58 protein-coding genes, 3 pseudogenes and 1 riboswitch (1 of these 62 only partly in view) are annotated in these 53500 nt (G+C 71.0%); of the genes and pseudogenes, 24 read left to right on the forward strand and 37 right to left on the reverse strand.

Annotated elements, in window-relative coordinates; all coding sequences use genetic code 11:
• The 4 genes from ACIRJR_RS25025 to ACIRJR_RS25040 form a co-directional block, all read left to right on the forward strand.
• Positions 1 to 502, forward strand: the 3' portion of a protein-coding gene (locus tag ACIRJR_RS25025) for an ABC transporter permease (RefSeq protein WP_403784468.1). The gene continues 242 nt to the left of window position 1, outside the view; 502 of the gene's 744 nt are visible here — the last part of the coding sequence; its start codon lies off the left edge, out of view; the stop codon is at positions 500 to 502.
• A gap of 123 nt (positions 503 to 625) precedes the next feature.
• Positions 626 to 1063 (forward strand): hypothetical protein, encoded by a 438-nt coding sequence (locus ACIRJR_RS25030; protein WP_403784470.1) that lies wholly within the window; start codon positions 626 to 628, stop codon positions 1061 to 1063.
• A 626-nt stretch (positions 1064 to 1689) separates the two neighbouring features.
• Positions 1690 to 2136 (forward strand): universal stress protein, encoded by a 447-nt coding sequence (locus ACIRJR_RS25035; RefSeq protein ID WP_403784472.1) that lies wholly within the window; start codon positions 1690 to 1692, stop codon positions 2134 to 2136.
• Positions 2133 to 3236: an adenylate/guanylate cyclase domain-containing protein gene (locus ACIRJR_RS25040; protein ID WP_403784474.1), complete on the forward strand. Its 1104-nt coding sequence runs from the start codon at positions 2133 to 2135 to the stop codon at positions 3234 to 3236. The genes ACIRJR_RS25035 and ACIRJR_RS25040 overlap by 4 nt, the downstream gene beginning before the upstream one ends.
• A gap of 54 nt (positions 3237 to 3290) precedes the next feature.
• Here the strand turns inward: ACIRJR_RS25040 and mug are convergent, their stop codons facing one another.
• The 7 genes from mug to ACIRJR_RS25075 form a co-directional block, all read right to left on the reverse strand.
• Positions 3291 to 3863 (reverse strand): G/U mismatch-specific DNA glycosylase, encoded by a 573-nt coding sequence (mug, locus tag ACIRJR_RS25045; protein WP_403784476.1) that lies wholly within the window; start codon positions 3861 to 3863, stop codon positions 3291 to 3293.
• Between the two features lie 24 nt (positions 3864 to 3887).
• Positions 3888 to 5330: an adenylosuccinate lyase gene (gene purB / locus ACIRJR_RS25050; protein WP_403784478.1), complete on the reverse strand. Its 1443-nt coding sequence runs from the start codon at positions 5328 to 5330 to the stop codon at positions 3888 to 3890.
• 318 nt (positions 5331 to 5648) lie between these two features.
• Positions 5649 to 6443, reverse strand: coding sequence for an SAM-dependent methyltransferase (locus ACIRJR_RS25055; RefSeq protein ID WP_403784480.1), 795 nt, complete (start codon positions 6441 to 6443; stop codon positions 5649 to 5651).
• A 179-nt stretch (positions 6444 to 6622) separates the two neighbouring features.
• The gene (locus ACIRJR_RS25060) at positions 6623 to 7459 is read right to left on the reverse strand and encodes an SGNH/GDSL hydrolase family protein (RefSeq protein WP_403784482.1); all 837 of its coding nucleotides are present in this window, start codon (positions 7457 to 7459) and stop codon (positions 6623 to 6625) included.
• A 190-nt stretch (positions 7460 to 7649) separates the two neighbouring features.
• Positions 7650 to 8669: a hemolysin family protein gene (locus ACIRJR_RS25065; protein ID WP_403784484.1), complete on the reverse strand. Its 1020-nt coding sequence runs from the start codon at positions 8667 to 8669 to the stop codon at positions 7650 to 7652.
• A complete protein-coding gene (locus ACIRJR_RS25070; protein ID WP_403784486.1) occupies positions 8666 to 10003 on the reverse strand; it encodes a hemolysin family protein in 1338 nt (445 codons plus the stop codon). Before ACIRJR_RS25070 ends, ACIRJR_RS25065 begins: the two co-directional genes overlap by 4 nt.
• Positions 10004 to 10213: 210 nt before the next feature.
• The gene (locus ACIRJR_RS25075; protein ID WP_403784488.1) at positions 10214 to 10633 is read right to left on the reverse strand and encodes a GNAT family N-acetyltransferase; all 420 of its coding nucleotides are present in this window, start codon (positions 10631 to 10633) and stop codon (positions 10214 to 10216) included.
• A gap of 132 nt (positions 10634 to 10765) precedes the next feature.
• Between ACIRJR_RS25075 and ACIRJR_RS25080 the strand changes: the two genes are divergently transcribed.
• Complete coding sequence (locus tag ACIRJR_RS25080) at positions 10766 to 10993, forward strand: antitoxin (protein ID WP_073750044.1); 228 nt, start codon at positions 10766 to 10768, stop codon at positions 10991 to 10993.
• Positions 10990 to 11361, forward strand: a complete 372-nt coding sequence (locus ACIRJR_RS25085) for a fic family toxin-antitoxin system, toxin component (RefSeq protein ID WP_403784490.1) — start codon at positions 10990 to 10992, stop codon at positions 11359 to 11361. The genes ACIRJR_RS25080 and ACIRJR_RS25085 overlap by 4 nt, the downstream gene beginning before the upstream one ends.
• Before the next feature lie 10 nt (positions 11362 to 11371).
• Here ACIRJR_RS25085 and ACIRJR_RS25090 read toward each other — a convergent pair.
• The 4 genes and pseudogenes from ACIRJR_RS25090 to bioB all read right to left on the reverse strand — a co-directional run bounded on the left by ACIRJR_RS25090 (position 11372) and on the right by bioB (position 15297).
• A pseudogene (locus tag ACIRJR_RS25090) lies at positions 11372 to 12066 on the reverse strand (class I SAM-dependent methyltransferase).
• Positions 12067 to 12139: 73 nt separating this feature from the next.
• Positions 12140 to 12829, reverse strand: coding sequence for a dethiobiotin synthase (gene bioD / locus ACIRJR_RS25095; RefSeq protein WP_403784492.1), 690 nt, complete (start codon positions 12827 to 12829; stop codon positions 12140 to 12142).
• 1 nt (position 12830) lies between these two features.
• Positions 12831 to 14135 (reverse strand): adenosylmethionine--8-amino-7-oxononanoate transaminase, encoded by a 1305-nt coding sequence (locus ACIRJR_RS25100; protein WP_403784494.1) that lies wholly within the window; start codon positions 14133 to 14135, stop codon positions 12831 to 12833.
• Positions 14128 to 15297, reverse strand: coding sequence for a biotin synthase BioB (gene bioB / locus ACIRJR_RS25105; protein WP_403784743.1), 1170 nt, complete (start codon positions 15295 to 15297; stop codon positions 14128 to 14130). The genes ACIRJR_RS25100 and bioB overlap by 8 nt, the downstream gene beginning before the upstream one ends.
• Positions 15298 to 15441: 144 nt before the next feature.
• Here bioB and ACIRJR_RS25110 point away from each other — a divergent pair, with 144 nt between their 5' ends.
• Positions 15442 to 16590 (forward strand): 8-amino-7-oxononanoate synthase, encoded by a 1149-nt coding sequence (locus ACIRJR_RS25110; protein WP_403784496.1) that lies wholly within the window; start codon positions 15442 to 15444, stop codon positions 16588 to 16590.
• Here the strand turns inward: ACIRJR_RS25110 and ACIRJR_RS25115 are convergent.
• Both ACIRJR_RS25115 and ACIRJR_RS25120 read right to left on the reverse strand, forming a co-directional pair.
• On the reverse strand, positions 16583 to 16789 hold the full coding sequence (locus ACIRJR_RS25115) for a DUF397 domain-containing protein (protein WP_403784498.1): 207 nt from the start codon (positions 16787 to 16789) through the stop codon (positions 16583 to 16585). The two genes, ACIRJR_RS25110 and ACIRJR_RS25115, sit on opposite strands and share 8 nt — an antisense overlap.
• On the reverse strand, positions 16726 to 17679 hold the full coding sequence (locus tag ACIRJR_RS25120) for a helix-turn-helix domain-containing protein (protein ID WP_403784745.1): 954 nt from the start codon (positions 17677 to 17679) through the stop codon (positions 16726 to 16728). The genes ACIRJR_RS25115 and ACIRJR_RS25120 overlap by 64 nt, the downstream gene beginning before the upstream one ends.
• Before the next feature lie 229 nt (positions 17680 to 17908).
• On the opposite strand from ACIRJR_RS25120, the gene ACIRJR_RS25125 reads away from it, so the two are divergent.
• On the forward strand, positions 17909 to 18340 hold the full coding sequence (locus tag ACIRJR_RS25125; protein ID WP_403784500.1) for an ATP-binding protein: 432 nt from the start codon (positions 17909 to 17911) through the stop codon (positions 18338 to 18340).
• Between the two features lie 19 nt (positions 18341 to 18359).
• Here the strand turns inward: ACIRJR_RS25125 and ACIRJR_RS25130 are convergent, their stop codons facing one another.
• A complete protein-coding gene (locus ACIRJR_RS25130; protein WP_403784502.1) occupies positions 18360 to 19274 on the reverse strand; it encodes a LysR family transcriptional regulator in 915 nt (304 codons plus the stop codon).
• Positions 19275 to 19346: 72 nt separating this feature from the next.
• Here ACIRJR_RS25130 and ACIRJR_RS25135 point away from each other — a divergent pair, with 72 nt between their 5' ends.
• The gene (locus ACIRJR_RS25135; protein ID WP_403784504.1) at positions 19347 to 19976 is read left to right on the forward strand and encodes a LysE family translocator; all 630 of its coding nucleotides are present in this window, start codon (positions 19347 to 19349) and stop codon (positions 19974 to 19976) included.
• An 18-nt stretch (positions 19977 to 19994) separates the two neighbouring features.
• Here the strand turns inward: ACIRJR_RS25135 and ACIRJR_RS25140 are convergent, their stop codons facing one another.
• The 3 genes from ACIRJR_RS25140 to ACIRJR_RS25150 form a co-directional block, all read right to left on the reverse strand.
• The gene (locus ACIRJR_RS25140; RefSeq protein ID WP_403784506.1) at positions 19995 to 20465 is read right to left on the reverse strand and encodes a C40 family peptidase; all 471 of its coding nucleotides are present in this window, start codon (positions 20463 to 20465) and stop codon (positions 19995 to 19997) included.
• A gap of 3 nt (positions 20466 to 20468) precedes the next feature.
• Positions 20469 to 20641, reverse strand: a riboswitch (cyclic di-AMP (ydaO/yuaA leader).
• A gap of 366 nt (positions 20642 to 21007) precedes the next feature.
• The gene (locus ACIRJR_RS25145; protein ID WP_403784508.1) at positions 21008 to 21316 is read right to left on the reverse strand and encodes a hypothetical protein; all 309 of its coding nucleotides are present in this window, start codon (positions 21314 to 21316) and stop codon (positions 21008 to 21010) included.
• Between the two features lie 7 nt (positions 21317 to 21323).
• The gene (locus tag ACIRJR_RS25150) at positions 21324 to 21959 is read right to left on the reverse strand and encodes an ATP-dependent Clp protease proteolytic subunit (protein ID WP_403784510.1); all 636 of its coding nucleotides are present in this window, start codon (positions 21957 to 21959) and stop codon (positions 21324 to 21326) included.
• A gap of 98 nt (positions 21960 to 22057) precedes the next feature.
• Here ACIRJR_RS25150 and ACIRJR_RS25155 point away from each other — a divergent pair, with 98 nt between their 5' ends.
• Complete coding sequence (locus tag ACIRJR_RS25155; protein WP_403784512.1) at positions 22058 to 22339, forward strand: type II toxin-antitoxin system Phd/YefM family antitoxin; 282 nt, start codon at positions 22058 to 22060, stop codon at positions 22337 to 22339.
• A gap of 136 nt (positions 22340 to 22475) precedes the next feature.
• Here the strand turns inward: ACIRJR_RS25155 and ACIRJR_RS25160 are convergent, their stop codons facing one another.
• Positions 22476 to 23474, reverse strand: coding sequence for an ABC transporter permease (locus tag ACIRJR_RS25160; RefSeq protein WP_403784514.1), 999 nt, complete (start codon positions 23472 to 23474; stop codon positions 22476 to 22478).
• Positions 23475 to 23581: 107 nt separating this feature from the next.
• Between ACIRJR_RS25160 and ACIRJR_RS25165 the strand changes: the two genes are divergently transcribed.
• From ACIRJR_RS25165 to ACIRJR_RS25200, 8 genes are all read left to right on the forward strand, one after another.
• Positions 23582 to 24202: a TetR/AcrR family transcriptional regulator gene (locus ACIRJR_RS25165; RefSeq protein ID WP_403784516.1), complete on the forward strand. Its 621-nt coding sequence runs from the start codon at positions 23582 to 23584 to the stop codon at positions 24200 to 24202.
• Positions 24203 to 24341: 139 nt separating this feature from the next.
• On the forward strand, positions 24342 to 24644 hold the full coding sequence (locus ACIRJR_RS25170) for an urease subunit gamma (protein WP_403784518.1): 303 nt from the start codon (positions 24342 to 24344) through the stop codon (positions 24642 to 24644).
• Between the two features lie 14 nt (positions 24645 to 24658).
• Positions 24659 to 24970, forward strand: a complete 312-nt coding sequence (locus ACIRJR_RS25175; protein WP_329226270.1) for an urease subunit beta — start codon at positions 24659 to 24661, stop codon at positions 24968 to 24970.
• Positions 24963 to 26684: an urease subunit alpha gene (locus ACIRJR_RS25180; RefSeq protein WP_403784520.1), complete on the forward strand. Its 1722-nt coding sequence runs from the start codon at positions 24963 to 24965 to the stop codon at positions 26682 to 26684. The genes ACIRJR_RS25175 and ACIRJR_RS25180 overlap by 8 nt, the downstream gene beginning before the upstream one ends.
• A 17-nt stretch (positions 26685 to 26701) precedes the next feature.
• The gene (locus ACIRJR_RS25185) at positions 26702 to 27367 is read left to right on the forward strand and encodes an urease accessory protein UreF (RefSeq protein WP_403784522.1); all 666 of its coding nucleotides are present in this window, start codon (positions 26702 to 26704) and stop codon (positions 27365 to 27367) included.
• 44 nt (positions 27368 to 27411) lie between these two features.
• Positions 27412 to 28089, forward strand: coding sequence for an urease accessory protein UreG (gene ureG / locus ACIRJR_RS25190; protein ID WP_403784524.1), 678 nt, complete (start codon positions 27412 to 27414; stop codon positions 28087 to 28089).
• Positions 28086 to 28871, forward strand: a complete 786-nt coding sequence (locus ACIRJR_RS25195) for an urease accessory protein UreD (RefSeq protein WP_403784525.1) — start codon at positions 28086 to 28088, stop codon at positions 28869 to 28871. The genes ureG and ACIRJR_RS25195 overlap by 4 nt, the downstream gene beginning before the upstream one ends.
• A 153-nt stretch (positions 28872 to 29024) precedes the next feature.
• Positions 29025 to 30602, forward strand: a complete 1578-nt coding sequence (locus ACIRJR_RS25200; protein ID WP_403784527.1) for an alpha/beta hydrolase — start codon at positions 29025 to 29027, stop codon at positions 30600 to 30602.
• Between the two features lie 75 nt (positions 30603 to 30677).
• Here ACIRJR_RS25200 and ACIRJR_RS25205 read toward each other — a convergent pair whose 3' ends face one another.
• The 9 genes from ACIRJR_RS25205 to ACIRJR_RS25245 form a co-directional block, all read right to left on the reverse strand.
• Positions 30678 to 31706 carry an NAD-dependent epimerase/dehydratase family protein gene (locus tag ACIRJR_RS25205; RefSeq protein ID WP_403784747.1) on the reverse strand — a complete coding sequence of 343 codons (1029 nt, stop codon included), beginning with the start codon at positions 31704 to 31706 and terminating at the stop codon, positions 30678 to 30680.
• Positions 31707 to 31793: 87 nt separating this feature from the next.
• Positions 31794 to 32504: a lysophospholipid acyltransferase family protein gene (locus ACIRJR_RS25210; protein WP_403784529.1), complete on the reverse strand. Its 711-nt coding sequence runs from the start codon at positions 32502 to 32504 to the stop codon at positions 31794 to 31796.
• A gap of 298 nt (positions 32505 to 32802) precedes the next feature.
• Complete coding sequence (locus ACIRJR_RS25215) at positions 32803 to 33189, reverse strand: SRPBCC family protein (protein WP_403784531.1); 387 nt, start codon at positions 33187 to 33189, stop codon at positions 32803 to 32805.
• A gap of 16 nt (positions 33190 to 33205) precedes the next feature.
• Positions 33206 to 33460, reverse strand: coding sequence for an HU family DNA-binding protein (locus ACIRJR_RS25220; protein WP_403784533.1), 255 nt, complete (start codon positions 33458 to 33460; stop codon positions 33206 to 33208).
• Between the two features lie 196 nt (positions 33461 to 33656).
• On the reverse strand, positions 33657 to 33815 hold the full coding sequence (locus ACIRJR_RS25225; protein ID WP_164493765.1) for a hypothetical protein: 159 nt from the start codon (positions 33813 to 33815) through the stop codon (positions 33657 to 33659).
• Positions 33816 to 33881: 66 nt separating this feature from the next.
• Positions 33882 to 34832 (reverse strand): cytochrome c oxidase assembly protein, encoded by a 951-nt coding sequence (locus ACIRJR_RS25230; protein WP_403784535.1) that lies wholly within the window; start codon positions 34830 to 34832, stop codon positions 33882 to 33884.
• 111 nt (positions 34833 to 34943) lie between these two features.
• Positions 34944 to 35969 (reverse strand): 6-phosphofructokinase, encoded by a 1026-nt coding sequence (locus ACIRJR_RS25235; protein ID WP_403784537.1) that lies wholly within the window; start codon positions 35967 to 35969, stop codon positions 34944 to 34946.
• 188 nt (positions 35970 to 36157) lie between these two features.
• Complete coding sequence (locus tag ACIRJR_RS25240) at positions 36158 to 36886, reverse strand: type 1 glutamine amidotransferase (RefSeq protein WP_391775748.1); 729 nt, start codon at positions 36884 to 36886, stop codon at positions 36158 to 36160.
• Positions 36887 to 36920: 34 nt separating this feature from the next.
• A complete protein-coding gene (locus ACIRJR_RS25245) occupies positions 36921 to 38159 on the reverse strand; it encodes a MurT ligase domain-containing protein (RefSeq protein ID WP_403784539.1) in 1239 nt (412 codons plus the stop codon).
• 114 nt (positions 38160 to 38273) lie between these two features.
• On the opposite strand from ACIRJR_RS25245, the gene def reads away from it, so the two are divergent.
• On the forward strand, positions 38274 to 38825 hold the full coding sequence (def, locus tag ACIRJR_RS25250; RefSeq protein ID WP_403784541.1) for a peptide deformylase: 552 nt from the start codon (positions 38274 to 38276) through the stop codon (positions 38823 to 38825).
• Between the two features lie 17 nt (positions 38826 to 38842).
• Here the strand turns inward: def and ACIRJR_RS25255 are convergent, their stop codons facing one another.
• Positions 38843 to 39493, reverse strand: coding sequence for a TetR family transcriptional regulator (locus ACIRJR_RS25255; protein ID WP_403784543.1), 651 nt, complete (start codon positions 39491 to 39493; stop codon positions 38843 to 38845).
• A gap of 173 nt (positions 39494 to 39666) precedes the next feature.
• Between ACIRJR_RS25255 and ACIRJR_RS25260 the strand changes: the two genes are divergently transcribed.
• Positions 39667 to 40893: an acyl-CoA dehydrogenase family protein gene (locus ACIRJR_RS25260; RefSeq protein WP_403784545.1), complete on the forward strand. Its 1227-nt coding sequence runs from the start codon at positions 39667 to 39669 to the stop codon at positions 40891 to 40893.
• A 64-nt stretch (positions 40894 to 40957) separates the two neighbouring features.
• On the opposite strand, the gene ACIRJR_RS25265 is transcribed toward ACIRJR_RS25260, so the two are convergent.
• Genes ACIRJR_RS25265 through ACIRJR_RS25275 form a run of 3 tightly spaced genes read right to left on the reverse strand, consistent with a single transcriptional unit; the run spans position 40958 to position 42623 of the window.
• Positions 40958 to 41446: a glutathione peroxidase gene (locus ACIRJR_RS25265; RefSeq protein ID WP_403784547.1), complete on the reverse strand. Its 489-nt coding sequence runs from the start codon at positions 41444 to 41446 to the stop codon at positions 40958 to 40960.
• A gap of 31 nt (positions 41447 to 41477) precedes the next feature.
• Positions 41478 to 42029, reverse strand: coding sequence for a GNAT family N-acetyltransferase (locus tag ACIRJR_RS25270; protein WP_403784549.1), 552 nt, complete (start codon positions 42027 to 42029; stop codon positions 41478 to 41480).
• 18 nt (positions 42030 to 42047) lie between these two features.
• Entirely contained in the window at positions 42048 to 42623 is a 576-nt protein-coding gene (locus tag ACIRJR_RS25275) for a helix-turn-helix domain-containing protein (RefSeq protein WP_403784551.1), read from the reverse strand.
• A 135-nt stretch (positions 42624 to 42758) separates the two neighbouring features.
• On the opposite strand from ACIRJR_RS25275, the gene ACIRJR_RS25280 reads away from it, so the two are divergent.
• Positions 42759 to 43196 (forward strand): hypothetical protein, encoded by a 438-nt coding sequence (locus tag ACIRJR_RS25280; RefSeq protein WP_403784553.1) that lies wholly within the window; start codon positions 42759 to 42761, stop codon positions 43194 to 43196.
• Here the strand turns inward: ACIRJR_RS25280 and ACIRJR_RS25285 are convergent.
• From ACIRJR_RS25285 to ACIRJR_RS25295, 3 genes are all read right to left on the reverse strand, one after another.
• Entirely contained in the window at positions 43150 to 44484 is a 1335-nt protein-coding gene (locus ACIRJR_RS25285; protein ID WP_403784555.1) for a chloride channel protein, read from the reverse strand. The two genes, ACIRJR_RS25280 and ACIRJR_RS25285, sit on opposite strands and share 47 nt — an antisense overlap.
• A 131-nt stretch (positions 44485 to 44615) precedes the next feature.
• Positions 44616 to 46046: a DUF2252 domain-containing protein gene (locus tag ACIRJR_RS25290; protein WP_403784557.1), complete on the reverse strand. Its 1431-nt coding sequence runs from the start codon at positions 46044 to 46046 to the stop codon at positions 44616 to 44618.
• A gap of 115 nt (positions 46047 to 46161) precedes the next feature.
• Positions 46162 to 47115, reverse strand: a complete 954-nt coding sequence (locus tag ACIRJR_RS25295; protein WP_403784559.1) for a DUF389 domain-containing protein — start codon at positions 47113 to 47115, stop codon at positions 46162 to 46164.
• An 87-nt stretch (positions 47116 to 47202) separates the two neighbouring features.
• Here ACIRJR_RS25295 and ACIRJR_RS25300 point away from each other — a divergent pair.
• Positions 47203 to 47589 (forward strand): annotated as a pseudogene (locus ACIRJR_RS25300) (trehalase-like domain-containing protein); the annotation flags it as partial.
• A gap of 349 nt (positions 47590 to 47938) precedes the next feature.
• A complete protein-coding gene (locus ACIRJR_RS25305; RefSeq protein WP_403784561.1) occupies positions 47939 to 49018 on the forward strand; it encodes a glycoside hydrolase family 15 protein in 1080 nt (359 codons plus the stop codon).
• Between the two features lie 63 nt (positions 49019 to 49081).
• Here ACIRJR_RS25305 and ACIRJR_RS25310 read toward each other — a convergent pair whose 3' ends face one another.
• Positions 49082 to 49756, reverse strand: coding sequence for a hypothetical protein (locus ACIRJR_RS25310; RefSeq protein ID WP_403784749.1), 675 nt, complete (start codon positions 49754 to 49756; stop codon positions 49082 to 49084).
• Positions 49757 to 49814: 58 nt separating this feature from the next.
• Between ACIRJR_RS25310 and ACIRJR_RS25315 the strand changes: the two are divergent.
• Positions 49815 to 50036: pseudogene (locus tag ACIRJR_RS25315) on the forward strand (DUF6011 domain-containing protein); the annotation flags it as partial.
• Between the two features lie 24 nt (positions 50037 to 50060).
• Here the strand turns inward: ACIRJR_RS25315 and ACIRJR_RS25320 are convergent.
• Together ACIRJR_RS25320 and ACIRJR_RS25325 are read right to left on the reverse strand one after the other, a co-directional pair.
• Entirely contained in the window at positions 50061 to 50936 is an 876-nt protein-coding gene (locus tag ACIRJR_RS25320; protein ID WP_277335207.1) for an acyl-CoA thioesterase II, read from the reverse strand.
• A 34-nt stretch (positions 50937 to 50970) separates the two neighbouring features.
• Positions 50971 to 53484, reverse strand: a complete 2514-nt coding sequence (locus ACIRJR_RS25325; protein WP_403784563.1) for a DEAD/DEAH box helicase — start codon at positions 53482 to 53484, stop codon at positions 50971 to 50973.
• Positions 53485 to 53500 lie beyond the last annotated feature (16 nt).

Below are 53500 nucleotides of genomic sequence, written 5' to 3' on the forward strand. Positions count from 1 at the left end.
CGAGTTCCTGAACGGGGCCCTTCGGATATCGCTCACGGCCGTCCCCAGTCGCGGCCTCTTCTACGTCGCGAAGATGGCGATGGTCGGTGGGCCGGCCTTGGGTGTAGGACTCCTGACCAGCTTCACTGCGTTTCTGGTGGGGCAGCTGTTCATGGGCGAGTACGCGATCCGTCCAGGCGATCCAGGTGCGCTGCGAGCTGTCGTCGGTGGAGGCGTGTACCTCGCTCTGATGGCTCTGTTCGCAGCGGGGCTGACTGCGGTGCTGCGCAGTGCGGTTGCCGCACTCAGCCTGCTCATTCCCTTCATACTGATCGTTTCCCTCGTGGTCGGAGACATCGCGGGGAGCGCGGCTGAGTATCTCCCGGACCAGGCGGGGCAGTTGGTGCTCCGCAGTCATCATGAGGGAACCCTGGGGCCGTGGACGGGGCTGGCCGTCACGGCGGGGTGGGCGGTTGTCGCACTCGTGGCAGGCTGGTGGAGCCTGCGAAAGAGAGACGCCTGAATGGCGGCGGCGGGGCGGGTGCGACTCTGGAGCCCGCCGGCCGCGCGGCCGGCGTCCCTGCTGCAGCATGTGAGGAGCGGTTCTCCGGGGCCATGTGTCAGTGCCGACCGGTTTACTGATGGTATGACCACCGCACATCACCTTCGCCTCATCGACGGGTTGCGCACCAAAGACTTCCCCTTGCAGCGCGTTTCGTCCGGCTCGGAAGTCAGCGGACCCGGGTATCACGTGGCGCTCCTCGGCGGCGAGGACGGCAGCGAGGGGGACGACAGGGTGGACCGCCTGGAGCGCCGGGCGCGGTGCCTGGCGGAATACGACGCGCTGCTGACGCTGCTCACGCTCCGATGGGGTGAACCGCAGCTCGTCAGCCTGTGGAGCGCACAGGAGCGGATGATGGCGGGTGAGGTGGTGGCTGAGCCTTGGGCCGACCCTGTCGCGAGCTGCGAGTTTCTCCAGTTGTGGCACCAGGAGGACCGGTGGATCGCCGTTGTGCTCTACCAACAGGATGGCGGTCCAGGGTGTGAGTTGGCTGTGCTGGTCACCGTGGTCGACCCACCCTGACGGCGAGGGCGTCGGGCGTCGGTCTTCAGCGGGGGCGTCCCGAAAGGGAGGACAGCTGCTGAGCTCTGCGTGAAGCCTAAGCCCGTGCCGAGTTGGCGGTTCTGGCTCGCTCGCCATGACGCGCGAAGGGCGAATGTCGGCTGACGTCCGCAGCTGCACCGGTGCCCGGAAGCTTCCGGAGGAGACCGTCACCCTCACTTCCTGGGGCGGCTACAGGTCCCTGGAGAAAGCGAACGACAACTCTACCCGTGAAATTCACGCTCGCATGGTCGATCACGCCTCTGGTGGGCGATCAACGGGGCAGAAGACCGCGCGGAGGACCCGCCGTTCTGACACGAGTGCGCGCGCAGCTGCCTATTCAAAGGTCGTGCGCGACATCCGGACCGGGGGTGGGCAGGTCGGCGACGGACCGTACGGCAGTCACCGTGCGGGGCGGCGGGCGGGCGGCGGCGGTGCATGGTGGTCAGGGGCGCCCGGGCGGCGCCCGACGCAGGAGCTGCCCATGGGGCGTCCTTTGTGCCGGCGGTCTCGCCGTCTCGCGTGTCCGACAGCACCCTTGCCCGAAGGGCCGGCCGACTCTATCTTACTCCAGAGTAAGTTTACTGTCTGGTAAGGGGGTTGCTCTGATGGTCTACCGGATTGTCATGGTCGGCACCGACGGCTCGGAGTCGTCGTTCGCTGCCGTCGAGGGGGCGGCCCGCCTGGCCGCCGTATGCGGGGCCGAACTCGTGATCGCCTGTGCGTACCTGCCGATGCGCGGACCGGAACTCGCCCTGGCGCAGGACCAACTGGGCGCCGAGGCATATCAGGTGGTGGGCTCGGCACCCGCCGAGGAAACCCTGCGTACAGCCAGGGACCGCGCCCGCTCGCAGGGCGCGGTGAACGTGAGGTCGGTCGCGGTGCAGGACGAACCGGTGGCCGCACTCGTACGCGTCGCCCGCGAGTGCACGGCTGATCTCCTGGTCGTCGGAAACCGGGGACTGCGCTCGCTCACCGGGCGCATACTCGGCTCCGTTCCTGCGGACATCGCGAGAAAGGCAGGCCTCGATGTGCTGATCGTGCACACCACATGAGCGCCGCGGAGCCGGCGGAGGAGTCAACGGCCCCGTCCGGCAGCGATGAATCACGAGGGTCCATCGAGGAGGTACTGCTCGGCGGCGACAGGCTCTGGACGAGGCGGGACGTCGCCGAGCGGTCCGGGGTGAGGCCGGAGCGCACCGCCCAGATCTGGCGCGCGCTCGGGTTCCCGCTGGTCGACGAGGACGCGAGGGTGTTCACCGACGCCGATGTGGACGCTCTGCGCGCGGGGGAGCGGCTCATCGAGGCAGGGCTCATCACAGAGGCGAGCGAGACGATGATGGCCCGCGCCCTGGGACATCATCTGTCCCGGCTCGCCGAATGGCAGGTGTACACCCTCCGGGCCTGGATGACCCAGGACACGGGCGACCCGTCGCGTGGTGGGGGAGGGGAGCTGACCCGCCACGCCGCTGCGTTGCTGCCGGAGATTGAGCTGCTGCAGCGGCATGTCTGGCGTCGCCATCTTGCCGCGTACACCGGACGTCTGGTCGCCGAGGAGGAGGACGTACTCACCAGACCGCGTCGGGGGACCGGGCCGGTGGCGGAGGAGTTCCCGGACGGTGCGGTGGCGGTCAATCGGTTGCCACTGCGCGAAGGTGCTGACGTCCGCGACCGGGCGGTGGGCTTCACCGACATGGTCGGCTACACCCGGATGACCCGTGGACTGGACAGCACGGAACTGGTCCGGGTGCTCGACCGGTTCGAGAGCCTGACCGGCGATGTGGTTGCCGAAGGCCGCGGCCGGGTGGTGAAGACCATCGGCGACGAGGTCCTCTTCGTGTGCGAGTCGGCGTCCGCGGCCGCTGACATCGCCCTGGAACTCACTGCCCGCGCCGAGGCCGAACAGAAGTTGCCTCAGCTGCGGACAGGCCTGGCCCATGGAGCGGTCATCAGCCGCTTCGGCGACGTCTACGGGGCAGCGGTCAACGTCGCGGCCCGGCTGACCGCGGTGGCACGCCCGGACACCGTGCTGGTCAACACGGACCTCGCCGGTGAACTGGCGGGCATGGATGCCTACGAGCTCAGGGTGCTCCGCGCGGTGTCGGTGCGCGGGTACAGCCGGTTGCGTCCCGTGCTGCTGCGGTCCGCGCGGTGATGTCCGCAGTTCCTTCCGGGCCCCCTGGCGTGATTCGACGTACTGCAGCCAGCGTCATCGGCTCCGGTCCACCGCAGTCGCAGCCGCAGCCGCAGCCGCAGCAGCAGCCGACAGGCGGGCGTACTCGTCCGCCATGGTGCTCACCGTCCAGTGCGCGTTGAGTCCGCTGGGGTTGGGCAGCGCCCAGACGCGTGCCCCGCCGACGGTCCGCTCCTGAGGTCCGATCTGTGCACGGCGATCGCCGAAGGCCGTGCGATAGGCGGTGACGCCGACGACGGCCAGCCACTGTGGACCAAGAGCCTCCACCTTCGCCGACAGTATTCTTCCGCCTTCACGGAATTCCTCCGTGCTCAGCTCGTCAGCCCTGGCGGTGGCCCTGGCCACCACATTGGTGATGCCCAGGCCGAATCCCAGGAGCTGGCCCTGCTCCGACGGCTTCAGCTGCCGGGGCGTGAAGCCCGACCGGTGCAGCACCGGCCAGAACCGGTTCCCCGGATGGGCGAAGTGATGTCCCGTGGCAGCAGTCATGAGGCTGGGGTTGATGCCGCAGAACAGCACACGCAGGCCGCCCGCGACCACGTCGGGTACGACGCGGTCGCGGGCGGCGAGCAGCTCTTCGGGTGTCATACGTCCGAGCGTACGCAGCCGGTGTCAGAGAATGGAGCCAGGAGTGTACGCGGCAGCCTCGGGGTGCTGCTTGGCGATCTCCTCGATCCGGGCCACCAGAGCGGCGACCTGGTCACCGGCGGCACCCGTGAACGAGAGCTTGTCCGCCATCAGGGCATCGAGCTGGCCGAGGTCCAGCGGGATCCGCTCGTCGGCGGCCAGTTTGTCCAGCAGCTCGTTGCGCTCCGCGCCCTGTTCCCGCATGGCGAGAGCCGAGGCGACCGCGTTCTCCTTGATGGCCTCGTGGGCGACCTCGCGGCCGACGCCGGCACGCACGGCGCCCATCAGCACCTTGGTCGTGGCGAGGAAGGGAAGGTAGCGGTCCAGCTCACGCGCGACGACCGCGGGGAAGGCACCGAACTCGTCGAGCACCGTGAGGAAGGTCTCCAGCAGACCGTCGAACGCGAAGAAGGCGTCCGGCAGTGCGACGCGGCGGACCACGGAGCAGGACACATCGCCCTCGTTCCACTGGTCGCCCGACAGCTCACCCGTCATCGACGCGTAACCGCGCAGGATGACCATGAGGCCGTTGACGCGCTCGCACGAACGGGTGTTCATCTTGTGCGGCATCGCCGAGGAACCGACCTGGCCAGGCTTGAACCCCTCGGTCACCAGTTCGTGGCCCGCCATCAGCCGGACGGTCTTGGCGACCGACGAAGGGGCGGCCGCCAGCTGCACCAGCGCGGTCACCACGTCGTAGTCGAGGGACCGGGGGTACACCTGGCCGACGGAGGTGAATGCGTGTGCGAAGCCGAGGTGCCCGGCGATGCGCTGCTCCAGGTCGGCGAGCTTGCCCGCGTCGCCGCCGAGCAGGTCCAGCATGTCCTGCGCCGTGCCGACAGGCCCCTTGATGCCACGCAGCGGGTAGCGGCCCAGCAGGTCCTCCAGCCGTCCGTAGGCCACCAGCATTTCGTCGGCGGCGGTGGCGAAGCGCTTGCCCAGCGTCGTCGCCTGTGCGGCGACGTTGTGCGAACGGCCTGCGATGACCAGCTCGGCGTACTCCGCGGCGAGCTTGCCCAGGCGCGCCAGGACGGACACCGTGCGGTCGCGCATCAGTTCCAGCGAGAGCCGGATCTGCAGCTGCTCGACGTTCTCGGTGAGGTCCCGGGACGTCATGCCCTTGTGGATCTGCTCATGGCCCGCGAGAGCGTTGAACTCCTCGATCCGGGCCTTCACGTCGTGACGGGTGACCTTCTCGCGCTCGGCGATCGCGGCGAGGTCGACCTGGTCGATCACGCGCTCGTAGTCGGCCAGCGCCGCGTCCGGCACCTCGATGCCGAGGTCCTTCTGAGCGCGCAGCACCGCCAGCCACAGCTGACGTTCCAGCTTCACCTTCTGCTCGGGGGACCAGAGGACGGCCAGCTCCGTAGAGGCATAGCGGCCGGCCAGGACATTGGGGATGCGAGGCTTCGCAGACACAGCAGTCACGTGTCCGGATTCTACTGGCGGTTTCTGCAGGTCCGCGCCGCGGGCCGGTATGTGGAATCGTACGAAGCCTCGTCGCCTGTGCCCCTGCCGCTCCACGGCCCGTGGCCGGCCCCGCTCCGTTCTTTCTCCGGCCGTGGGTCCGACGTGGCCCGACGTGGGCCCGACCTCACCGGTTGGGCCCGATCTCACCGGTTGGGCCCGATCTCACCGGTTGGGCCCGATCTCACCGGTTGGGCCCGATCTCACCGGTTGGGCCCGATCTCACCGGTTGGTCCCGGACGCTCGCCCTCACCGGTGCGTGCCCCGCGGTCCGTTCCGCTACCGCTTCGCGCCCACGAAGCCCCACTGGTCGACCGGCTCACCGGCCACCGGCTCCTCCGGGCGCCACAGGCTGATCGACCCGAATCCGGGCTCCACGAGGTCGAGACCGTCCGCGAAGGAACGCAGGGTCTCCCGGGGCCGCGATGTGTACGGCAAGGCGCCGCCGTCCGCGTACTCGTCGGACGCCTCCCGTGTCTCGTCGGTCTCGACGGTGTCGCACAGCATCAGGAAGCTTCCGGCGGGGACGGCGTCGAGATAGGCGCGCAGCAGCTCGGCGGCCTCGGCGGAATCCGCGACATGCCCGAGGGTGGAGAGCAGCATCAGCGCGACCGGCTGCTGAAGGTCCAGCGTCCTGGCGGCTTCGCGAAGCACTGTCCCGGCGTTCCGGAGGTCCGCGTGGACGTAGTCCGTGGCCCCCTCGGAAGTGCTGGCGAGCAGGGCCCGGGCATGGGCCAGCACGATCGGGTCGTGATCCACGTACACGACACGCGCGCTGGGGGCGACCGCCTGAGCGACCTCGTGCGTGGCGTCCGCGGCCGGGAGGCCGGTCCCGAGGTCGAGGAACTGCCGGACCCCGGCTTCTCCGGCCAGGTAGCGCACGGCTCTGGCCTGGAAGCGGCGGGAGGCGCGGGCGATGTCGATGATCTGCGGGTAGAGGTCAGCCATCGCCGAGCCCAGTCGCCGGTCCGCCTCGTAGTTCTCCTCGCCGCCCAGCCAGTAGTTCCAGACACGCGCCGAGTGGGGTGTGGCCGTGTCGATCAGGTCCGTCCGGATCTTCTGCTCTTCGTTCATGGGCCGTCCTCGTCCGGCGCCCAGGACGCCCCTGCGCGATGAGGGCCCATGCTTGCCCACGAGGCGCACGCGTGACAGCGAGATGTGCGCCAACCTGGGCGGACGTCCTCGGAGCCCGGGGCAGGGGGCGTAGGGGGCACAGGGGCCCGAACGGCATCGGGCCCCGAGGGGTGGGAAGGTCAGCCGTCCAGCCGACGCCAGCCCGTCACCGGCCCGGGTGTCGTCACGTCCTCGGGAGTGACCCAGAACGCCTGTCCCAGCGCCGTGTCGAACTGCGCGCCGGCCCTGCCGTCACCGGACGAGCGCCCGGTCAGACGCCGGCCGATCCAGGGGAACAGGTGCTGGCGGGCGAAGCGGACGTCGTCGATCCGCCGCTGGGCCCACCGTGCGGGCGCGGACTCGGCCATGGGGGTTTGCCAGTCGCTCTCCGCCGGGAGTCCCAGCGTCTGCCAGACCGCCTCCGCGACCCTGCGGTGTCCCTCGGCCGTCAGATGCAGCCGGTCGACGTCCCACATCCGCGGATCACCCAGCGACGGTGCGCCGTACAGATCGGCCACCAGGGCGCCGTGGCGGTCGGCCAGATCGCCGACCAGCGAGAACAGTTCCTCCATACGGGGCCGGAAGCGTTCCATCACCGGCCCGTTCCGGCCGGGGCTGCGCATCAGCACCAGGGTCTTGCAGGACGGTGCGAGACGTTCCACCGCCTCCTCGAGCCGGCCGCGCACCATGCCCATGTCGCACTTCGGCCGCAGGGTGTCGTTGAGCCCGCCGACGAGCGTGATCACATCCGGCTGCAGCGCCGCGGCGACCGTGACCTGCTCGTCCACGATCTGGCCGATGAGCTTTCCCCGTACGGCGAGATTGGCGTACCGGAAGTCGGGCGTGCGGGCCGCGAGACGGCCGGCGAGAACATCGGCCCAGCCGCGGTAGGTGCCGTCGGGCAGCAGATCCGACATGCCCTCGGTGAACGAGTCGCCGACCGCGACAAAACTGGTGTAGGGAGCATTCAATTCCATGGCGCTGCCGATCGTACCGCGACGGGGGCAGGCGATCGGTGTCGCCCGAACGGGAGCGAATGGGAGCGAGCGGGAGCGATGGCCGCCCGAGCACGGCAGAGAGGCGGCGCGGCCCCGGAGCACGGCAGAGGGGCGCGACCGTGGCCGCGCCCCTCCTCTCCCGCGCCGCAGTCAGGCGCAGGCGCCGACGTCAGCGGGCCTGGGGCCGGCCCACCAGCTCACGCAGGACGTCCTCCATCGTGATCATGCCCGCCAGCCGGCCGTCCTCGTCGAGCACGGCCGCGAGATGCGTACGGCTCCGCCTCAGAGCGGTCAGCACGTCGTCCAGCGGGGTCGCCGCCCGCACCCGCGCGATCGGCCGCAGAGCGGTCACCGGGAACGGCACGTCGCGCGGAGCGGCGTCCAGGGCGTCCTTCACGTGGAGGTACCCGATGATGCGCTGCTCGCTGTCCATCACCGGGAAGCGCGAGAAGCCGGACTCGTGAGAGAGCCGCTCCAGCTCCTCCGGGGTCGTGCCGACCCTGGTGTACAGCACCCGGTCGACCGGAAGCAGCACGTCCTGGACCGGGCGGCGGCCCAGTTCCAGCGCGTGGCGCAGGCGCTCCGCCGAACGGTCGTCGACGAGCCCGGAGTCCTCGGCGTCCTTGACGAGGCGTGCCAGCTCGTCGTCCGAGAAGGTCGCCGAGACCTCGTCCTTGGTCTCCACCCGCAACAGCTTGAGCAGCGTGTTCGCGAAGGCGTTGATCGCGAAGATCACCGGCTTCAGCGCCCTGGCGAGGGTCACCAGGGGAGGTCCGAGCAGCAGCGCGGTGCGGGCGGGCTCGGCGAGCGCGATGTTCTTCGGCACCATCTCGCCCAGCAGCATGTGCAGGTACGTCGCGACGGTCAGCGCGATGACGAACGAGATCGGGTGCACCAGGCCGTGCGGCACCCCCACCGCGTCGAAGACGGGCTCCAACAGGTGGGCGATCGCCGGCTCGGCGACGATACCCAGGACCAGGGTGCAGAGCGTGATGCCCAGCTGCGCCGCCGCGAGCAGCGCCGACACGTGCTCGAGCCCCCAGATGACACTGCGCGCGCGCCGGTTCCCGGCCTCGGCCTCGGGCTCGATCTGACTGCGGCGTACGGAGATCAGAGCGAACTCCGCGCCGACGAAGAAGGCGTTGACGACCAGGGTCAGCAAGCCGATGAGGAGTTGGACGGCGATCATCGTTCGTCCTCCGCCGTCTCGTCGCTGCCGGGCAGCGGCGCGTGCAGCAGCGCACGCGCGGCACGATGCCCGGAGGCGTCCACCACGTCGATCCGCCACCCCGTGAGCTCGACGGTGTCGCCGACCACCGGAATGCGGCCGACCGACGTGGCGATCAGCCCGGCCAGCGTCTCGTAGGGTCCGTCCGGCACCCGCAGTCCGATGGTGCGGAGCTGGTCCGTCCGGGCCGCTCCGTCGGCGGACCACAGGGTGCGTCCGTCCGCGTCCTCACCGGCGGCCGCCAGATCGGGGGTCTCGTGCGGGTCGTGCTCGTCCCGCACCTCGCCGACGACTTCCTCCACGATGTCCTCCAGCGTCACGACTCCCGCCGTGCCGCCGTACTCGTCGATGACGACGGCCATGGCCAGCTTTCCGGAGAGCCGGTCCAGGAGACGGTCCACGGTGAGGGTCTCCGGCACGAGCAGGGGCTCGCGCAGCATGTCCGACACCCGCTTACGGGGCCTCTGGTCCGCCGGAACGGCCAGTACGTCCTTGATGTGCGCGACGCCGACGACCGTGTCGAGGCTGCCCCGGTAGACCGGGAACCGGGAGAGGCCGGTGGCCCGGGTGGCGTTCGCGACGTCCTCGGCGGTCGCCTGGACCTCGAGGGCGGTGACCTGGACGCGGGGCGTCATCACGTTCTCCGCGGTCAGTTCGGACAGGTTGAGGGTACGCACGAAGAGTTCCGCGGTGTCCGCCTCGAGCGCGCCCTCCTTGGCGGAATGGCGCGCCAGGGCCACCAGCTCCTGAGGGCTGCGCGCCGAGGCCAGCTCCTCGGCCGGCTCGAGGCCGAAACGCCGAACGATCCGGTTGGCGGTGTTGTTGAGGTGGCTGATGAAGGGCCGGAAGACGGCGGTGAACGCGCGCTGCGGTGTGGCGACCGTCCTGGCGACGGCCAGGGGGGAGGAGATCGCCCAGTTCTTCGGGACGAGCTCACCGACCACCATCAGGACGACGGTGGAGAGCGCGGTGCCGATCACGAGCGCCAGGGAGGAGGACACACCGGGCGACAACCCGGTCGCCTCCACCGGCCCCCGGATCAGCTTGGAGATCGACGGCTCGGAGAGCATGCCGACGACCAGGTTGGTGACGGTGATGCCGAGCTGCGCGCCGGAGAGCTGGTAGGTGAGGCTGCGTACGGCCTTGAGCGCACCCGCCGCACCGCGGTCCCCTCGCTCGACGGACCGTTCGAGCTCGCCGCGCTCCACCGTGGTCAGAGAGAACTCGGCCGCCACGAACACGCCGCAGACGAGGGAGAGCAGAATCGCCACGAGGAGCAGGAGCACTTCGGTCATCGGTTCACCTCCGTCCCATGGTCGGGCAGGGGCGGAAGGATCGCGCGACAGCGGTTGTGTCGACTACTGGGGGGCTCGCCCATGGGCGGACGCTCACACCTCTCGAAAGGTCGGACGGTCGGGGATCCCATAGTAAAGGATCGGCAAAATGTCGTGGTCGGTGGGCGGTTTGCGGCCGTCCCCGGCCGCTCGGCGGCCGGTGGCCGTGGTTCAGAGTGACTTGACCCAGCGCCGCCAGTGGTCCTCGCGATGGTAGCCAGCCGAGCCCCATGCGTGATGAGCCCGCGTGTTGGCCTCCAGGACCATCGCGTCGATCCGTCGCCCGCCGATGGCTGTGAACCGCCGCTCCGCGGCGTCCAGCAGCGCGGTGCCGATGCCCTGCCGCCGGTGGTCCGGGTGTACGGCGAGCCGGTACGCGGAGCAGCGCCACCCGTCGAAGCCGGCTATGACGGTCCCGGTGATCCGGCCGCCGCTCTCCGCGAGGAGCAGCGCCTCCGGGTCCCGTGAGATCAGCCGGGCGACACCGTCGTGGTCGTCGGTGATGCTGGTGCCTTCCGCGGCCTCGCGCCAGAACCGCAGCACCGCGTCGATGTCCGGGAGGGCGGCGCGGCGGATTTCAAGATCGGTCATGGTGCGAGCCAACCAGAGAGCCCCCCGGTACGGGAAACATTTTCGCTGCCACGGCCTCGCCCCTCGTGTCTCCTTCCGCGCGCGGCCTCGCTGCTCTTGCGGGTGCTAGCGCGCACGCGCTAGCGTGATGACGTGCCCAAGACTCAGCTGAACGTTCGAGTGGACGAGGCCACCGCCGAGGCGGCGCGACAGCGTGCCCTGCAGCGGGGGATGAGCGTGAACCGCTACATAGAGGAACTCGTCAAACAGGATGCGGGCGAGGTGGGACACACCTTCGTCGAGGCCGCGGCCGACTTCATGAAGCAGTACGAGTCGGTGTTCGCCGAGGAGTTCGGCACGGAGCGCAAAGGCACCCGTTGAACCTGCAGATCGACCTCTCCTGGCTGCTCATGGTCGCCGAGCACAAGACGCCCGGTGATCCACAGGTCGTCGACTGGGGCGCGCTCGTCGCCGCCGTCAGCCGGCACGAGGCGGAGATCTTCGGCAGCCCCGTCTACAGCGACCCGCATTCCCGTGCGGCCGCCATGCTCCAGCTCCTCCTGCACGTGCCCGCGCTCGAGCACTCAAACGCGATGTTCGCCTCCGCCGTCGCCTACGGCTACCTCGTCGCTTCGGGGCTGAAGGTCACCACCTCCCCGGAACAGGTGCGGGACCTGGCCAGGCTGGTGAAGGAGGGCAAGGCCGACGTCCGGTCCATCGCCGACGAACTGCGCCGGTGGAGCATCTGACCGGGGCTCCTCAGCTCCCCACCGCCGGGCTGTCCACCACGACCGACCGGCGGGCCACGCCGATGACGCATGGGGAGGTGGGCAGCTGCACGCCCCTGTCCGGGATGCGGAATCCACGGCAGACGCCCAGCTCGAAGCCCGCCGCCTCGATGGCCGCGACCGTGTCCCGCGCGGTGTGACAGCCTCCGAAGAGCCTCGGCCAGAAGGTGCGGTCCACCGCACGCTGTGCCGACGCCAGAGCTCCGCCGGGGGCGAGGGTGTGCTCGAAGAAGCGCAGCTCGCCGCCGGGCCGCAGTACTCGCTTGATCTCCGCCAGTGCCCGGGGCAGTCCCGCACGGTGCACAGGACCAGCGAGGCCACCGCGGCGTCGAACGCCTCGCTCTTGACGGGCAGCGCCTCGGCCGTGCCCGGCACGACGTCGACCGGCACCTCCGCGCGCCGGGCCGCACCGGCCGCCAGCTGTCGCAGACTGCGTTCGGGCTCGATCGCCACCACTTCGGACACGGCCCCCGGGTAGTGCGCGAAATTGAGGCCGTTGCCCGCGCCGATCTCGATGACACGCCCCGAAACACCGGCGAGGAGCTCCTCGCGATGCGCGGCCACGCCCCCCTTGAGGTCGGCTGTCACGCTCATACGGGCGTAGAAGCGGGCGAAAACCGGGTGGTGCACCGCGTCACGGGGGACAGGTGTGCTGCGCCGTCGCATGATCGGGCCTCCTCGGAGGGCACGTGGATACGGCTCTCCCTCGATTCTCCCCCGTGAGGGCCCGCTCAGCCGCTCATCCGGCGCGACGGTTCCCGCCGAGCTCCGGTGCCAGCCAACTCGTCGCCCGCGCACGGAATTCGGCCGGGTCCAGGGCCCCCGCCCCGGCCGGCACCGCGCCGAGCAACGGGACTCCCGCGGCGACCGGGAGGTCCGCGATGTTGCAGCGCGAGGCCAGGTCCGGCTCGGCGGGCATGCTCCCGACGACCACTCCGGGACACGCGAGTCCTCGTGCCCGCAGCGCCTCGGTCGTCAGCGCCGTGGCGTTCAGGGTGCCCAGACCCGCTGGTGCCACCACCAGCACGGGCGCAGCCATCAGCCGGGCGGCGTCGGCGAGCGTGGCCCCCTGGTCGTCGTAGCGCACGAGCAGCCCGCCCGCGCCCTCGACCAGCACGAGGTCGTGCTCCGCCTCCAGCTTCTGAGCGGCCTCGGCGATCTCCTGCGGGCGTACGGGCGTGAGGCCGGCCCGGCGGGCCGCGGTCGCGGGCGCCAACGGCTCCGGGAAGCGGGCCAGTTCCACCGCAGTCACATGGGCGCCGGCCAGCCGGACGACCTCTTCGGCGTCTCCCGGTTCGCCCGGGGCGAGGCCCGTCTGGGCCGGCTTGAGGACGGCGACACGGCGGTCCCGGAAGGCGGCAGCCACCGCGGCGGTCACCACCGTCTTGCCGATCTCGGTTCCCGTACCGGTCACCACCAGGATCGTCATCTCAGGCCTCCCTCGCCACCGCGCACACGGCCCGGCAGATTCGCGCCACATCGTCATCACCGGTCACATAGGGCGGCATCGTGTACACGAGATCGCGGAACGGACGCAGCCACACACCCTCGCGGACCGCGGCCCTCGTGGCGGCCGCCATGTCCACTTCGCGATCGAGCTGCACGACCCCGATCGCACCCAGCACCCGGACGTCACGGACGCCGGGCAGGCCGGCGGCTTCGGCCAGACCGGCGCGCAGCCCCGTGCCGATCCGCTTCACCTCCAGTTCCCAGTCCTGGCCGAGCAACAGGTCCACGGACGCGCAGGCCACCGCGGAGGCGAGCGGATTACCCATGAACGTCGGCCCGTGTGCCAGCACGGGCACGTCGCCGCTCGAAATGCCCTCCGCCACCCGAGAGGTGCACAGGGTTGCCGCCAGCGTCAGATAGCCGCCGGTCAGAGCCTTGCCGACGCACATGACATCCGGTGACACCCCGGCGTGGCCGGCCGCGAACAACTGCCCGGTCCGGCCGAAACCTGTCGCGATCTCGTCGAACACCAGCAGGACGTCGTTGGCGTCGCACGCCTCACGGAGCACCCGCAGATACGCGGGGGAATGGAACCGCATGCCCCCCGCACCCTGCACCACGGGTTCCACGATCACCGCTGCCAGCTCGTCGGCATGGGCGGCCACCAGCTCGCTCAGGTGCCGTGCGTACGCGTCGTCCGGCTCGGCGTCGAAGCCGTCCGGAGGCGCGTCCGCGAAGATCTGCCGCGGGAGGGAGCCCGACCACAGCTCGTGCATCCCGCCCTCCGGGTCGCACACCGACATCGGCTGCCAGGTGTCCCCGTGGTACCCGCCCCGCCAGGTCAGCAGCCGGTGCTTGGCCGGCCGTCCCGCCGAACGCCAGTACTGCAGGCACATCTTCACCGCGACCTCGACGGAGACCGACCCCGAGTCGGCGAGGAAGACGTGTTGCAGCGGCTCCGGAGTGATCTCCACCAGCCGCGTCGCCAGCCGGACGGCGGGCTCGTGCGTGAGCCCGCCGAACATCACATGGCTCATCCGGTCCAGCTGGCCGCGTGCGGCCTCGTTGAGCACCGGATGGTTGTAGCCGTGGACCGCCGACCACCAGGACGACATGCCGTCCACCAACTCGTCCTGCCCATGGGCGGGTTCGGCGAGCCGGAGGCGCACTCCGGACGCGGACTCCACGACCAGCGGCTCCTGCCGGCCCGGCATCGGGCCGTAGGGGTGCCAGACGTGGGCCCGGTCCAGGGCGCGGAGTTCCGCGGGGCGGAGCGGATCAGGCATTGGGCGCGAGGTCCGTTCCGGCACCGCGACGGCGGACCGCCACCAGATCCGTACGCGCCGCCGACGGCACCTCGGACGGGTCCGGAGCGGATGCGTCGGCGGCGTCGCCGCACGGCGCGCAGCCGCCCTCGTGCGAGCCGCAGCCCCCGGCCGCAGTCGCACGGTGTTCGGGGAGCGTCGTCGTGGCCGCGCCCTCCACCTCGAACCCGGCGTCCGCGATCATGTCGAGGTCGGTCTGGCCGGACTGCCCCTCGCTGGTCAGATAGTCGCCGAGGAAGATGGAGTTGACCAGATTCAGGGCGAGCGGCTGCATCGAACGCAGATGGACCTCGCGGCCGCCCGCGAGCCGCACCTCGACGTCCGGGCACACGAACCTGACCATCGCCAGGATGCGCAGACACCGTTGCGGCGTGAGGTGCCAGTCCTTCGCCAGGGGTGTGCCCTCCATGGGAATCAGGAAGTTCACCGGCACCGAGTCGGGATCCAGCTCGCGCAGCGAGAAGACGACGTCCACCAGGTCGGCGTCGGTCTCGCCCATGCCCGCGATCAGGCCGGAGCAGGCCGAGAGCCCGGCGGCCTGTGCCTGCTGCACGGTGTCCACCCGGTCGGCGTACGTGTGCGTGGTCGTGATGTCCCCGTACGTCCCCTCAGAGGTGTTGAGGTTGTGGTTGTACGCGTCGGCGCCCGCGGACCTCAGCCGGTCCGCCTGGCCCTCCGACAGCAGGCCCAGGCACGCACACACCTCGACGCCCTCGTGCTGCTCCTTGATCGCCTCGATCGTCCGCGACACCCGGTCGACGTCCCGGTCGGTCGGCCCGCGGCCGCTGGCCACCAGGCACACCCGCTTCGCACCGCCCGCGACCCCCGCGGCGGCGGCCTTCTTCGCCTCGTCCGGTTTCAGCCAGGTGTACTTGAGGATCTCGGCCTTGGAGCCGAGCCGCTGCGAGCAGTACGAGCAGTCCTCGGGGCAGAGTCCGGACTTCAGGTTCACCAGGTAGTTGAGCTTGACGCGCCGGCCGAACCACTCGCGGCGCACCTTTCCGGCCGCAGCCACCACGTCGAGCAGTTCGTCGTCGGAGGTCGCCAGCACGGCGAGCGCTTCTTCACGGGTCGGCAGTTCGCGCCGCAGCCCCTTGTCCACCAGCGTGTTCAGCAGGTCCATGGCCTTGATCCTGACGTACGGCACCGCCATCGGCCAAGGAGGAACCGGACAGGAGAGCAGGTCGATGCTGTGTGTATTGCCACACCCTGGCCTGTTGCGCACCCGGTTAGGGTCTGTGAGCTGCCTACAAAAAGGGACCCGCCCATGTCCTACGCCCCGTTCGACTGGATCGACGACGAGGCCCGGCGCCGTGCCGACGCCGGACTCGTCCGGACGCTGCGTCCTCGGCCCGCCGGGACGGAAGTGCTGGACCTCGCGAGCAACGACTACCTGGGTCTCAGCCGGCACCCCGAGGTCACCACGGCGGCGGCCGAGGCGGCACGGATCTGGGGCGCGGGCGCCACCGGCTCGCGGCTGGTCACCGGGTCCACCGCGCTGCACGCCGAACTCGAACACGAACTGGCCGCCTTCTGCGGATTCGAGGCCGCCCTGGTGTTCTCCTCCGGCTACGCGGCCAATCTCGCCGCGCTCACGGCACTCACCGGGCGCGATTCGCTGATCCTTTCCGACGCGGGCAACCACGCCTCGATCGTCGACGGCTGCCGACTCTCCCGGGGCACCACCGCCGTCATGCCGCACGCGGACCCCGAGGCGGTGCGCGCGGCGCTCCAGGCGCACGGCGGGCGGGCACTGGCGGTGACCGACTCCGTCTTCTCGGTGGACGGTGACGCCGCCCCGCTGGCCGCACTGGCCGCGGCCTGCCGCGACGCGGGCGCGGCCCTCCTCGTGGACGACGCGCACGGGCTGGGTGTCCTGGGGGACGGCGGGCGCGGTGCGCTCGCGGCCGCCGGGCTCGCGGGTGGAGAGGGGATCGTCGCTACGCTCACCCTCTCCAAGTCGCTCGGCAGTCAGGGCGGAGCGGTGCTCGGCCCTGCCCGGGTCATCCGCCACCTGGTCAACACGGCCCGCACCTTCATCTTCGACACCGGCCTCGCTCCGGCGGCCGTCGGCGGCGCCCTGGGTGCTCTGCGGCTGCTGCGCCGCGAGCCGGCGCGCGCGGCCAGGGCCGGGGCGGTCGCCGTCGAACTCCACGGCCGGCTGACCGCCGCAGGTCTGACGGCCGTACGCCCCGACGCCGCCGTCGTGTCCGTCCGCGCGCCCTCGGCGGAGTCGGCGGTGCGCTGGGCGGCGGAGTGCCGGGCGGCCGGTGTCGCGGTGGGGTGCTTCCGGCCGCCGTCGGTGCCGGACGGGATCTCGCGGCTGAGACTGACCGCAAGGGCGGACCTGACGGGGGAACAGATCGGGGCCGCCGTGGGGGCACTCGTCGCGCATGCCCCTCTCCCGGTCAGCTGACCGGGAGTCCGTGGAGTCCCGCGACGAAGCCCGTCCATGCCGCGGTCGAGAAGCGGAGCGGCGGCAGGTCCGTGTCCTTGGAGTCCCGTACGGCGAGCCCGTCGTCGCCGAGCCGTGCGGTCTCCACGCAGTTGTTCATCCCGGTGCTGCGGCTGCTGCGCCGCCACCTGGGTGCGGGCTGTGCGAAACGGTCGGACATCGTGCCCCCCTCGGGCAGTCTGAAGGTTCCGTCTGACCGCCGCTTCCTACTGCGGCGATGAGGTCCAGCGAACGCTCCGGCGACAGCGCGTGAGCCTGCATCGTGCGGAAGGCCGAGCTGTACGCCTCAAGGTCTTCTCTCCGCTCCAGATAGAGGCTACTCGTCAGATGGTCAAGAACGACCACATCCAGATCAGAAGTGTTCGGAAAGGAGAAGATTACGAAAGGTCCGGTGAGCCCGATATAGCTGCCTGCGTCGAAGGGCAGTAACTGGAGCGTCACCTGGGGGAGCTGAGCTGCCTGGGCCAGGTGGTGCAGCTGTTCCTCCATGACCCGAGGGCCGCCGACCTCCCGCCGCAGCACGGCCTCGTCGAGCACGACGCTGAGCCGCAGCGGCCGGGGCGCCTGGAGGACGCTCTGCCGGGCGAGCCTGACCTCCACCAGCGAATCGAGCTGTGCCGGCGGCAGCCCGTCCAGCGAGGACATGGTCACCGCCCGCGCGTAGTCGGCGGTCTGCAGCAGCCCAGGGACCACCGATGTCTCGAGCGTGCGGGCGGCATCGGCCTGGGACTCCAGGCTGATGAAGTCGCGGTACTGGGGCGGAATCAGCCCTCGGTAGGCGTGCCACCATCCGGTTCCGCCGCCGCCGGCGGAGCCCGCCAGGGCCTGGAGCAGGGAGCGCAACTGCCTGTCGTCCACGCCGTACGCGTCCAGCAGCCGGGTCACGTCACGAGGTGTCACCCCGCTCGCCCCCGTCTCGATCCGGCTCACCTTCGACTGGTGCCAGCCCAGCATCCCGGCGGCTTCCCGGCTCGTGAACCCCGAGGTGTGGCGCAGGCTGCGCAGCTCCTCACCGAGCTTGCGGCGGCGTACCGCCGGCCCGTTCCGCATCGCGGCCTCCTCCCGTTGTGCGGAGAGCCGCCCCGGCGGGTCCGGCTCGGAAAGGGGCCAGTGTCGCGCTCGTACGAGGATCAGCGGGGGGAGTTCACCGTAATGAGCGACAGATATATGCATATCTTGGTGGATCGCCGTCATGAAGGGCGTCATCGGTGGCAGTCTGGCGCGAAGCACAATCCAGGCCGGCCGTGGGCCGGTCAGGGCGGGAAGGGACGGCGTCGCCATGGCAGACCATCAGGAAGCAACCGTCACTCTGCCGAGCGATCCGGCCTCGGTTTCCGAGGCCCGCAGATATGTGGCCCGCGTACTCGCCGAATGGGGCCTGGCCGAGGACGACGACACGGCGGACACCATCCGGCTGGTCGTCTCGGAGCTGGCCACCAACGCCGTCCAGCACACCTTCGGGCAGTCGCCCACCTTCACCGTGGACCTGCGTCTCGACCGTGACGTCGAGTTCTTCCTCGGGGTGACGGACAGCCACCCGCGCTGGCCCCAGCGGCTGCCCGCCGCCGTCCGGCAGGACAACGGCCGCGGCATGGTGATCATCCGGGCCCTGGTGAAGGAGTACGGCGGCCGGCTCGGCGTCAGCCCCACCCCGGACGGTGGCAAGACCGTGTCGATCGCTCTTCCCTGGCCGGTTCCCGTACAGACCTGAGAGGGCCGAGCAGGCACGCTCACGGAGCGGAGGCCCGGCCGAACCCGCTGCGCAGCAACGCCCTCAGTGTCTCCGCGGCCGGGGTGTTCCGGTCCCCCCGGTGCACCACGGAGATCGTCCGCCGGAAGGCGGCCGGTTCCAGGCGCCGCACCGCGAGAGGGGCCGGTGACATCGCGGCCACCATCTCAGGGACCACCGCCACGCCGAGGCCCGCACTGACCAGGGCGCACACCAGGGCGTAGCCGGGCGACTCGCACACCACGGCGGGGGTGGCCCCCGCCTCGGCCAGCGCACGCTCCACCCCGCGCCGCGGCGGGTGCTCAGGTGCGCTGCTGATCAGCGGGCGGCCCGCGAGCCCCGCGACGGGCAGCGGACCGCTGCCTTCGGACAGCATCTGCCCGGGGGCGGTGACCAGTACCAGTTGCTCGACGAGGAGTGGTTCGGCGGACACCCCCGCCGGCATCGGATCGGCGGCCGCGGGTTCGTAGGCATGGGTCAGCGCCAGGTCCACCTCGCCCGCCGCCACGGCGGCGACCCCGGCGGGCGGCTCGTAGTCCGTCACGGCCAGTTCCACGTCGGGGTGAGCGCGCCGGAACGCGGTGAGCACCGGAGGCAGCAGGTGGATCCCCGCTGTCACGAACGTGCCGACGCGCAGTCGGCCGCCCGAGAGCCCCGCGAGCCGGGCCAGCTCGTGCCGCGCCTGGTCCATCTCGTCCAGCACACGCCGGGCGCGCCCCGCCAGCAGCTCGCCGGCGGCCGTCAGCCGGGCCCCGCGATGGTGGCGGACGAGGAGGGCCGCTCCCGCCTCCCGCTCGAGTTTGGCCAGCTGCTGCGAGAGGGCGGGAGCGGTGTAACCGAGCCGTGCGGCGGCCTTCGTGATCGAGCCGGCCTCCGCCACCGCCACCAGCGCGGCCAGCCGTGTCGGGTCGTACATTAAGCGTTCCTTTTGGCAGACCCAGAAGATTGCAAGTACACGTTAAAGGGCGGATGCGGTCAGGGTGGAGCCATGGACGCACAACTGCTCGCCTTCGTCGCCGTGGCCGCGGGAATGGTGGCACTGCCAGGGGCCGACTTCACCGTGGTCGTACGCAACGCGCTCGCATCCCGGAGATCCGGGCTGGCCACCGCCGTGGGAGTGGCGGGAGGGCTCCTGGTGCACACCGCGCTGGCCGTCGCCGGGCTCGCGGCCGTGCTCGTGACGATGCCCGTCCTCTTCCGCACCGTTCAGCTGCTCGGCGGCGCGTACGTGCTCTACCTCGGCCTCAGCGGCCTGTACGCGATGCGGTGGCGGGCCACGGCCGCGGCGGAGACCGGGAGCAGGGCGCCTTCGGGGCTCCGGCGTTCGCTGCGCCAGGGGTTCCTGACCAACGCACTGAACCCGAAGGCGCCCGTCCTCTTCCTGAGTCTGCTGCCCCAGTTCGTCCCCGACGGGCAGCCGCCCCTGCCCAGGACCCTGCTGCTCGCCTCGGTGGTCGTCCTGCTCGCGCTCGTCTGGTTCCCGGCCGTGGCCCTCCTGGTGGACCGGCTGGGCCGGTGGCTGCGCCGGCCGCGTACCGCCCGTGCGATCGAGGGCGGCAGCGGCACGGCGCTCACCGCGCTGGGACTCGTGCTGGTGACGGGGCCCCTGCTGCGCTGAACCAGGTGGGGAGGAAGGTCAGTGGACCCTCCCGTACCAGACGTTGCCGGACCAGATCCTCTCCAGCCGGACCACGGCTCCGGTCTTCGGCGAGTGCCAGATCTTTCCGCTGCCGGCGTAGATGCCGACGTGGTACACGCTGCGGCCCGCGTGGAAGAAGACCAGGTCGCCGCGTTTCCGCTGCGACCTGGAAATATGGCGGGTCTTGTTGTACTGCTGCTGGGCCGTGCGGGGTAGCTTCTTGCCCGCTTTCTTGAACGAGTAGAGCGTGAGCCCGGAACAGTCGAACCGGTGAGGGCCTGTGGCGCCCCATCTGTAGGGCGCCCCCTTCTTCGACGCGGCGACCTTGAGCGCCGTCGCCGAGTGGGCGGCGGCCTCGGCGTCGTTCACGAAGCCGGGGGCCAGCATGGTGGTCCCTACGGCGAAAGTCAGAGCCGAGGCCGTTCCGACCCGGGCGAACAGAGACGGGACATGAACCTGCGCAGTCATGCGCAACCCTTCGTCAGCCGCCTGTGAAGGATGACCTGTCGGGTTCGGGCTGGCGAAGTTGCCCGGCCGCGCGAAGCGGCTTCACCCCGAGGGCCGTCCGGATGTCCGGGCGGCCCGTTGTGCTCGGGTCCTCCACTCCTGCCGATCCACTTCTGTCGACCAGGCATCCGGACAGCGGCAGGACTCGGCGTCCGCCCGGACCGCCCCGCCGCGGTGGCGGGGGCTTGTCGTCCCAGGGATCTTTACGCAAGGACTGCCGGATTTCCTCCCTGAAGTGGCGACATGTGAAAGTCGTCACCACTGATCCGAACGGGTGGACGCGGCTCGTCCGGCCTCCCGGCGGCCGCACCGGACCAGCCGCGCACCAGCAGCGGAACAGTGGATTCCGTTCAGCGTCCGCGCCCTTTGCGCAAGTTGGACTGTCCCTCGGGAGGGGGAGCTTCTACGCCGAACGAGCGAGGAAAACTCATCGGCCGACCGGGCGTGTCGGGAAAGGGCACCGAAGGAGCCGGCCCGCTCGCCGGATCGGGTGACCGGACCGCTCAACTCGACGGGGCGGGAGGCACGGCGACCCGGCCCGCGCGGCGCTCCCCGTCCAGCAGCCGCAGAGCCCGGGCCAGGGTGTCCGCGTGGATCTGCGACTCACCCCGCTCGTGCATCAGCACGAGTGCCTCGCGGAGGGCGGTTGCCCTGGACGCGAGAGCCTGGGCCGCGCGGAGGGCTCCGTAGGTGTCGCCGCCCCGGGCGGGATTGATGCGGCCGAGCTGGTCGAGCACTTCCAGGTAGCAGTCGATGAACTCGGCCTCGGCGCGGGTCAGTGCGGGAAGCGGCGGGAACCGGGGTGGGAGCATCGGGCGTTCACCTCGCGGGATGCGGCGGCTGGGACGGTGTGCGGTTCTCCACGACGTGGTCCACCAGCCCGTACGCCAGGGCGGCCTGGGCGTCGAGGATGGTGTCCCGTTCGATGTCGGCGCTGATCTGCCCCGCGGAACGCCCCGTGTGACGGGCCAGCATGGCCGTGAGCAACTCACGCTCGCGCAGCAACTCGGCGGCCTGGATGTCGAGATCGGAGAGCTGGCCCCGCACCGGCTTGTCCAGGACGGGTTGCTGAATGACTACCCGGGCGCCCGGCAGGGCATGTCGGCGTCCCGGTGCGCCGGCCGCGAGCAGCACCGCGGCACTGGAACCCGCCTGGCCGAGGCAGAAGGTCTCCACCTCGCAGGCGAGGAAGTGCATGGTGTCGTAGATCGCCGTCATGGCGTTGAAGGAGCCGCCGGGCGAGTTGATGTAGAGGGACAGGGACCGGTCGGGGTCCGCGTGCTCCAGATACATGAACTGCGCGATGAGATCCGTCGCCGCGGTGTCGTCGACGGGCGTGCCGAGAAAGACGATCCGCTCCGACAGCAGCTTCGCATACGGGTCCATGCTCCGGGACCCGTATGCGGTGCGCTCGGTGAACTCGGGCAGAACGTGGCGGGCGGCGGGACGGAACATGATGATGCCTCTCCTCGGAATCCCCACAGGCACGGACCGGCGTGAGCGCCCGGCACGTAAAAAATGTACAGGACGTACAGAAGGTTATGATGGTGACCATGGCCTACGAGATTCCGGTGACGCAAGCCCGCGCAGAGCTCGCCGAGCTCATCAACCGCGTCGTATACGGCGGCGAGAGAGTGGTCGTGACCCGGCACGGCAAGCCGCTCGTGGCGCTGGTGTCAGCCGCTGACCTGCAGCGACTTGAGAGCGAGGAGTCGGCGGAGGAGGAGCAGGTGATCCGGTCGGTGTCCTCGATCCACTCGGCGCCGTCCGCTGCGGGCGAACGGCGCCGGTTCGGTATCGCCGCGGAGCACCGCGGTCACGACCGGGAGGACTGACTGCCCGGCCGGCGCGGCGACCGGCCGGGACGGCCGCGCGAGGTCGGGGGGCCGCTGCCGGTGGGGCGCTGAACGCGGGAGGCCGTGTCTCCCGGCCACTGGGGCAGGAGACACGGCCTCGATTGGTGCGGAACGCTCAGCCGGTGAGCGCGGGTTCACGCTCACGGCCGACGGGCTCGGCGCCGCCGGCGGCGGGCACCGGACGCGTGCGCCCGCCCGCCACGACGGCGACGAGGCCCAGCAGGGCCCAGGCGGCCAGGACGAGTGCGGCACCGCCCGCCGCGCTCCCGTCGAAGAACGCGACGGACCGCAGCATGGACCCACCCGCGCCCGGCGGCAGCCACTGGCCGATCGCACCGACCGGCTCGGGGAGCATCTCCGGCGCACTGGTGACGCCCGAGAACGAATTGCCCAGCAGCACCATCAACAGGGCTCCCACCCCGATGCCCGGTGCGCCGATCAGTGCGGCCAGCCCGGCCACCGGCGCTCCGATCGCCAGCACGGTCAGCCCGATGGTGCCCGCCTCGGCCCACCAGTCGCCAGTGATCACGCCGAGCCAGCTGTCGGTCAGGGCCGTGGCGGCGATGCCCACCAGTGCCGCCGCGCCGAGGAGGGTCACGGCGGCCCGGACGCCGCGCAGCCCGAGAAGGGTCACGACCGCTCCGGCGGCCACCCCGGCGAGAGCGAGCGGCAGGATGCTCGCGCCCAGAGCGCCTCCACGGGGGTCGGCCTCCGGCGCCGCGACGACGTCCGTGACCGGCACGCCGGCCCCGCCGGGTGCCGCCGCACCGGCCGCCTCCGTGAGCAACTGGGCGACGACCGGGCCCGCCGCCGAAGCGGTGAGCAGTTGCGGACCCTTGTCGGTGACCACGACCGCGCCGTATACGGCGCGGTCCTCGATCGCGGCACGGGCGGCGGCCGCGTCGTCGTACCGGTGGACCTCGAAGGCCCCCTCGCGCTGCTCGAACCGCGCCTGCAGCTGATCGGCGGCCGGCGCCGCGCCGGCGATGCCGACCGGAAGATCGCGTGGGGCGATCCTGGCGGCCGGCCAGGAGAAGGCCCAGAGCGCGAGCGTCACTATCAGGGGGACCAGCAGGACGGCCGACACCGCGCGGCGGTTCGGTGCAGCGGGCATGGCGGGTGCCTCAATTCAAAGAGAAGGATCGTTCGTTTTGAGTGGCCTCCACTGTCGCGCCGCCTTCGGTCCTTGTCAAGAATGAATGTTCGTTTTAGATTGGTCGCATGGCACGCGTATCCCAGGAGCACCTCGACGCCCGCCGCCGGCAGATCCTCACCGGAGCGGCACGCTGCTTCGCCGGCAACGGCTTCCACGGCACGTCGATGCAGGACGTGCTGAAGGAGGTCGGGCTGTCGGCAGGAGCCGTCTACCGCTACTTCCCGGGCAAGGAGGACCTGATCGCGGCCATCGCCGACGAGGCGTTCGGCGGTATCCGCGAGGCCTTCGAGGAAGCCGCGCACCTCGTCCCGCCGCCCACGCCCGACGTGCTCCTGGGGCGGGTGCTCCGGGGGGTTCTCGAGGGGCGGATGTATGGCATGGAGCGCCGTGAGTGCACCATGCTCGTCGTCCAGGTGTGGGCCGAGACCATGCGGAACGAGCGCCTGGCGAAGACGCTCGACGAGGGATACGCGGGAATGCGCGCCGCCTGGGCGAAGCTGGTGGAGGCATATCGCGCGGCCGGCATCATGCACTCCGATGTGCCGGCCGACGACGTCGCCCGCACGATGATCGCCACCGCCCAGGGCTTCATCGCGCAGGAAGCCCTGTTCGGCGGGGTCGAGGTCGAGGCCCTGGAGAACGGGCTGCGAGGCCTGATGTCCATGGATCCGCAAAAGATCAGTTAACGCGCCGGAAAAACTTCCGCCCTAACGTGCAATACCTGGTCGCGGAATCCTCTTCATCGTTCAACAGAGTGTTGAAGGCGGGATAGGGTCCCGCTGCGCCCGGGGCAGGTACCGGGCGGAAGACGAAGAGGGTGGAAGCGTGCAACTGACTCCGCACGAACAGGAACGCCTGCTCGTCCATGTGGCGGCCGACGTCGCAGAGAAGCGCAAGGCGCGTGGACTGCGGCTGAATCACCCCGAGGCGATCGCGCTGATCACCTCGCACCTTCTCGAAGGCGCCCGCGACGGCCGGACCGTCGCCGAACTGATGGCCTCCGGCAGGAAGGTCCTCACCCGCGACGACGTCATGGAGGGCATCCCCGAGATGATCCACGACGTCCAGGTCGAGGCCACCTTCCCGGACGGCACCAAGCTGGTCACCGTCCACGAGCCGATCGTCTGACGGGGGAGCAGCCGATGATTCCCGGAGAGATCCTGTACGCACAGGAGCCGGTGGCACTCAACGAAGGGCGCCCCGTCACCCGCCTCACCGTCCTCAACGCGGCGGACAGGCCCGTCCAGGTCGGATCGCACTACCACTTCGCCGAGGCCAACACCGGCCTGGACTTCGACCGTCGCGCGGCCCACGGGCTGCGGCTGAACATCGCCGCCGGAACCGCCGTGCGCTTCGAGCCCGGCATCCCCGTCGACGTCGAACTCGTCCCGATCGCAGGCCTGCGCATCGTCCCCGGACTGCGCGGCGACACCGGAGGTTCCCTCGATGCCTGAGCTCAGCCGACCCGTGTACGCCGACCTGTTCGGACCCACCACGGGTGACCGCATCCGGCTCGCCGACACCGATCTCGTCGTCGAGATCGAGGAGGACCGGTCCGGGGGCCCCGGACGGGCGGGTGACGAAGCCGTGTTCGGCGGCGGGAAGGTGATCCGCGAATCGATGGGCCAGGCGCGCACCACCCGCGCCGAGGGTGCTCCCGACACGGTCATCACCGGCGCGGTCGTCATCGACCACTGGGGCGTCGTCAAGGCCGACATCGGTATCCGGGACGGCAGGATCACCGGCATCGGCAAGGCCGGGAACCCGGACACGATGGACGGCGTGCATCCCGACCTGGTGATCGGACCGGAGACCGAGATCATCGCGGGCAACGGCAAGTTCCTCACCGCCGGAGCCATCGACGCGCACGTCCACTTCATCTCGCCGACCCTGATCGACCAGGCACTCTCCTCCGGGATCACCACGCTCGTCGGGGGCGGCACGGGCCCGGCGGAAGGCACCAAGGCCACGACGATCACCCCGGGCCCCTGGCATCTCGCGCGGATGTTCGAAGCGCTCGAGGGGTACCCCGTCAACATCGGCCTGCTCGGCAAGGGCAACACGATGTCCCGCGAGGCGATGCACTCCCAACTGCGCGCCGGAGCGCTGGGGTTCAAGATCCACGAGGACTGGGGTGCGACGCCTGCCGTCATCGACGCCTGCCTGGGTGTCTGCGAGGAGACCGGTGCCCAGCTCGCCATCCACACGGACACGCTCAACGAGGCCGGATTCGTCGCCGACACGCTGGCGGCCATCGCGGGGCGCTCGATCCACGCGTACCACACCGAGGGAGCGGGCGGCGGGCACGCTCCCGACATCATCAGCGTGGTCTCGGAGCCCTACGTCCTGCCCAGCTCCACCAACCCGACCCGGCCGCACACCGTCAACACGATCGAGGAGCACCTCGACATGCTGATGGTCTGTCACCACCTCAACCCGACCGTGCCGGAGGACCTCGCCTTCGCCGAGTCCCGTATCCGGCCGTCGACGATCGCGGCCGAGGACATCCTCCACGACCTGGGGGCCATCTCGATCATCTCCTCGGACTCCCAGGCGATGGGCCGGATCGGCGAGGTGGTCCTCCGCACCTGGCAGACCGCCCACGTGATGAAGCGGCGACGGGGCGCCCTGCCGGGCGACGGCGCCGCCGACAACCGCCGGGTACGTCGCTATGTCGCCAAATACACGATCAACCCCGCGGTGGCCCAGGGCCTGGACAGGGAGATCGGCTCCGTCGAGACCGGCAAGCTCGCCGACCTCGTGCTGTGGGACCCGGCCTTCTTCGGCGTCAAGCCGCAGACGGTGATCAAGGGCGGCCAGATCGCGTACGCGCAGATGGGCGACGCCAACGCCTCGATCCCCACCCCGCAGCCGGTCATGCCCCGCCCGATGTTCGGCGCCGTGGGCCGGGCTCCGGCGGCCAACTCCTTCAACTTCGTGTCCTCGGCCGCCATCGAGGCCGGCCTGCCCGAACGTCTGGGGCTCGGCAAGACGTTCGTGCCGATCACCAGCACCCGGGGCGTCACCAAGGCGGACATGCGGGAGAACGACGCCCTGCCCCGGGTCGAGGTCGACCCCGACAGCTTCGCCGTCACCATCGACGGTGATCCGGTCGAACCCGCACCCGCCGCCGAACTGCCCATGACCCAGCGGTACTTCCTCTTCTGAGGGCCGGGCAGCACTTCATGACGACACGCGCAGCCCTGCTCGTCCTCGCCGACGGCCGGTTTCCCGCCGGTGGCCACGCCCACTCCGGTGGTGCCGAGCCGGCCGTCAAGGCAGGACACATCCGCGACGCCCGGGACCTGGCGGACTTCTGCCTCGGCAGGCTCCACACCACCGGGCTCACCTCCGCCGCACTCGCCGCGGCGGCGGCCCACGGCCTCGACCCGCTCGCGCTCGACGAGGCCGCCGACGCCCGGACACCCTCACCCGCGCTCAGGAACGTCGCGCGCAAGCTCGGCCGGCAGCTGATGCGCGCGGCACGGGCCACCTGGCCCAGCCCCGAACTGGCCGCGCTCGCCGAGGCGAGACCACGCGGTGCCCACCAGCCCGTCGTCCTCGGCCTCACGGCGCGAGCGGCCGGCCTGAGCCCCGTGGACGCCGCGCACTGCGTCGCCTACGAAGCGGTCAGCGGGCCGGCCACCGCGGTGGTCCGTCTCCTGTCCCTGGACCCCTTCGAGGCGACCGCGGTGCTCGCCCGGCTCGCGCCCGCCCTTGACCAGGTCGCCGAACAGGCCGCCGAGGCCGCGCTGCGGGGCATCGACGCGCTGCCGGCCGCCTCCGCCCCGCTGCTCGACATCTCCGCCGAGGCCCACGCGGCCTGGCCGGTCCGCCTGTTCGCGTCCTGAACCACGGCGAATCCCCCCGCCCGTCATCACAAGGAGTCGTATCCATGCATCTCGACCACGCGCACAACGGCCCGGCGGCAGTCAGCGCGGACGCGGCGCGTCCGGACGGCACGCGCCGCGCCCTGCGCATCGGCCTCGGAGGGCCGGTCGGCTCGGGGAAGACGGCCACCGTCGCCGCACTCTGCCGTGCGCTGCGTGACCGGATCTCCATCGCCGTCGTCACCAACGACATCTACACCCGCGAGGACGCCGCCTTCCTGCTCCGCAACGCCGTACTGCCGCCCGAGCGCATCCAGGCGGTCGAGACCGGTGCCTGCCCGCACACCGCGATCCGCGACGACATCTCAGCCAACCTCGAAGCCGTCGAGGACCTGGAGGACTCCGTGGGCCCCCTCGACCTCATCCTGGTCGAGTCGGGGGGAGACAACCTCACCGCCACCTTCTCCAAGGGGCTCGTGGACGCCCAGGTCTTCGTGATCGACGTCGCGGGCGGCGACGACATCCCGCGCAAGGGAGGCCCCGGTGTCACCACCGCGGACCTTCTCGTCATCAACAAGACGGACCTCGCCCCCTACGTCGGCTCCGACCTGGACCGGATGGCCCGGGACGCCGCCGAACAACGCGGGGAGCTTCCCGTGGTGTTCACCTCACTGACCGGCGCCGACGGTGTCGCGCCCGTCGCCGACTGGGTGCGGGCGAGGCTCGCGGACTGGTCCGCATGAGCGTCACGGCCACCGCGCGGATCACGGCGGCCGCCGACGGGCGGGGATCGACCTCCCTCCCGGTGCTCGAGAGCGAAGGGCCGCTCGCCGTGCGCCGGACCAGGTCCCCGGACCCCGCCCGAGCACGCGTCACCGTGGTCGGCGCGATGAGCGCACCCCTCGGCGGCGACCGGCTGGCCATCGAGGTCGGGGCCGGGAAGGGGACGCGGTTGACGGTGGACTCCGCCGCCGCCACCGTGGCGCTGCCGGGAGCCGGCCCCGACGCCGGCCCCGCGGCGTACGACGTGCGGCTGAGTGTGGGGGAGGGGGCGGAGCTCCACTGGCTCCCCGAACAGCTCGTCTCCGCGAGCGGGAGCGCACTCGACATGACCACCCGTGCCGAACTCGCGGACACCGCACGACTGGTGCTCCGAGAGGAACTGATCCTCGGCCGGCACGGCGAGACCACCGGCCGTCTCTCGTCCCGTCTGACGGTCCGCATGGCCGGACGACCGCTGCTCGACCAGCAGCTCGCCTACGGGCCGGGCGCGCCCGGAGGCTGGGACGGGGCGGCGGTGCTGGGCGGGCACCGGGCCGTGGGGCAACTGCTCCTCGTCGACCCCGCGTTCGACGAAGGCCTGCCGGAGCCGAGGCTGCTCGGCCCCTCCGCCGCCCTCACCCCGCTCGCGGGCCCCGCCGTCCTCGTGACGGCGCTCGCCGCCGACGGGCGGCTGCTCCGAGCGGTGCTCGACGAGGCACTGGAGGGGCTGCTGAAGGATTCAAAGGCCCTTCGCAGGACCTGAGTTCGCTCAGCGGGCAGTCGGCACCGGTTATTGGTTCGGTAAAGAAACACGCGTACGCCCTGTTCTCAGCAACCCCACAGACGAAAGGATCCGCCTGGACACATGAACCACTGCGCCGCCCCGGGCGGCGCATCACGCAGGGGGAGGTTCCACTTGAAGCGCACAGCGGTGCTCGGCTCGGCCGGCACTCTGATCGCGGGCACGCTCATAGCGGGGGCGATAGCCACACCGGCCGCCGGTGCCGACAGCCGGCACGACGCAGGCCAGGAGGCACGCGGCGTCCAGATCGCCGCCGCCCGGGCCGCGACGGCCGGCATCGACTGGACGGACTGCCCGGCCGACTGGGCGATCGCCGCACCCATCCAGTGCGGATGGGTGAGCGTCCCGCTCGACTACGGCAAGCCCAACGGCAAGCAGATCAAGCTCGCGGTCGACCGGCACGTCAGCACGGGCACCAAGGGCGAGCGCCAGGGCGCGCTCGTCTACAACCCGGGAGGCCCCGGCGGCTCGGGAATGGCGTTCCCGAAGCGCGTCGTCACCAAGAACCCGCTCTGGACGAAGGCCGCGAAGGCATACGATTTCGTCGGCTTCGACCCCCGCGGGGTCGGCCACTCGGCGCCGATCTCCTGCATCGACCCCCAGGAGTTCGTGAAGGCCCCGAAGGCCGACCCGGTTCCGGACAGCGAGGCCGACAAGCGGGCCCAGCGCAAGCTCGCGGCCGAGTACGCCGACGGCTGTGCCGAGCGCAGCGGCGACATGCTGCCGCACATGACCACGCCCAACACCGCACGCGACCTCGACGTCATCCGCGCCGCGCTGGGCGAGAAGAAGCTCAACTTCCTGGGCGTCTCCTACGGCACCTACCTGGGCGCGGTCTACGGCACGCTCTTCCCGTCGCACGTACGCCGCATGATCGTCGACAGTGTGGTGAACCCCGCCAAGGACAACATCTGGTACGAGGCCAACCTCAACCAGGACATCGCCTTCCAGACCCGCTGGAACGACTGGAAGGCCTGGGTCGCCGAGAATGACGCGGCCTACCACATCGGGGACACGCCCGAGAAGGTCGAGCAGGCGTGGCTCACCCTGCGCGCGGCGGCCAAGAAGAGCCCGATCGGCGGCGTCGTGGGACCCGCCGAGCTCATCGGATTCTTCCAGAGCGCGCCGTACTACGACTCCGCCTGGGCGCCCACCGCCCAGATCTGGAGCGACTACCTGGGCGGCGACACCCAGGCGCTGATCGACGCCGCGGCACCCGACCTGTCGGACACCGCGGGCAACATCAGCTCGGAGAACGGCAACGCCGTGTACACCGCGGTCGAGTGCGCGGACGCCCAGTGGCCCACCAGCTGGAAGAAGTGGGACCGCGACAACACCCGGCTGCACAAGGACCACCCGTTCATGACGTGGGCCAACGCCTGGATGAACCTGCCCTGCGCGACCTGGCCGTCCAAGCAGCAGACTCCCCTGGACGTCCGCACGGGCAAGGGCCTGCCTCCGGTGCTGATCGTGCAGTCCACGCGTGACGCCGCCACTCCGTACGAGGGCGCCGTCGAACTGCACAAGCGCTTCAAGGGCTCCCGGCTCATCACCGAGAAGGGCGCCGGCTCGCACGGTGTCACCGGCCTGGTCAACCCCTGCATCAACGAGCGGGTGGACACCTACCTGCTCACGGGGCAGACCGACCGGCGCGATGTGACGTGCACCCCGCACGCCACACCGAAGCCGTGATCACCACCTGAACGTGAGCGGGCGGCCGATGAATCCGGGCGGCCGCCCGCTCACCCCGCCCCTCACGGGGCGCGCTCACCCGGCCCGGTCGTGCCGCTCCAGCCAGACGTCCTCCGCCGCGTAGTCGAAGAGGGCCTCGCCGTAGGAGCGGACCATCTTCGGGAAGGCCTGCCTCCAGTCGCGCCCGTGGAGCTGCCCCGCGAGCCAGTCGACGGTCCCCGGCAGTGACTCCTCGTACCCCGTCACCGGGCGGTACCCCAGCTCCCGTTCGGCGGCCGTCGTGTCGTAGACGACGGGATGCCTTCCGCTCCACGGTGTGTCTCCGACAGTGCCACCCGGCGGCGCACCCGCCACCAGCACCGTCTCGCTCCTTGTGCCCAGCACGCCGTCGATGGCCGCGCCGATCTCGGCGACGGTGGGTGCCTGCGGGTCGCCCGCGTTGAGAACCCGTGACGCCGGACGCAGCGCGGCCAGCCGTATCAACTCGGCGACGTTGGACACATGGACCGGATGGAAGCGGCTCGCCCCGCCGTAGGCGAGCACCCGCCGTCCGCGCCCGTCCAGCGCGCGCTTGACGAAGTACAGTTCGCGCGGCGTGCGGCAGTGGGCCCCGTGTACCGCGCCCGCGCGCAGCAGCGTCACCGGCAGCACGTCGCCCGCCGCGAGCAGCTCACGCTCCAGCGCGGCCTTGCGCGTCCCGTACGTCGTGTCCCCGGGGGCGACCGTGGACTGCGTCTCCGGGACGGGCACCGGATACTCGGGGAAGCCGTCCGCCTCGCCCTGCGTGTCGAAACTGCGGCCCCGGCCGTCCTCGTACACCGCGCCGCTGGAGATGACGACCGCGGATCCGGCCCGGTCCGCGAGCCCCGTGAGCTGCGCGGCGTGACTCCGGCCGAAGGCGACCATGTCGACCAGGACGTCGCATCCGTCGCCGAGGGCGGAGGCCAGAGCCCCCTCCTCCTCGCGGTCGAGCGCGACGGCGCGGACACCGTCGCCCCAGGTCCCGTCCCTGCCGCCCCCGCGGGACGCCGCGGTCACGTCCCAGCCGTCCCCGGCGAGAGCCCGTACGGCGGCCCGGCCGATCTGTCCCGTGGCGCCCAGCACGAAGGCTCGTCCTCTGCTCATGCCGAAAACGCTACGTCCGCGTCACGTGGCGGGGCCAGGGAGATCTGCCCCCAGCAGATTCCCCCCTCAGCGTGGCCGACGGGGGAACTTCTTGGACTCCTCGCCCTGTGCGGCCTTCGCTTTCACCGCGTACTCGTCGACGTACTCCTGTCCGGAGAGACCGAGAACGGCGTACATGATCTCGTCCGTCACCGCACGGATCGCCGCCTTCTGGTCCTCCAGGCCGGCGTACCGGGAGAAGTCCAGCGGCTCGCCGAACCGGATGGTGACCCGCTTGATCTTGGGCATCTTCTGACCGGGCGGCTGGATCTCGAAGGTGCCGACCATCGCGCAGGGGATGACGGGGACCCCCGCCTTGATCGCCATCACCGCGACGCCGACCTTGCCCTTGTACAGGCGCCCGTCGTGCGACCTGGTGCCCTCCGGGTAGATGCCCAGCAGTTCGCCCTTGCTCAGCACACCCAGGCCTTCGCGGATGGCGGCCTGCCCCGCCTCCTTGCCGGACCTGTCCACGGGGATCTGCCCGATGCTGTGGAAGAAGGCCGCGGTCAGCTTGCCCTTGATGCCCGGGCCGGTGAAGTACTCGGCCTTCGCGAGGAACGTGATGCGCCGCTTGAGGATCGCCGGCATCAGGAAGTGGTCGGAGAACGAGAGGTGGTTGCCCGCCACGATGGCCGCGCCGTCGTCGGGAATGTGTTCCAGCCCCTCGATGCGCGGCCGGAACGTCAGCCGCAGCAGAGGACCCAGCACGACGTACTTCAGGACGTAATAGAACACAGCTTCTCTCCTAGCCTTCCGGACCGGGCCGGTGGCCGCGTTCTGTCAGGTCACGCGTGGCGTTGTCCCTCTGCCGGCCCGGTCGAGCGGCCGGCCGCACCCCGGCCTCCCCGGACGGGTACCCGCTCCTCGTCGTCTCACCTGATGTGGCATCAGCCGGCGGCCCGTGCGGACCCGCCTGCTCGTCGGTGATCGATCGTAGCTTTGTTTCCGGTCCATACGAAGTCCTGGGCCGCCCCCGGCGCACGGCCGCCCGGACACGCCGTCCGCCGCATGCCCCGCCCGGTGGTCCGGCCGGTCACCCCCGGACCAGGCGCCCCAGCGCCCACCGTGCCGGACCGGCGTAGGCGGCGAGGGCGAGTGCGGGACCCTCGATCCGGAGCGTCGTGGCCGATCCGCCCGGCCGGCGCACGACCGCGTGGGACAGGCGCAGGCGGAGCGGCCCCGACCGGACCCTCCACACCCACCGCCACCGCTCCTCGTCCACGGACTCGACGGCGAAGGCGGCGGTGACGCCGAACAGTGAGACGACCTCGCCCCGGGTGCCCGGGGCGAGGCGCTCATCTTCCACGCGCACCGCTCTGATCTGCGGCGACCAGGAGGGCCAGCAGGCCGGGGTCACGTAGCGCAGCCAGACGTCCTCGGGCGGCGCGGCGCCCTCGGCACGCAGCGTCAGGATCGTCATCGGACCGGGGACCGGCTCACCCGGTACGGTCCTGGACGAATTCGTTGAGCGCCTTGCCCGGCCGCAGCGACGCCTCGCCGCCCACGTCGTGGAAGCTGCCGAAGCCCACCAGGGTGACCGCCCTGCCCTCCTTGAGCGCTTCCGCGATCACACCCGGCTCCGCGACCGTCCCGAACAGGGCGTCGACGACCCGGCCGATCCCGTCGTCCGGCAGCCCGCCGCCGCCCGCAGTCTTGCGCCCGATCGCCTCGATCAGCCCGGACCTGTCCATACGGAGCACCCACTTCCCGCCGACGACGACACGCGGCAGCCGTGACCGGCCGGCCGGAGCCGGCCCGTCGCGGCGCCGCACCTCGTCCTCAGGCTGGCACCCCCGGGCGGCCCTCGCACGCAGCCGTAGGCCACCCGGGCGGCCCGGTCACCGGTCGCGACGCCGGGGGACCGGGTACGGGGGGCGGGGGACCGTCTCAGGTGTCGCGGGTGGCGACCATCCCCAGGGTGGCCAGTCCCAGCACCACCCAGCCGAACCAGAGCCAGCCGTTGCTCCCCAGTGCCACTGTGTAAGCCGTCACCGCGACCAGCGCGCCGACCGTGAGCACTCCCATGGTCTTCGTGGATCCAGGCATGAGCGCACGCTCCTCATCGGCCGCACGGCCGTTGAAGCCATGGTCACCCCTTGAGCGTGCCCGCCGCTACTGTCCGCGCGCCTGCAATGACGCGAGATAGGCGTTGTACGCCTTCAGCTCCTTGTCGCCGTCCCGGTCCGCGGCCCGGTCGGAGCGCTTGGCCGTCCGCTGCTCGGAGCGGTACCACTGGAAGACCAGCGCGATCAGTACCAGCACCGACGGGATCTCGCTGAACGCCCAGGCGATGCCACCGGCGGCGGACTGGTCGTCCAGCGCGTCGATGCCGAGCGAGGCGGGCGGATTCTCGTACGCCTTCACCATCGGCTGGGTCGCCATCATCAGCGCGATCCCGAAGAACGCGTGGAACGGCATGCCCGCGAACAGCTCCAGCATCCTGATCACGTATCCGGGCCTGTGCGGGCCGGGGTCCACGCCCATGATCGGCCAGAAGAACACCAGGCCGACGGCCAGGAAGTGCACCATCATCGCGATGTGGCCGGCCTTCGACTCCATCAGGAAGTCGAACAGCGGGGTGAAGTACAGCCCGTAGAGGCTCGCGATGAAGAGCGGGATGGTGAAGGCCGGGTGCGTGACGATCTTCATGTAGCGGCTGTGGAGCAGTTTGAGCAGCAGTTCGCGCGGGCCCGTGCGGCCCCGCCCCGCCACCGGCAGTGCCCGCAGCGCCAGCGTCACCGGGGCGCCCAGGAGCAGCAGGATCGGCGACACCATGCTGATCACCATGTGCTGCACCATGTGCACGCTGAACATGACCATGCCGTAGTCGTTGAGACCCGTGCACATCACCAGGACGATGGACAGCACTCCGAGGACGAAGAACACGCTCCGGTGGACCGGCCAGCCGTCGCCCCGCCCGCGCAGCCTCAGTACCCCGTAGCCGTAGAGGGCGAGGGCCGCGACGCAGCCGATCAGGAAGAACGGGTCCGCGGAGAACTCGAGGCCGCGTCCCAGCGTGAACGGCGGCAGATCCATGTTCATGCCGTGCCCGCTGTGATCCATCTGTTCACTCCCGCTGGGGACGTCCCCGTTTCGTGCCGGTTGTCCGGTCCAGACTAGAACCGCCCCCGGCCGCGGGTGCGGCCGGGGGCGGTCCATGGGGTGTCGTGACGGTCAGAGCACGACCTGAGCCTCGGCGTAGCGCTCGGCAGGGACCGTCTTGAGGGTCTCCACGGCGGCCGCCAGCGGGACCATCGTGATGTCCGTGCCGCGCAGCGCCGTCATCATGCCGAACTCACCGCGGTGAGCCGCCTCCACCGCGTGCCAGCCGAAGCGTGTGGCCAGCACACGGTCGTACGCGGTCGGGGTGCCGCCTCGCTGCACATGGCCGAGGATCACCGGGCGGGCCTCCTTGCCGAGGCGGTGCTCCAACTCGCCGGAGAGCTGGGTCGCCACACCGGCGAAGCGCTCGTGACCGTAGATGTCCTTCTTGCCCTGGCTGAACTCCATCGAGCCCTCGCGGGGCTTGGCGCCCTCCGCGACGACGACGATCGCGAACTTCTTCCCGTCCGAGAAGCGCCGGCCGACCAGCTCGGTCAGCTCGCCGATGTCGAAGGGCCGCTCGGGTACGACGATGGCGTGCGCGCCGGCCGCCATGCCCGAGTGGAGTGCGATCCACCCGGTGTGCCGCCCCATGACCTCGACGATCAGCACCCGCTGGTGCGACTCGGCGGTCGTCTTCAGCCGGTCCAGCGCCTCGGTGGCGACCCCGACGGCCGTGTCGAAGCCGAAGGTCACATCGGTGGAGGCGATGTCGTTGTCGATGGTCTTGGGTACACCGACGATGGGCAGCCCCGCCTCGGAGAGCAGGTTCGCCGCCTTCAGCGTGCCTTCGCCGCCGATCGGGATGATCGCGTCCAGGCCGAGATCGGCGACGTGGCCCTTCGCGCGCTCCACACCGTCACGCAGATGCGCGGGCTGGACACGGGACGAGCCGAGGATCGTGCCGCCGCGGGCGAGGATGCCGCCGACCGCGTCGAGGTCGAGCTTGCGGTAGTCGCACTCGAGGAGGCCCTTCCAGCCGTCGTGGAAGCCGATGACCTCGTCGCCGTGGTCGACCACCGCGCGGTGCACGACGGAACGGATGACGGCGTTGAGGCCGGGGCAGTCGCCGCCGGAGGTGAGCACACCAATTCGCATTGCCCGGGAAACCTTTGCAACGTGGGCCGACGCCGGACCACGTCGTCCGGTTGGATCCCCGCCACCTTACCGGCGCGGGGTGGCCGGACCGTACCCGGTGTCCGACTGCTGGACGTCCGCCGGATGTACACCGGCCACACACGTACGGACCGGCCCCTCGGGAGGGGCCGGTCCGTACGGTGCGGCGGTCAGGCCGGCTGGGTCGCCGCGGCGATCCGCTCGGCGCGCAGCGCCTCGTACCACCGGTCGTCGCTCGGCGGCAGAGCGTTCACGTCCAGGGCCAGCTTCAGCAGCAGGTCCGCGATCAGCGGGTTGCGCGCCAGGACCGGCCCGTGCATGTAGGTGCCGAACACGGTGTCGTTGTACGCGCCCTCCGTACCGTCCCCCGTGCCGTTGCCCCGGCCGAGCCGCACCCGGGCGAACGGGCGCGCCGCCGGGCCGAGATGGGTGATGCCCTGGTGGTTCTCGAAACCGGTCAGCGGCGGCAGGCCGAGGTTCGGGTCGATGTCCCCGAGGACGTCGCCGACGCACCGGGCACCCTCGCCGCGGGTCGAGACGACGTCGAGCAGCCCGAGACCGGGCTCGCGCTCGCCGAGGTCGTTGATGAACTCGTGGCCGAGGATCTGGTAGCCCGCGCAGACCGAGAAGATGATCGCGCCGTTCGACGCGGCCCTGCTCAGCCCGCCGTCACGGCGCAGGCGTTCCGCGGCGAGACGCTGCGGCCGGTCCTCACCGCCGCCGATCAGGTAGATGTCGCCCGACGTAGGGATGGGCTGGTCGCTGCGCACGTCCACGCGCGACACGTCGAGACCGCGCTGACGTGCCCGGCGCTCCACCACCAGGGCATTGCCCTGGTCGCCGTAGGTGCTGAGGAGGTCGGGGTAGACCCACACCAGCCGCAGGCTGTTGTTGCTCATGCTTCGTCCTCTCCGGGGGTTGCCCGCGCGGGGGTCAGTTGCCGACACGACGGCGCAGATCCTGGAAGGCGGTGTAGTTGGCGATGACCTCGATGCGGCCGGGCGGAGACATCTGGACGGCCTCGTCCAGGGTCTCGCAGACACGGAAGTCGAGTCCGGCGACCTCGAGCCGGACCGCCAGGTCCAGCTTGCGGTCGCCCAGCACGAAGATCGGGTGACCGTAGAGCTGGGTGTAGTCGACGTCCCAGAGCCAGGAGGTGTCCGTGCCGTCGGCGCCACGGGCGTTCACCGAGAGGATCACCGGGGTGGGCGGCGGGTCGATCAGGGAGAACGTCTCGAGCCAGCCGGCCGGGTTCTTCGCCAGCAGGAGCCGGAGCTCACGGCCGAGGAAGGTGACGACGTCGTAGCGGCCCGCCACGGCCTGCACCTGGTACATGCGCTCCAGGGCGACCTGCGGCGGCACGCCGAACACGGCGGCCACGGCGGCCGAGCTCGTGGCGTTGGCCTTGTTGGCCCGGCCCGGAAGCTGCAGGTGGATCGGCCACGCCGAGCCGTGCGGGTCCAGGACGTAGTCGCCGTTCAGCGCCCAGCTCGGGGCGGGGCGGCGGAAACCGCACTCGCCGCAGAACCAGTCGTCACCGGGGCGCTGCATCACACCGCCGCAGGACGGGCAGGACCAGGCGTCGTCCTTCCACGCCTGCCCCGCCGCGACCCACACCACGTTGGGGGACGACGAGGCGGCCCAGACGATCAGCGGGTCGTCGGCGTTGGCCACGATCACGGCCTTGGAGCCCGACAGGCCCTCACGCCACTGCTCGGCCATCATCCGGGTCTCCGCCGCGCGGTCCAGCTGGTCGCGCGAGAGGTTGAGCAGCGCGATCACCTTCGGGGTCGTGTCGCGTGCCACACCGGCGAGGTACTTCTCGTCGACCTCGATCACGCCGTACCGCGCGTCCGAGCCACCGGCCAGCGCGGAGGTGATCCCTGCCGGCATGTTGGCTCCGAGCGCGTTCGACACGACGGGGCCCGCGGCCCGGAGTGCCTCCGCGATCAGCCGGGTCGTGGTCGTCTTGCCGTTCGTCGCCGACACGAGGATCACGTCCAGGTGCTGCGCCAGCCGCCCGAGCAGGTCGGGGTCGAGCTTGAGCGCCACCCGGCCGCCGATCACCGATCCGCTGCCGCGCCCCGCAGCGCGCGACACCGCCGCCGCGGCCTTGCCCGCCGTCACGGCGAGCTTGGCCCGCGGCGACAACGGCTCCGTGTTGCCTGCCATCGTCCTAGATCCTCCTTGCGTAAGTCCGCACCCAGCCTATCGATGTCCGGCCCGCCGCCCGCACCTCGGCACCACGGGGAACGTGGAGGTCACGTGGAACGTACGCTTCTCCCCATGCGAAACCGCCCGATCCCCGGCAGTTCCGGACGCGTTCGTGCCATGAGCCTGTTCGGCGCCCCGGTGCTCCACAGTCCGTGCGACGACGTCACCGACTTCGGTCCGTCGCTCGCCCGGCTGGTGGAGGACATGTTCGCCACCATGTACGCGGCGAACGGTGTCGGGCTCGCCGCGAACCAGGTCGGCGTCCCGCTCAAGGTGCTCGTCTACGACTGCCCGGACGACGACGAGGTCAGGCACCTGGGCCATCTCGTCAATCCGGTACTCGTCGAGGCGGACGGCATCACCGTACGCGGACCGGAGGGCTGTCTCTCGCTTCCGGGGCTCGAGGCGGGCACGCCGCGCTTCGACCGCGCGGTCGTCGAGGGCCGGACGGTGACGGGGGAGCCGGTGCGGGTCACCGGCACCGGCTGGTTCGCCCGCTGCCTGCAGCACGAGTGCGACCACCTCGACGGCCGGATCTACACGGACCGGCTCACCGGCCTGCGCCGCGCCAGGGCGCTGCGCGCGGCCCGCCGGGCGCCGTGGGGGCGGGGGAGCACCGCCTGACCGGCAGCCGAGAGGTCTCAGAACCCCCGGCCGCCGGGCCGGTCCCCCGCCTCGGCCAGCCTGCCCCAGAGCAGGTCGGCGAGGCTGCGTACCAGCTGCTCGCGTGAGCACGGACGGTCACCCAGCCACCAGTCGCCTGCCGCGTGCATCATGCCGACGATCCCGTGGCCCCAGATGCGGGCCATCTGCTCACTGTCCGGGCCGAGGTCGACCCGCTCCACGATCACCTTGCCCAGCTCCTCGCCCAGGCGGCGCAGCAGCGGGGCCGAGTGCCGGCCGACGTCGAAACCCTGCTCCGGCGAGGGGGCGGCGTCCTCGGACGGATGCATCAGGAAGCGGTAGACCTGCGGGCGGGCCTCGATCGCGGCGAGGTAGGTGTCCAGGGTCGCCTCGACCCGCTCGCGCCGTCCGGAGGGTGCGTCGAGTGCGGCCCGCAAGGCGCTCAGCAGGGCGTCGGTGTGGCGTTTGGCGAGCGCGCGGTAGAGGCCGCCCTTGTCGCCGAAGTGCCGGTAGAGGATGGGCTTGGTGATCCCGGCCTCCGCGGCGATCGCGTTCATCGAGGCCTGCGGGCCGTCCCTGAGCACCACCCGGTCCGCGGCTTCGAGCAGCTCACGACGGCGGCGTTCGGCCGCTGTCCGCTGCCGTTCGGCCCCTCTTGTGGTCTCCATGTCGTTTCTCCCGCCCCGCCAAACTGTCCTGCGATCTCGTCACGCCCGGGCAACGTAACACCCTGCTCCGCCGCACGCGGATCCGTCGCGGGCCGGTTGACAGAAGCTACTTGCTGGTAACAGACTGTTGTTACCGCTAGTAACGGGTTTTCCGGAAGTGCATGGAGGGAACCATGGCCGAGTTCACGCTCGAGCTCAACGACGACCAGAAGCAGGTCCGTGACTGGCTGCACGGATTCGCGGCCGAGGTGATCCGGCCGGCCGCTTCGGAGTGGGACGAGCGTGAGGAAACGCCCTGGCCCGTCATCCAGGAGGCGGCCAAGGTCGGCATCTACTCCCTCGACTTCTACGCCCAGCAGTTCTTCGACCCTACGGGGCTGGGTATCCCCATGGCCATGGAGGAGCTCTTCTGGGGCGACGCCGGCATCGCGCTGTCGATCGTCGGCACGGGCCTGGCGGCCGTCGGCGTGCTCGCCAACGGCACCGAGGAGCAGATCGGCACCTGGATCCCCCAGATGTACGGGGACGCCGACGACGTGAAGGTCGCCGCCTTCTGTTCCTCCGAGCCCGATGCCGGCTCGGACGTGGCCTCGATGCGCACCCGCGCGGTGTACGACGAGGCCAAGGACGAGTGGGTGCTCAACGGCACCAAGACCTGGGCGACCAACGGCGGAATCGCCAACGTCCACGTCGTCGTCGCCGTCGTCGACCCGGAGCTGGGCTCGAAGGGGCACGCCTCCTTCATCGTCCCGCCGGCCACTCCCGGCCTCTCGCAGGGCCAGAAGTTCAAGAAGCACGGAATCCGCGCCTCGCACACGGCCGAGGTCGTCCTCGAGGACGTCCGCGTCCCCGGCCACTGCCTGCTCGGCGGCAAGGAGAAGCTCGACGAGCGCCTCGCCCGTGCCCGGGAGCGCGCCAGGTCCGGCGGTGAGCGTGTCAAGAACGCGGCGATGGCCACCTTCGAGGCGTCGCGTCCCGCCGTCGGCGCCATGGCGGTCGGCACCGCCCGCGCCGCATACGAGGTCGCCCTGGACTACGCGAAGACCCGCACCCAGTTCGGCCGCCCCATCATCGACAACCAGGGCATCGCGTTCCAGCTGGCCGACATGCGGACGCAGATCGACGCCGCACGGCTGCTCGTCTGGCGCGCCTCCTGGATGGCGAGCGCCGGCAAGCCGTTCACCGCGGCCGAGGGCTCGATGTCCAAGCTCTACGCGAGCGAGACGGCGAAGAAGGTCACCGCCCAGGCCGTCCAGATCCTCGGAGGCAACGGCTTCACCCGGGAGTACCCGGTCGAGCGCATGCACAGGGATGCCGCGATCTACACGATCTTCGAGGGTACGAGCGAGATCCAGCGTCTGGTGATCGCCCGCACCCTGTCGGGGATGCCCATCCGCTGACCGTGCCGCGGGGCCGGACCGTACGCCGCGTACGCCGGTCCGGCCCCGCGTGCCGCCTGCCCCGCTACCGGGGCAGGCTGGCCTCGATCAGCGCGACGACCTCGGGGGCCTCCGGCTCGGTGCGGGGGCGGATCCTGGCGACCGGCTCGCCCGCCGGGGAGATGAGGAACTTCTCGAAGTTCCACTGGACGTCACCGGCCGCACCCTCGGCGTCGTCGAGCTTGGTCAGCTCCGTGTACAGCGGGTGCCGGTGCTCACCGTTGACGTCGGTCTTCTCCAGGAGCGGGAAGCTCACCCCGTACGTCGCCGAGCAGAAGGTCTGGATCTCCTCGGCGCTCCCCGGCTCCTGGCCCGCGAACTGGTTGCACGGCACCCCGAGGACGGTGAACCCCCGGTCCCCGTACTCCTTCTGGAGCCTCTCCAGGCCGGCGTACTGAGGGGTGAGCCCGCACTTGGACGCGACGTTCACCAGGAGGACCGCCGAGCCCTCGTAGGCCCCCAGCGTGGTCGGTTCGCCGGTGAGCGTGCGGAGCGGGATGTCATGCAGCGTCATGTGATGTCTCCTCGGTGGCGTGGCGTCACCCTCATTGTGACGGCCCCTCCTGGGCGGCGTGCAGGGGGCCGAGCTTCCGGTGGTAGAAGGTGGTCGCCCTGAGCGTGCCGTACGGGTCGGCCGCGTAATCCGGGACGGAGCCGCACGGCGTCCAGCCCGCCGAGCGGTAGAGCGCCTCGGCGTCGCTTCCCGTCTCGGTGTCCAGGACCAGCAGTGTCAGCCCCTCGGCCGCCGCGAACTCCTCGACCTCCGTGAGCAGCGCACGGCCGACGCCCCGGCCGCGGGCCGACGGCCTGACCATGAGCTTGGCGACCTCCGCGCGGTGGCGTGCGTTGGGCAGTGCCGTCCTGACGAGGGTGATCGTGCCCACCACCCGCTCGTCGTCACGGGCGATCCAGATCTGCTGGCTCCCCGTCTCGACCGCGGCGGCCCGTCCGCGCCACCAGTCGGCGGCCGCGGTCCGGTCCAGCGGGGCGAGGAATCCGACGGACGACCCGCCCTCCACCGCCTCGATCAGCAGGGCGGCGAGTTCATCGGCGTACGTGACCAGTCCGGGGCCGGACACGGGGACGATCTCGGTCATGGGGAGGGTCCTTTCACTTCACGGCAGGACGATCATCAGTGCGTATCGGACCCGTTCGGGGCCCGGGCAGTGGAAGTGGGAGGGACCGCGCAGCCGGAAGCGCAGGCAGTCGCCCCCGCGCACGGTGTGCACGGTGCCGTCGACGGTGACCTCGACCGTGCCTTCGAGCACCCAGATGTGCTGCTCCACACCGGGCACGGGTGCGTTCTCGTAAGCGATGTCGGAGCCGGCGTCGAGCGTGGCCTCGACGACCTCGGCGCGCAGCCCGGCGTGCGGCGGCGACACGGAGCGGCGTACGAAGCCGGCTCGCTCGTCCCGCCAGACCGTCTGCCGTGCGGCTGGGACCAGTTGGGGCGGCTCCGCCTCCACCTCCATCAGCAGCCGGGACATCGTCCGGCCGTACGCGGTGCAGAGCTGCCCGAGCACGGCGGTGGTCGGGCTCAGCTCCCCCCGCTCCAGCCTGGACAGGGTCGAGCGGCTCACCTCGGTACGGCGGGACAGCTCGTCCAGGGACCAGCCGCGTTCGGTGCGAAGCGCGCCCAGCCGCGCCGCGAGGCGGTCGTCGACGGTGTCCGGAGCCTCCTCGTCTCTCATATCTGGGATATTATTCCTGTGCAGAGATGAAGGTCAAGGTGGTCCACGTGCTGACCGGGTGATGGCGTGTCAGGCTGATGGGCGGGATATGAGCCGTTTCGCGGCTTGAGTCGCACCCTGAACGAGGAGGTCGGCATGGCTGGAAGTACGAGTGGGATGCGGACGGACCACGACTCCGCCGGAGCGCGCAAGGCGGCTCCGTCCGGCCGGGCCGTCTTCGCGGGCGTGATGATGATCTTCGGTGGCGCCATGGCGGTCTTCGAGGGGATCGCCGCCATCGCCAAGGACGACCTGTTCGTCTCGACCAGCGACTACGTGTTCCAGTTCAGCCTGACCGGCTGGGGCTGGGTACACCTCATCCTCGGCATCGTCGTCGTGGTCGCCGGCTGCGCGGTGCTGTTCAGCGGAGCGCTGTGGGCACGCGGCGTCGGCGTCGTCCTCGCCGGACTCCTCGCGCTGGCCAACTTCCTCTGGCTCCCGTACTACCCCTTCTGGTCCATCGTCCTCATCGCGGTCAACGTCTTCGTCATCTGGGCGCTGTGCTCGGGGTCGCACCAGGGCGCTCGAGCCTGAGCACCAGGACGTAGGACACCACCACGGAGACGATCACGAGCGGCATCACGGTGATGCCCTCCGTCCCCAGCAGCAGCGTGGCCAGCAGTACCGACGTCATCGGCAGCCTGAGCATCGCCACACACATGGCGCCGATGCCCATCGCGAAGCCCGAGGTCGCGTTCAGGCCGGGCAGGTGCGACAGCACCAGCCCGGCCGCCGCCCCGAGGAACATCGCCGGGAAGATCGGGCCGCCCCTGAACGCACCCAGGGACGCGGAGTACGCGAGCGCCTTGCAGAGGATCAGCACGAGGAGTGTGGCGACGGTGTACGTCGCGTCCTCGGCGAGCAGGCCGCCCAGGTCGTCCTGACCCGAGTAGAGCACCTCGGACGCCTCCCTCCCCGTGCTCTCGGCGTAGAGCAGCGCCAGCACGCCGACCGCCAGGCCCATCGCCACGGTCGTGATCACCCGCCGCTGCTCGACGAGCCCCTGCAGGGAGAGCGACAGCCTCTTGAGGCCGGTGCCGGCGAGTGCCGCGGCCGCCCCCAGTGCGACGGCCCATCCGAACTCGGCGAACGTGGGCTGGGGGGTGTGCGGCACGTGGGGGAGGGTCAGGGAGTACGTCCCCAGTCCGGTCCACGACCCCAGGCCGACGAAGATGAGCGACCCGATGCCCGAGGCCAGCAGCCCCGGCACGAGGACGAGGCCGAGCGTCATCCCGGCCAGGCCGGACGCCTCCATCAAGAGGAAGGCGCCGAGCAGCGGTGATCCGAGCAGGGCGCTCACGGCGGCGAAGCTGCCCGCCGCGGCCACCATGGCGCCCGCGCTCGGTGCGATGCCGGGCTTCAGCAGCCGCGCGGCGTACACGGCCAGTCCTCCGCCCAGGGCGATGAGGGGGGCCTCGGGGCCGAGGACCGCGCCGAGGCCGAGGGCGGCCACGGCGGCGAGCGCCACGCCGGGGAGTTCCGCGGCCGTCGGCGCCCCTCCGGTCGAGAGCCCCTCGGCGGGTCTGTGTCCGCCCGTCCCGGGGAGGTGGCGGATGGTGAGGCCGGTCAGCAGGCCCGCCACGGCCAGCAGCGGCACCGGCCACCAGGAGGGCGTGCCGTGGAAACCCAGTGCGCGGGGGAGGTTCTCGTAGGTCAGGGACTGGATCTCGTGGACGAGCGCCAGGAAGCCGAACGCCGCGGCGGAGATGGGGACTCCGAGGATCGCGACCAGGACGAGGAGCACCGTGTACCCCCGGGTGCGGACCACCGTGAGCGGATCCGGTGACTCCGTGCCGGGTGCTGCGACCGGTTCGGCCGACATGGTCATGGTCTCCTCGGTGTCGGGTCCCGGCCGGGTCGAACCGCCCCGCCGGGTTCCTCACGGTGATACCACGATGTCTGACTATGTCTGCGATGTACCCGCTGTCGAGACGTGGTGAATCGGGGACCGCGTCAGCCGCGGTCCTCCTCGGCGGCCGGCAGCCGGCCCGCCGCCACCGCGTCGATCAGCGCCCGGTGGTCCCGCTCGTTCTGGTCGGCGTACCGCTCGGCGAACGTCTCCAGCGCCCGGTCGAACACCTCGCTCCGGCCCAGATACGCCGCGATGGCGACGCGGTCGCCGGACCGGGCGTGTGCGCGGGCCAGGGTGGACCCGCACAGCTCCCCGAAGGCGCCCATGCCCCGCGGCACCATCAGCTCCGGTTCGACGACGCCCTTCCAGTCGCGCAGTTGGCGCACGTAGAAGTCCCGGCGCTTCCCGTCGAAGCCGTCCACCCGCTCCCAGCCCAGGAAGATGTCGCCCGCCGCCTGCATCAGGCGCTGGCCGGCCACCACCCTTCGGCCCTGGTTCCGGTAGGTGCTCGGCCCCGCGTGCGGTGCCAGTACCGAGGTGTCCGCCTCCTTGGCCTGGAGGAAGAGGGGGTCCTCGCCGTCCCTGCCCAGCAGGAGGATGATCCAGCAGCGCGTCCCGACGCTGCCCACGCCGACGACCTTGCGGGCCATGTCCACGGGCCGGAAGTCGGCGAGCAGCGCCCTGCGGTCCGTGGGGAGGCTGCGGCCGTAGCGCTCCAGAAGCCTTCGCAACCTGCCCTCGGTGACCAGTCGTTCGGCGTCGGGCAGCAGATCCGCGAGCGGCACGATCAGGGGAGGGTCGGCGGCGATCCGGAGCCGGCCGCCGGATGTCTCGGTCAGCTTGCCGAACGCCTGGAGGCTGTCCCTGGTACGGGCCTTCGCCGTCGCTCTGGCCACCCGTCTGCGGCCCTGGGCGGCGAGCCTGTCCGTGGCCACGGTCCTGAGGCGGTCCGCATCCGTCTTCGTGTACCAGACGTCGAGATTGCGCATCTCCGCGAACCGGATCATCGACTCCCGGTACGACCGTACGGTCGCCCGCACGATGCGGGCCCGCTCCTTGTCCGTGAAGCCGTTGGCGCGCCCCGCGATGACGAGACTGGCGGCCAGCCGCTTGAGGTCCCACTCCCAGGGGCCCGGCAGGGTCTCGTCGAAGTCGTTGATGTCGAACAGCAGGTTGCGCTCGGGCGAGGCGAGCAGCCTGAAGTTCATGAGATGGGCGTCGCCGCACAGCTGGGCCCTGATGCCCGAGTCCGGCGTCCCCGCCAGGTCGGAGGCCATGATCGCCGCCGCCCCGCGGTAGAAGCGGAACGGCGATTGCGTCATGCGCCCGTACCGGATCGGGACGAGTTCCCGCAGCCGTGCCGCCGACTGGGCCTCCAGGAGGGCCAGCGGGTCCGGGCGGTCCGCCGCCGGCTCGTACACCGCGTGGCCGGACCGGGGGGCCTGCTTGCGTGCCGCCTTGCCGAGCGCGGCCCGTTCTCGTGGTGTCGCACCCGGGACGGCGCGGAGCGGTGAGGTGCGTTCCTGGGGCATGGCGGCCCTCCTGGCTGTGAGCGGGGCCGCCCGAGCGGCCTCTCTCCCATCATCCAGGGGCGCGCCGGTTCCGGCCGCTCGGCCGTGCCCCGGCGACGGTGGCGACCGCGCGGGCTCAGGCTTCGCCGTGCCGCGCCCGGCCGCGGGCCACGTGCCCCCAGACCGCCCTCTGGCACCTGAGTGCGGCGGCGCCCACGACGATGAGCACCGAGATGTTGACGAGGAGCTGGATGAGGGACCCCCGCGCCTCGGACCAGCTGCCGAAGGCCGTCGAGACGCTGATCGCCGCGGCCGCCGGGATGGTCGTGACGGAGATGAAGACCCCGAGCAGGGCACTGGTTCGGGCCTCCGTCAGCGACACGATGCCGACGACACCGGCCAGGCCCGCGACGGCGAAGGAGAAGAAGTTGGGGGTGTTGATCAGATTGGAGACCGGCCGCAGTCCCCGGTCGAACGCCTCCGACTGGAGACCGAAGCCGCGGATGAGCAGGCTGAAGAGGAAGGTGACCACGATCGTCAGCAGAAGGCCCGTGCACAGGGCGGTCAGCCCGGTGCGGATCATGCTCCGGTCTCCTCTGTCGATGCCCAGGGCGACGGCGACGATCGCCCCGTACTCCGGGCCGACGACCATCGCCCCGACGATCAGGATCTGGGAGTTCGTCACGATGCCGACCGAGCCGATGAGGCCCGCGATGACCAGGTAGAGGTAGAAACTCGGCGCGTACCTCCCTTCCGAGCGGATACGCGCCTCCACCTGCTCCCAGACCGGTGCGCCGGCCATCTTCCCGAGACCGTGCGCCGCCTTCCGCGAGGCCTGCCCCGAGAACGCCATCCCGATCGGTGCGATGACGAGGGATCCGCGCACGTCGACGCCCAACTCCCGCAGGCCGTGGAGGATCTCGTTCGCGGCTCCCGTCAGCACGTCGCACGAGACGGAGTCCCCGTCGGGATTGCGCGCGGCACCGCGCCGCACGATCAGGTTCAGGGCGTACGGGCTTGCGGCGAGGAGCTCCTCGACCCGCCCGGTGAGATCAGGCGGGCTGACGGCGCGGACCTGGATCATGTCCATGTGGAGCGCTCCCGGGGCTGGAGGAGCGGCCGGGAGGCGTTTGCCGGATAGTGGCCTTCGTGGGCATACGCCGGAGATTGGACGGTCATGGACCGATACCCTCCCATAGCGGCGCACGGTCTGGTGGGCGACCTGCAGACGGGCGCGCTGGTTTCGGCGGAGGGCGTCGTCGACTGGTTCACCGCCCCCCGATTCGACTCCCCGAGCGTCTTCGCCGCCCTGCTCGACCATGACCGCGGGGGCTTCTTCCGGCTGTCGCCCGACGATCCGGACTGCTCCCGCAGGCAGCTCTACTACCCGGACACCGCCGTGCTCGTCACGCGGTTCATGTCCCCCGACGGTGTGGGCGAGGTGCTCGACTGGATGGCCCCGGTCACCGCGGGCGTGCCGACCGGCCGGCACACGCTGTTCCGGGCCGTACGCGTGGTGCGGGGCACTGTGCGGTTCTCGATGGAGTGCAGGCCGCGTTTCGACTACGGCCGCGCGCCCCACGTGCTCGAACTCCGTCCGCGGGAAGCCACATTCCGGTCGGCAGGCGCCACCGGTCACCTCAGCGCCGGCTTTCCGCTGGAGCGCGAGGGCCACGACGTACGGGGCACGGTCACCCTGCGGTCGGGCGAGGTCGCGGCAGTCGTGTTCACCGTCTGCGGCGCCGACGACACCCTGCCGGCACCTCCCACCGTCGGGAGCGTCACCGAACAGCTCCGGGAGACGGCCGACTTCTGGCAGAAGTGGCTGCGCACCTCCCGCTACCGGGGGCGGTGGTCCGACATGGTCAACCGTTCCGCCATCACCCTCAAACTCCTCACCTACCACCCCACCGGTGCTCCCGTCGCCGCGGCGACCACGGGGCTGCCCGAGCAGGTGGGGGGCGAGCGCAACTGGGACTACCGCTTACACCTGGGTCCGGGACGGAGCCCTCTCGGTGCGGGCGCTGCTCGACCTCGGATTCGTGGAGGAGGCGACCGCCTTCACCCACTGGCTGGGTGCCCGCCTCGGGGACCAGGACATCGACGGCGAGGCCCTGCAGATCATGTACCGCGTCGACGGGGAACCCCTGCTGACGGAAGAGCTTCTCGACCACCTGGAGGGCTACCGGGGATCGCACCCCGTGCGCCTCGGCAACGCGGCCTCGGGCCAGCTCCAGCTCGACATCTACGGAGAGGCCCTCTACGCGCTGTCCGAAGGGCGCGAGGTCGGCGTCCAGGCCGGCTACCGGGGATGGAAGAAGGTCTCCCGTGTGCTGGACTGGCTCGCCGACTCCTGGGACCGCCCGGACGAGGGCATCTGGGAGACCCGCGGCGGCCGCAAGGACTTCACGTACAGCCGCGTGATGTGCTGGGCGGCCTTCGACCGCGGGCTGGGTCTGGCCGCCGCCTTCAGCAGGCCGGCCGACACCGCCCGCTGGACCCGGGCCAGGGACACCATCCTGGAGCAGGTCATGGAACGCGGCTGGAGCGAACGGGAACAGGCCTACGTCCAGCACTACGGCGGCCATGTCCTGGACGCGTCGCTCCTGCTGATGCCCCGGGTGGGCTTCCTCGCCCCCAAGGACCCGAGCTGGCTGTCCACGCTGGACGCGATCGACGAGACCCTCGTCTCCGACAGCCTGGTCTACCGCTACGACCCCGCCGCGTCCCCGGACGGCCTGCGCGGCTCGGAGGGCACGTTCAGCCTCTGCACGTTCCTCTACGTCGACGCCCTGGCCCGCGCCGGGCGACTGCGGCCCGCGCGCTACATGTTCGAGAAGATGCTCACGTACGCCAACCACGTCGGCCTCTTCGCCGAGGAGATCGGCCCCAGCGGCGAGCAACTCGGCAACTTCCCCCAGGCGTTCACGCACCTGTCCCTCATCACCGCGGCCCGGACCCTCGACGAGGCACTCGACCGGCAGCGGGACTGACCTTCACTCATCACCGCGGCCCGGACCCTCGACGAGGCACTCGACCGGCAGCGGGACTGACCTTCACTCCTTCTTGTCGTCCCACTCCGAGCCGAGCAGCGAGCTGTCGAAGGTGCGCACCACGGCGAGGACCGCCGCAGCCAGCCGCAGGTCGTACCCCTGCGCGTGCACGAGCAGAGCGTCGTCCTTCGACCTGAACTCCAGCGGCGCCTCTCCGCCGGCACGCCACACGATGCGCCGGGGCCCGCGCGCCGCGTCACCGTCACCGCCGAGCAGGCTCAGCACGACGATCAGCGTCTGCAGGGGAAGGAGCAGCCACCACACGCCCCACCAGAGGATCCGCCCCTTGAGGCCCACCGCCTCCCGGCCGCCCGAAGGAGTCACCGTCCAGCGGGTCCGCAGCCCTCTGCCCCGGAACGCCTTCTCCCGGACGACCGTGCCGATGAGCTCGCCGTGTGCCCCCAGCACCTGGTACGTGGAGACACCGCCGCCTGCCGACACGGTCACCAGCGTGGCCAGCCGCTCCCGGCGGTGCTCGTCCGCCCACAGGACGAAGGAGCGCGTCCCGTCGCCCCGCGCCGCCCGGTAGGCGGATATCCCGCCCGGCGGCAGTTCACGCTCGACGTACGCCGGCACCGTGCCGGGGACCGCGCACCGCACCAGGTGGGCGACCGGAGCGGGCTGCCCGGCCCCGGCCGCCGCCACCAGTTCCAGGGGAGCGGGTCCCATACTCAGCACAGTGGTCAACGGCCGGTCTCCTTCGCCTTCTGTCATACCGGCTTGAGAGGATCCTCCCGTGGAGTCCCCCGAGCCCTTCCCAGATTTTCCCGAACCGCGGACCGGTCCGGCACAGCCGGCCGGCCGGCGTCCGGTGCGCTGCGCCCTGTGCGGACGCCCTCTCACCGGCACGGAGTCACGGCGGACCGGGCTCGGCCCCTCCTGCGACGCCAAACTGCATCCGCCGGGGCCGGACATCCGGAGCCGCCGCCATGAGGTCGACCAGGAGCCGTTGCCCGGCCTCTGGCCGGCCCGGACGCCCCCGCTACGCGCCGTCGAGCCGGCGGAAGAGCCCCTCCTGCACCACGGACACCAGCAGCTGCCCCTGACGGTCGTAGATCCGCCCCCTGGCCAGCCCGCGGCCACCCGTGGCGATCGGTGACTCCTGGTCGTAGAGGAACCACTCGTCCGCGCGGAACGGCCGGTGGAACCACATGGCGTGGTCCAGCGAGGCCATGTCGAAGCCGCGCGGTCCCCACAGCGGCTCGACCGGGATCCGTACCGCGTCCAGCAGCGTCATGTCGCTCGCGTACGTCAGGGCGCACGTGTGGACGAGCGGGTCGTCGCCCAGCGGGCCGACCGCGCGCATCCACACCGCGCTCCGCGGGTCCGCGTCCTTGATCTCCTCCCGCGTCCAGCGCAGCCGGTCGACGTAGCGGATGTCGAACGGCTGGCGCCGCGCCATCCGCTCCAGCGCCTCCGGCAGGCCGCCCAGGTGCTCGCGCACCTCGTCGGCGACGGTCGGCAGCTCGTCCGGATCGGGCACGACACGGGCCGGCGGCAGCTGGTGCTCGAAGCCGGCCTCCTCCGGACGGTGGAAGGACGCCGTCAGGTTGAAGATCGTCCGGCCCTGCTGCACGGCCGTGACCCGGCGCGTGGTGAAGGAACGGCCGTCCCTCACCCGCTCCACGTCGTACACGATCGGGACGCCTGGGCGCCCGGGCCGCAGGAAGTACGCGTGCAGCGAGTGCACCGGACGGTCCCCGTCCGTGGTGCGGCCGGCCGCGACCAGGGCCTGGCCCGCGACCTGCCCGCCGAAGACCCGTTGCAGGGACTCCTCGGGGCTGCGGCCGCGGAAGATGTTGACCTCGATCCGCTCCAGGTCGAGCAGATCGACCAGGCTGTCGGCGGGGTTCGTCATGCGGTTCTTCTCCACTCTCCTGGCCGGCGCGCCGTCACAGCTGGCCCACGGCCGTGACCCGGACGACCGCCCGGCCCTCCTCGTCGGAGGCCGCGAGATCGACCTCCGCACGAATTCCCCAGTCGTGGTCCCCGGCGGGGTCGGCGAAGGCCTGCCACACCCGCCACAGACCGTGCCCGGGGTCCTCGTCGATCTTCAGCAGCTTCGGGCCGCGCGCGTCCGGGCCCGTGCCCAGCTCCTCGTGCGCGTCCCAGTAGGCGTCCATGGCCTCGCCCCACGCGTCCTCGTCCCAGCCCGCGTCGCCGTCCAGCTCACCCAGGTCGCGCACCCGGTCCAGGGCGGCCAGCTCCACCCGCCGGAACATGGCGTTGCGCACCAGGACGCGGAAGGCGCGGGCGTTGGCCGTCACCGGCTTGACCTCGTCGGCCCGCTCCTGCGCCTGCTCCGCGGTCTCCACCTCCGGGTTGGCCAGCTGCTCCCATTCGTCCAGCAGACTCGAGTCCACCTGACGCACCATCTCGCCCAGCCAGGCGATCAGGTCCTCCAGGTCCTCGGACTTCAGGTCGTCGGGGATGGTGTGCTCGAGCGCCTTGTACGCGCTCGCCAGATAGCGCAGCACGATGCCCTCGGTACGGGCCAGCTCGTAGTTCGAGGTGAACTCCGTGAAGGTCATGGCCCGTTCGTACATGTCGCGGATCACCGACTTCGGGGACACCGGGTGGTCACCGACCCACGGGTGACTCGTCCGGTACACGTCGTAGGCGTGCCAGAGCAGCTCGCTGAGCGGCTTCGGGTACGTGACCTCCTGGAGCCGCTCCATCCGCTCCTCGTACTCGACGCCGTCCGCCTTCATCTGCCCGACGGCCTCGCCCCGCGCCTTGTTCTGCTGGGCGGCCAGGATCTGGCGCGGGTCGTCGAGCGTCGACTCGACCACGGACACCATGTCCAGCGCGTACGAAGGGGATTCGGCGTCCAGCAGGTCGAAGGCGGCCAGCGCGAACGTGGACAGCGGCTGATTGAGCGCGAAGTCCTGCTGGAGGTCGACGGTGAGACGGACGATCCGGCCCTCCGCGTCGGGCGTGTCGAGCTGCTCCACCACACCGCCGTCGAGCAGCGAGCGGTAGATGGCGATGGCGCGGCGGATGTGCCGCAGCTGGGCCCTGCGCGGCTCGTGGTTGTCCTCCAGCAGATGACGCATCGCCGCGAACGCGTTGCCCGGCCGGGCGATCACCGAGAGCAGCATGGTGTGGGTGACGCGGAAGCGGGAGGTCAGCGGCTCGGGCTCGGACTGGATCAGCTTGTCGAAGGTCGTCTCCGACCAGGCGACGAAGCCTTCGGGGGCCTTCTTGCGGACCACCTTGCGCTTCTTCTTGGGGTCGTCGCCGGCCTTCTTGACGGCCTTCTCGTTCTCGATGACGTGCTCGGGAGCCTGCGCGACGACGAAGCCGGCCGTGTCGAAGCCCGCCCGGCCGGCGCGGCCCGCGATCTGGTGGAACTCCCGGGCGCGCAGCGTCCGCACCCGGGTCCCGTCGTACTTGGTGAGCGCGGTGAACAGCACCGTGCGGATGGGGACGTTGACGCCGACACCCAGCGTGTCCGTACCGCAGATCACCTTCAGCAGGCCCGCCTGGGCCAGCTTCTCGACGAGACGGCGGTACTTGGGGAGCATGCCCGCGTGGTGCACGCCGATCCCGTGCCGTACGTAGCGGGAGAGGTTCTGGCCGAACTTGGTGGTGAAGCGGAAGTTGCCGATCAGATCGGCGATCTTCTCCTTCTCCTCCTTCGTGCACATGTTGATGCTCATCAGCGACTGCGCCCGCTCCACGGCCGCGGCCTGCGTGAAGTGCACGATGTAGACGGGCGACTGCCGGGTGTCCAGGAGCTCGGTGAGCGTCTCGGTGATCGGCGTCAGCCGGTACTCGTAGCTGAGCGGGACCGGACGCGTCGCCGAGCGCACCACGGAGGTGGGGCGTCCGGTGCGGCGGGTCAGGTCCTCCTCGAACATCTTGACGTCACCGAGGGTCGCCGACATCAGCACGAACTGTGCCTGCGGGAGCTCGAGGATCGGGATCTGCCAGGCCCAGCCGCGGTCCTGCTCCGCGTAGAAGTGGAACTCGTCCATCACGACCTGGCCGATGTCGGCGTACTTGCCGTCACGCAGCGCGATCGACGCGAGCACCTCGGCGGTGCAGCAGATGACCGGGGCGTCGGCGTTGACCGAGGCGTCACCGGTCAGCATGCCGACGTTCTCCGTGCCGAACAGCTTGCACAGGTCGAAGAACTTCTCCGAGACCAGGGCCTTGATCGGCGCGGTGTAGAAGGTGACCTTGTCCTGGGCCAGCGCCGTGAAGTGCGCACCCGCCGCGACCAGGCTCTTGCCGGAGCCCGTGGGGGTGGAAAGGATCACGTTGGCTCCGGAGACCACCTCGATCAGCGCCTCCTCCTGAGCCGGATAGAGGGTGATGCCCTGCGTTTCGGTCCATGACGAGAAGGCCTCGAAGAGGGCGTCCGGGTCGGCGGTCGGGGGCAGCTGATCGATAAGGGTCACGCCCCCATCTTGCCTG

This window comes from Streptomyces sp. NPDC102402, from assembly GCF_044765765.1.
In the GTDB taxonomy this organism is placed as follows: Bacteria; Actinomycetota; Actinomycetes; order Streptomycetales; family Streptomycetaceae; genus Streptomyces.

What these genes read in the sequence shown, in the direction of transcription:
- ACIRJR_RS25075 (WP_403784488.1), bottom strand. Translation starts at nt 10,633, where the DNA reads ATGACCGATCTTGAAATCCGCCGCGCCGCCCTCCCGGACATCGACGCG.
- ACIRJR_RS25230 (WP_403784535.1), bottom strand. Translation starts at nt 34,832, where the DNA reads ATGGATCACAGCGGGCACGGCATGAACATGGATCTGCCGCCGTTCACG.
- ACIRJR_RS25040 (WP_403784474.1), top strand. Translation starts at nt 2,133, where the DNA reads ATGAGCGCCGCGGAGCCGGCGGAGGAGTCAACGGCCCCGTCCGGCAGC.
- ACIRJR_RS25035 (WP_403784472.1), top strand. Translation starts at nt 1,690, where the DNA reads ATGGTCTACCGGATTGTCATGGTCGGCACCGACGGCTCGGAGTCGTCG.
- ACIRJR_RS25320 (WP_277335207.1), bottom strand. Translation starts at nt 50,936, where the DNA reads ATGACGAACCCCGCCGACAGCCTGGTCGATCTGCTCGACCTGGAGCGG.
- ACIRJR_RS25255 (WP_403784543.1), bottom strand. Translation starts at nt 39,493, where the DNA reads ATGGAGACCACAAGAGGGGCCGAACGGCAGCGGACAGCGGCCGAACGC.
- ACIRJR_RS25180 (WP_403784520.1), top strand. Translation starts at nt 24,963, where the DNA reads ATGCCTGAGCTCAGCCGACCCGTGTACGCCGACCTGTTCGGACCCACC.
- ACIRJR_RS25195 (WP_403784525.1), top strand. Translation starts at nt 28,086, where the DNA reads ATGAGCGTCACGGCCACCGCGCGGATCACGGCGGCCGCCGACGGGCGG.
- ACIRJR_RS25285 (WP_403784555.1), bottom strand. Translation starts at nt 44,484, where the DNA reads ATGTCGGCCGAACCGGTCGCAGCACCCGGCACGGAGTCACCGGATCCG.
- ACIRJR_RS25135 (WP_403784504.1), top strand. Translation starts at nt 19,347, where the DNA reads ATGGACGCACAACTGCTCGCCTTCGTCGCCGTGGCCGCGGGAATGGTG.
- def (WP_403784541.1), top strand. Translation starts at nt 38,274, where the DNA reads ATGCGAAACCGCCCGATCCCCGGCAGTTCCGGACGCGTTCGTGCCATG.
- bioD (WP_403784492.1), bottom strand. Translation starts at nt 12,829, where the DNA reads ATGACGATCCTGGTGGTGACCGGTACGGGAACCGAGATCGGCAAGACG.
- ACIRJR_RS25100 (WP_403784494.1), bottom strand. Translation starts at nt 14,135, where the DNA reads ATGCCTGATCCGCTCCGCCCCGCGGAACTCCGCGCCCTGGACCGGGCC.
- ACIRJR_RS25265 (WP_403784547.1), bottom strand. Translation starts at nt 41,446, where the DNA reads ATGACGCTGCATGACATCCCGCTCCGCACGCTCACCGGCGAACCGACC.
- ACIRJR_RS25175 (WP_329226270.1), top strand. Translation starts at nt 24,659, where the DNA reads ATGATTCCCGGAGAGATCCTGTACGCACAGGAGCCGGTGGCACTCAAC.
- ACIRJR_RS25240 (WP_391775748.1), bottom strand. Translation starts at nt 36,886, where the DNA reads ATGAGCAACAACAGCCTGCGGCTGGTGTGGGTCTACCCCGACCTCCTC.
- ACIRJR_RS25110 (WP_403784496.1), top strand. Translation starts at nt 15,442, where the DNA reads ATGTCCTACGCCCCGTTCGACTGGATCGACGACGAGGCCCGGCGCCGT.
- ACIRJR_RS25290 (WP_403784557.1), bottom strand. Translation starts at nt 46,046, where the DNA reads ATGCCCCAGGAACGCACCTCACCGCTCCGCGCCGTCCCGGGTGCGACA.
- ACIRJR_RS25225 (WP_164493765.1), bottom strand. Translation starts at nt 33,815, where the DNA reads ATGCCTGGATCCACGAAGACCATGGGAGTGCTCACGGTCGGCGCGCTG.
- ACIRJR_RS25030 (WP_403784470.1), top strand. Translation starts at nt 626, where the DNA reads ATGACCACCGCACATCACCTTCGCCTCATCGACGGGTTGCGCACCAAA.
- ACIRJR_RS25155 (WP_403784512.1), top strand. Translation starts at nt 22,058, where the DNA reads ATGGCCTACGAGATTCCGGTGACGCAAGCCCGCGCAGAGCTCGCCGAG.
- ACIRJR_RS25070 (WP_403784486.1), bottom strand. Translation starts at nt 10,003, where the DNA reads ATGACCGAAGTGCTCCTGCTCCTCGTGGCGATTCTGCTCTCCCTCGTC.
- mug (WP_403784476.1), bottom strand. Translation starts at nt 3,863, where the DNA reads ATGACACCCGAAGAGCTGCTCGCCGCCCGCGACCGCGTCGTACCCGAC.
- ACIRJR_RS25220 (WP_403784533.1), bottom strand. Translation starts at nt 33,460, where the DNA reads ATGGACAGGTCCGGGCTGATCGAGGCGATCGGGCGCAAGACTGCGGGC.
- ACIRJR_RS25125 (WP_403784500.1), top strand. Translation starts at nt 17,909, where the DNA reads ATGGCAGACCATCAGGAAGCAACCGTCACTCTGCCGAGCGATCCGGCC.
- ACIRJR_RS25150 (WP_403784510.1), bottom strand. Translation starts at nt 21,959, where the DNA reads ATGTTCCGTCCCGCCGCCCGCCACGTTCTGCCCGAGTTCACCGAGCGC.
- ACIRJR_RS25140 (WP_403784506.1), bottom strand. Translation starts at nt 20,465, where the DNA reads ATGACTGCGCAGGTTCATGTCCCGTCTCTGTTCGCCCGGGTCGGAACG.
- ACIRJR_RS25295 (WP_403784559.1), bottom strand. Translation starts at nt 47,115, where the DNA reads ATGGACATGATCCAGGTCCGCGCCGTCAGCCCGCCTGATCTCACCGGG.
- ACIRJR_RS25115 (WP_403784498.1), bottom strand. Translation starts at nt 16,789, where the DNA reads ATGTCCGACCGTTTCGCACAGCCCGCACCCAGGTGGCGGCGCAGCAGC.
- ACIRJR_RS25215 (WP_403784531.1), bottom strand. Translation starts at nt 33,189, where the DNA reads ATGACGATCCTGACGCTGCGTGCCGAGGGCGCCGCGCCGCCCGAGGAC.
- ACIRJR_RS25185 (WP_403784522.1), top strand. Translation starts at nt 26,702, where the DNA reads ATGACGACACGCGCAGCCCTGCTCGTCCTCGCCGACGGCCGGTTTCCC.
- ACIRJR_RS25065 (WP_403784484.1), bottom strand. Translation starts at nt 8,669, where the DNA reads ATGATCGCCGTCCAACTCCTCATCGGCTTGCTGACCCTGGTCGTCAAC.
- ACIRJR_RS25165 (WP_403784516.1), top strand. Translation starts at nt 23,582, where the DNA reads ATGGCACGCGTATCCCAGGAGCACCTCGACGCCCGCCGCCGGCAGATC.
- ACIRJR_RS25160 (WP_403784514.1), bottom strand. Translation starts at nt 23,474, where the DNA reads ATGCCCGCTGCACCGAACCGCCGCGCGGTGTCGGCCGTCCTGCTGGTC.
- ACIRJR_RS25280 (WP_403784553.1), top strand. Translation starts at nt 42,759, where the DNA reads ATGGCTGGAAGTACGAGTGGGATGCGGACGGACCACGACTCCGCCGGA.
- ureG (WP_403784524.1), top strand. Translation starts at nt 27,412, where the DNA reads ATGCATCTCGACCACGCGCACAACGGCCCGGCGGCAGTCAGCGCGGAC.
- ACIRJR_RS25245 (WP_403784539.1), bottom strand. Translation starts at nt 38,159, where the DNA reads ATGGCAGGCAACACGGAGCCGTTGTCGCCGCGGGCCAAGCTCGCCGTG.
- ACIRJR_RS25145 (WP_403784508.1), bottom strand. Translation starts at nt 21,316, where the DNA reads ATGCTCCCACCCCGGTTCCCGCCGCTTCCCGCACTGACCCGCGCCGAG.
- ACIRJR_RS25060 (WP_403784482.1), bottom strand. Translation starts at nt 7,459, where the DNA reads ATGGAATTGAATGCTCCCTACACCAGTTTTGTCGCGGTCGGCGACTCG.
- ACIRJR_RS25130 (WP_403784502.1), bottom strand. Translation starts at nt 19,274, where the DNA reads ATGTACGACCCGACACGGCTGGCCGCGCTGGTGGCGGTGGCGGAGGCC.
- ACIRJR_RS25260 (WP_403784545.1), top strand. Translation starts at nt 39,667, where the DNA reads ATGGCCGAGTTCACGCTCGAGCTCAACGACGACCAGAAGCAGGTCCGT.
- ACIRJR_RS25120 (WP_403784745.1), bottom strand. Translation starts at nt 17,679, where the DNA reads ATGCGGAACGGGCCGGCGGTACGCCGCCGCAAGCTCGGTGAGGAGCTG.
- ACIRJR_RS25270 (WP_403784549.1), bottom strand. Translation starts at nt 42,029, where the DNA reads ATGACCGAGATCGTCCCCGTGTCCGGCCCCGGACTGGTCACGTACGCC.
- ACIRJR_RS25275 (WP_403784551.1), bottom strand. Translation starts at nt 42,623, where the DNA reads ATGAGAGACGAGGAGGCTCCGGACACCGTCGACGACCGCCTCGCGGCG.
- ACIRJR_RS25235 (WP_403784537.1), bottom strand. Translation starts at nt 35,969, where the DNA reads ATGCGAATTGGTGTGCTCACCTCCGGCGGCGACTGCCCCGGCCTCAAC.
- bioB (WP_403784743.1), bottom strand. Translation starts at nt 15,297, where the DNA reads ATGGACCTGCTGAACACGCTGGTGGACAAGGGGCTGCGGCGCGAACTG.
- ACIRJR_RS25055 (WP_403784480.1), bottom strand. Translation starts at nt 6,443, where the DNA reads ATGAACGAAGAGCAGAAGATCCGGACGGACCTGATCGACACGGCCACA.